The sequence below is a fragment of the Kitasatospora sp. NPDC088134 genome (assembly GCF_044741705.1).
In the GTDB taxonomy this organism is placed as follows: Bacteria; Actinomycetota; Actinomycetes; order Streptomycetales; family Streptomycetaceae; genus Kitasatospora.
This window is the reverse complement of the sequence record NZ_JBIUTD010000029.1, coordinates 1-56151: the sequence shown is the minus strand read 5'-3', so window position 1 is coordinate 56151 and position 56151 is coordinate 1. Positions and strand designations below refer to the sequence as shown.

Genomic DNA, 56151 nt, shown 5'->3' with positions numbered 1-56151 from the left:
GTGGACGACGGTGAACCCGCTTGCCGGGAGCGCGAGTTCGGACCAGGCGGTGCGCAGTTCGGCGAGCCGGTCGTGCAGCCAGCGGCGGTTCGGCTCGTCCAGACCGGCGCCGTCGATCCGCAGCGGCAGCCGGACGAAGGGGTCGAGCGGGCCGAGCACGCCCTCGGGGGGCGGCGGCAGGCGGTGCAGGGCCCGTAGGGCGGTGGCGAGTTCGGCCGGGCGGCCGGGCCGGTGCGGGGGCAGTTCCTGCCAGAAGGTGGCGGGCCGGCCGCGGACCTCGACCGGCGCGGCCGGGCGGTCCAGCGGCCGGACCGCCGGGACGCGGTGCCCGCGCAGCCAGCGGGCGACCGCCAACTCCTTCCTGGCCGACGCGAGTTGTCCTTCCCGGCCGATCCGGGCCACCACGGCGCCGGGCAGCCGCCACAGGGTGTTCTCGCCCGCCCTGATCAGCTCCGCCCCGGCGGCGGAGTAGCCGGCGGCGGCGCAGGCCGCGGCGAGCAGGGCGGTGGGGGTGGGGCAGTCCACGTCTCGGGCTCGTTCCACTCGACGGCGGGGGCTCCGGTCCAGCATGACCGCGGGGGTATCCGAACGAAAGTGCCCCACCGGCCATTTCGGACACGGGACTTGACGGGCGACCCTCGCCGACCGGAACCGCCCCCCTTGCGATTGGTCCAGACCTATTGACGGGCTTTTGCCCCCGCTCCTACGATCCGGTCGGGCACAGCCCCCACATGTCCCCACCTCACCCCAGAGCCGGGCGTCACGCCCCCACGCGTCGGTCATGTCCATGACGCTCGGCGGGAAAGGGAGCACCGCATGTTCCTTCGAAGGTCGCACTCCGCGCGCCCGCCCGTGGCCCGCGCCGTCCCGTCGCACCGGACCAGCCACGCCGCGGCCGGGTCCCCCACCGCCCTGCGCCGCTCGGTCGCCGGGATCAGCGCCGCCGCCGTCATCGCGGGCGGCCTCGCCGTCGCGGGCTCGGTCTCCGCCTCGGCGGACGTCGCCAACCTGGTCGCCAACCCCGGCTTCGAGAACGGCCTCACTGGCTGGACCTGCTCGGCCGGCTCCGGCGCCGTCGTCAGCACCCCGGTGCACGGCGGCAGTTCGGCCCTGCGGGCCACCCCGTCCGGCCAGGACACCGGCCAGTGCCAGCAGACCATCAGCGTCCAGCCCAACTCCCAGTACACGCTGAGCGCCTACGTCCAGGGCAGCTACGCCTACCTGGGCGCCACCGGCACCGGCGTGAACGCCTCCACCTGGACGCCCAACAACGCCTCCTACGGCCAGCTCAGCACCAGCTTCAGCACCGGCGCGACCACCACCTCGGTCACCGTCTTCCTGCACGGCTGGTACGGCCAGCCCGCGTTCTACGCGGACGACGTGGTGCTGTCCGGCCCCGGCGGCAGCAGCCCCTCGCCGACCGTCTCCACCAGCCCGTCGACGTCCGCCAGCCCCTCCACCTCGGCCAGCCCGTCGACGTCCGCCAGCCCCTCCACCTCCACCAGCCCGTCCACCTCGGCCAGCCCCTCCGCCAGCCCGACCTCCGGTGACGCCACCTGCGCCACCAAGCCGCGGCCGGCCGGCAAGGTGCTGCAGGGCTACTGGGAGAACTGGGACGGCGCCTCCAACGGCGTGCACCCGGGCATGGGCTGGGTGCCGATCACCGACAGCCGGATCGCCCAGCACGGCTACAACGTGATCAACGCGGCCTTCCCGGTGATCCTCTCCGACGGCACCGTGCTCTGGCAGGACGGCATGGACTCCGGCGTCAAGGTCTCCACCCCGGCCGAGATGTGCCAGGCCAAGGCCGCCGGCGCGACCCTGCTGATGTCGATCGGCGGCGCCGCCGCGGGCATCGACCTGAGCTCCAGCGCGGTCGCCGACAAGTTCGTCGCCACCGTCGTCCCGATCCTGAAGAAGTACAACTTCGACGGCATCGACATCGACATCGAGACCGGCCTGTCCGGCAGCGGCAGCATCGGCACCCTCTCCGCCTCGCAGTCCAACCTGATCCGGATCATCGACGGCGTGCTCGCCCAGATGCCGGCCGGCTTCGGCCTGACCATGGCCCCGGAGACCGCGTACGTCACCGGCGGCAGCGTCACCTACGGCTCGATCTGGGGCGCCTACCTGCCGATCATCAAGAAGTACGTGGACAACGGCCGCCTCTGGTGGCTGAACATGCAGTACTACAACGGCTCGATGTACGGCTGCTCCGGCGACTCCTACTCGGCCGGCACCGTCCAGGGCTTCACCGCCCAGACCACCTGCCTCAACAACGGCCTCACCATCCAGGGCACCACCATCAAGGTCCCCTACGACAAGCAGGTCCCCGGCCTCCCCGCCCAGCCCGGCGCCGGCGGCGGCTACATGGCCCCCAGCCTGGTCTCCCAGGCCTACGGCTCCTACAGCGGCCAGCTGAAGGGCCTGATGACCTGGTCCATCAACTGGGACGGCTCCAAGGGCTGGTCCTTCGGCGACAACGCCAAGTCCCTCCAGGGCCGCTGACGCCCCATCAGCAACCCGCCGGGCCCCGGGAGCGAACGCAACGCTCCCGGGGCCCGGCCCGTTCCCCGTACAGACCGATCCCCCTACTCCAGGCTCGACGCCCGTTCGTCGAGTTCTTCGACGCCGGGTACGTCCCGGAGCCGGTAGAGGCGGGCTCGCATGTCGTGGACGGCGTCCTGGACCTTGATCGAGCGGATGCCGTCCGCGCAGTCGAGGAAGTCGTTCCAGGCGGTGAGGGCGCCGTCGACGTCGTCCTGGCGGAGCCGGACGGTGCCGAGGTCGGCGAGGACGATGGCGCGGGTGCGGCGGCGGTCGAGGCCGTGGATCTCCAGGGCGTGGTGGAGGTGGTCCTGCGCGCTGGTGTGGTCGCCGAGCTGGGCGAGGATCATGCCGGCTTCGTGGGCCCAGCGGCCGATGCTGTAGTGCGAGGCCCAGGAGTCACCGGGAACGCCGGTGGCCCGTTCGATGGAGGTCTGCGAGGAGACGAGGGAGCGGGTGGCGGTGGTTCGGTCGCCGTCCAGCGCGGCGGCGTTCGCCAGGGTGGCCTGGTAGTAGGCGACCGCGCGGGGGTCGTCCAGGTTCTTCGCCTGGTTGACGCAGTCCTCGGCGATCCGGACGGCGGTGGCGCGGAAGCCGAGGTCGATGGCCTGGACGGCGAGGCCGCGCAGGGCGGTGGCGGCGAGTTCGGCGTCGCCGGCCTCGGAGGCCAGGCGGAAGGAGTGCGCGTAGTACTCCTGGGCGGCGCCCTGGTTGCCCTCGTCCTGGGCCATCCAGCCTGCCAGGTGGACGAGTTGGGCGGTCGCGGCGAACAGTTCGCGGCCGACGGCCTCGGTCCAGGTACCGTCCAACCAGGTGGAGACGTCGTCGTGGAGGTAGCGGACGGCGAGGTGCCGGGCGTGTCCGCCACCGAGTTCGGCCGCCGCGTCGCCCAGGGACTTGGTCATCTGGCGGACGGCCGCGACTTCACCCCGACCGACCTGGACCTTCCCGCCGGTCTTCTGGCGGACGCGCCGCAGCAGGCTGTCCGGGTCGGGCATCCCGAGCGCCGCGAGCGCGTAGGCGCTGGAGGCTGTCATGAACTCCCGGCGATCCACCACGTCCCTCCGGCTCAACTCGATGACGGAGTCCACGGTATCGCCCGGCTCGGGATCTTCCGGATCGGTTGGCGAACTGCCGCCCGAGTCTGGTACCCGCAGGTGCAGGACCTCGATCAGGTACGGCAGCCAATAGGTCGGAACACGCCCACCGAGCTCCCACCGTGACACCTGGTCACGCCCCGGACCTGCGGCGCCCTTGCCCTCGGCGACGCCGAGTTCGCGGCCGAGCCGGGGCTGTGACCAGCCTTTCGTCTTCCTCGCGGCCCTGATCAGCGCCCCGATCGGTGCGGTGTCCGCCGACACGGCATCCCTCCCCTGGCCGACACCGGCCGACAAGTGGCCGACAGCTGGCCTACACCCTGGCAGCTTCTGCCCGCGCGTGCACGGTCGTTGACTGAGAGTCAGCCGCTCGCGGTCGTCGAGGAACCCCTCTTCCCCGAACCGCCCCACGTAGACGGGGACCGGCCCGTGCTCGGCGGCCCCGCTCCGCACCCCATCGAGGTTCAGGAGGCACAGCATGCGCATCCTCGTCGGCGGACTGGACATGTCGGGCAAGACCACCCTGGTCGCCACGTTGATCAAGACCCTCGAAGCCCGGGGAGTCCCCGCCGTGCGGCACCGCGGCATGCTCGCCGAGCACCACCCCGTCGAGCCACTGCTCAAGCGCCTGCCCCTGGTCCGGCAGGCCCGGAGCAGTGCCATCACGGCAGCCTTCCTGGTCGGCGGATACGCCCTCGACGGACTCCTCGTCCACCTCGACCCGCCCGGGCCAGCGGGCGCAGTGATCATCCAGGACGGCTACGCGGACCGCACGATCGCCTTCGGCCTGGCGGGCGGCCCCTACCTGACGGCCGCGCTCGCGCTGTGGGCCAGCAGGGTGTTCGCCACCTTCGACGTCGCGGTCTACCTGCACACCAGCCCGCAGGTGCGGCGCGAGCGGATGGCGGAGCGGGCGGACGTGGACGAGGCGGACCGCCGCAGCGTCGAGGACGAACGGTTCGCGGTCCGCTTCAACACGAGCCTGCTGAACTTCGTCGGCCGCCGCCACCGCACCCTCCTGGTCTTCGACACGGCCGAGCACACGCCCGAGGAGATCGCCGACCAGGTCCTCGCCGCCGCCGGCATCCCCGCCCTGCCGACCCCCGAGACCGAATGCAGGTGGACCGCATGACCTTCCCCGTGCCCGAGTTCGACACCGGCCTGTGGCAGGCGGCCGAACACGAGCTGACAGCAGCCCTGGACGGCAGGCCGCTGGTGGCCGCCGAGCGGTTCGCCAGCAGCGGCCGGACCTCGTACACGGGGCCGGCGCCGATCGCCGCCGCCCGGCCGACGCTCGCCGTCGGCTGCTACGAGCCGTGGGGGCCCGCCTCGCCCGTGGAGGCGCTGACGCTGGAGGGCCGCACCGCGTTGCGCGGAGTCGACCAGCGCCGGTCCTGGACAGCGGACCTCGACCGCGCCGCCCACGCCGCGATCCGGCGCTACAGGCGGCCGGTCGTGGCAGCCTGGTACGCCACCGACCGGCTGCGGCGGTGGGCCGGACCTGGCGGCACGGTCGCGGCCATCGACGCCGCGCTGCGGGCCGAGGTGGAGGACAAGGCGAACTTCGGCAGCATCCTCACCGCCTCCGGCGTCCCGGCCGACCTGCACCTGCCCGGCACGCGGGTCGACGGCCTCCTGCCCAGCCTGCGCGAACTCCGCCGCCTCGTTCGCTCCGACAAGGTGGTGGTGCAGTGTGGGGTGGACTCCGGCGGCCGGGGCACCGTGTTCGTCGACGACGAAGCCGACCTGGCGCGGGCCGCGAAGATGCCCGGCCCCTACCGAGTGACGGCGTTCGTGACCGGCTGGTCGGTGAACACCACCGTGCTCTCCGTCCCGGACGCCGACGGGCGTCTGCGGGCCTACGTCGACCGCCCCTCCCACAAGGCCGTCGGGCTGCCGGAGGCCGGCATCGGGGCGGGCAAGAGCGGCGGCAACACCTGGTGCCTGCCCTGGCCGGAGGAAGCCGCCGCCCGCCTGGTCGACGCCGCCGTGCGGATCGCCCGCTGGGCCTGGGAGACGCACCGGATCAAGGGCCTGTTCGGTCTCGACGCCCTGCTGACCGCCGATGGGCAGGTGTTCCTCAACGAGATCAACTGCCGCAACCAGGGCACCACCGAGGTCTCCGCCGTCAACCAGCAACTGCGCGGTCTGCCGCCGTTCCTGATCGCCCATCTGACCGCGATGCTCGACCACCCGGTCACCTGGCTGCCCGACGCGGACGACTTCAACACCACCACCGTCGACCTCGCCGCCGGGACGGGCCCAGGCCCGTACTACCTCAAGCTCCGCCACCGCGGGCAGGTGTCGGTCCGTCTCGACCACCACCTCGGCCTGCCGGGCGTCTACCGCGTTGCCGAAGGCCGCCTTTGGTGGGTGCGGCCCGGCGCGCACTCGGCCGACGCCGGGCCCGGCGAGGTCCTGCTCGCCAACCTGCCCGCCCCCGGAACCCTCTGCGAGCCGGGCGCCGAACTCGGCACCGCCGAAGGCATCACCACGGCCGCCGACGCCCCCTTCGCCTCCCCGCACACCCTCTCGCAGGCCGGCCGCGCGCTGCTGGCCGCCTTCGACCGGCACCTCCTCCCGACCGACCGCCAGGAAGGAACCGCCCCGTGACCACCGCAACGATGCCCAACCTGCGCGAGCAGCTCGCCGCCGTCCCCGACGGCGCCCTCACCCGCCTGCAGTACCTCGCCGCCGAGGTCGGCTGCCTCAACCGGTGCGCGATGTGCAGCCAGGCCGCCGGCAGTGACCTGTGGCGCTTCACCCCGCGCGGCCTGACCCAGCTGATGACCGCGCTCGCCGACGAGGCCGCCGCCCGGGGCGTGCGGATCGCCCAGGGCCGCATCCACCGCCCCGGCGTCGTCTTCCCCTACCTCGACAACGACATCAGCTCCTACCCGTACCTGGACACGTACGCGGAGCTGGCTCGGGACGTCCTCGGTGTGAAGATCCGCATGTCCTCCGTCGGGTTCTCCGCGAAGAACCCGCGGCTGACCGAGATGCACCGCCGCGTCGTCGCCGACCTCGGCGAGGTCTTCGACGGCATCCGCTTCTCCCTCACCCCGTACGCCACCGGCTACGTCGGCAAGGCCCCCGGCACCTCCCGCGACCAGTACACCGCCGACCTCGCCCACACCCTGCGGATCTACCGGCCGCTGCTTGACCGCCTCGGCCACGGCGCCGCGACCGCCGCCGTCGAGCTGCGCTTCGCGCCGCTGGTCGGCATCGCCGAGCTCACCGACACCCACGTCGACGGGCACCACGTCCTCAAGGTCGGCCCGCACCTGCTGATCGCCACTCGGCCCGGCGAGGGCCCGCTGCCGGTCACCGTCATCGAGCGCCTGGACGAACGCAGCCAGCCCGTCCTGTCCGGCCCCGGCCGCCCCTACCTCCACGTCACCGCCGACGCCGCCCAGCCGGACAGCGCCACCGTGCGCGACGCCCTGGCCGGCCTACTGACCGTGCAGCACCGGGCCACCGCCGTGAGGCTGCACCGCTTCACCAACGCGGACGGCGACTACTACAGCGCCGATCCCGACTTCCACGCGGACGGCCGCTTCACCGCCCTGAATCTCTACCCGGCCACGGAGAAGCGGAAGAGGTCCGGCTACACCGACGCCACTCGGCACTTCCTCAACACCCTGCTCGACCACAAGGCCGCCCGCGGTCTGGCCCGGCGTGATCCGTTCCCGGACGCCACCGCCAGTGACGTCGACGCCGTGCTCTCCGCCCTGCGCTTCAAGGCCCAGGCCCTCGATCCCGTCGACCGGTCCGCCGCCGCCCACCTGCGCGAGCAGGTCATCCCGATGGTCTCCGTCCACGCCCGCGCCCTGCTGAGCGCCGGCTACCCGGCCGCCGCGTTCTTCTCCCGCGACTTCACCATCGACACCGGCCAGATCGTCAACCAGGGCCGCGCCCTGCCCCTCTTCCGGGGCCTGGCCGCCACCGACGGCGAGCCGATGACCATGCGGGAGGAACGCGGCTTCGGCCAGGCCAGCCTGTCCACCGTCCGCGGCCCGATCTGGCGGATCACCCCCCTGCCCTTCACCGACTCCCGCCTGCCGCCGGCCGTCACCGGCCGCAAGAACCCCGCGACCGAGCAGCCCACCGTCCTGATCGAGGAGATGGACCCCTGCCACCTCGCCCCGGTCATGCGCGCCACCGGCTGCCGCCTGCGCCGCTTCACCCTCACCGGCGTCGAGATCGAACACATCGCCCAAGCCGACGCACGCGCTGCCCACGGCTTCCCCGGGGCAAGCTAGAACCGCTCAACCCGACGACTCCTCACGGCCGTTGAGCCGGGACGCCCGCCGGGAAACCCCGGCACACCACCACCCCCAGCAAGGAGAACCAACCCCATGAGCACCACCGAAGCGCAGGCGCCCCAGCCGTTCAGCAGGATCAAGGTCCGCGTCACCGGCCTGGTCTTCTGCGGCGACGACGTCGCGCTGCTGCGGCGGGACCGGCCCGACTCCGTGCACTGGACCACCATCGGCGGCAACGTGCAGGACGGCGAGGACTACCGCAAGGCCGTCCTGCGCGAGCTCGAAGAGGAACTCGGCCTCAGCCCGGACCTGGTGGCCAGCGAGCCGGAGCTGATCTGGATGGCGGACGCCCGGATCAGCCGCCCCGGCCCGACCCCGCCGCCCCGCAAGTTCCACCTGATCTACCGGCTCCACGTCACCCCAGAGGTCCGTGCCCGGCTCGCCACCCAGGAGTTCGACGAACTCCCCGACGGCACCCACGAGGTCGGCACCGTCGAGTGGCACGACTACCGCAAGGTCGACGGCCTGCCGCTGTTCCCCCCGATCGGCAAGCACATCGCCGAACTCGACAGCCCCACCGCCCCGGTGGCCCGGTTCGAGTTGGAGCCGATCACGGACCGGAACTACACCTGGATCTGACCACCGGCCCGTTCCCGCCTCACCGCCAGGCGCCGACCACCTGCTCGGGGCCCCACAGCAAGTCGACCGCTCCCGGGTCCGTGCCGGGCGCGAGCCCGGACAGCGAGGCCACCACCAGGCCGGTGCCGTTCGGGTCGAAGCCGGGCACCTGCGGGGCCGCATGGGTGAGGGCCGCGAGGTCGTGGCCGTCGAAGGGGGAGAGCAGCCACTTGGTGGAGCCGACGAACGAGATCCGCCGGGCGACCGGGGCGCGGTCGGCCCCGACCAGGTCGACCTCCGGGTCGAACTGGCGGTTCCACCAGCCGCCGACCGCCTCGACCTGCGCCCAGGGCAACGCCCCGTCCATGGCGGCGAGTTCGAGGGACTCCCGGACCAGTGGCTCGACGGCCCGGCCGCGCCAGGCCGTCCAACGGCGCTCCACCACCCGGAAGGCCGCCTCCGGGCGGCCCCGGCGGGCCTGCTCCTGCGCGCTGCGCAGCACCGCCAGGTAGAGGCGCAGGTTGCTGTCGGCGATCCGGTGGAGGACGGGCTTGCCGGGATGGGTGGAGAGCGGCTCGTCCGTGGCGAGGACGCGTTTCTCCTCGACCAGGCGGCGCAGCAGCGGCGACAGCGAGCCCGAGGCGAGCGCCCCCTCGCGGCTGCCGGCCGTCGCGGCGATGTTGGCGTGGGTCCGGTCGCCGCCACCGACGGCCTCCAGGACGCGGCGGGCCTGGTCCGGGGCCGGGAACTCGGCCAGCAGCGAGGACTCGGGCACCGAGAAGACCGGGGAGGCCGGGTCCGCGCACTCCTGTTCCAGGAAGCGCAGCGCGGGGGTGGCGTGCGGCCAGGCCCGCAGGATGCCTGGCAGGCCGCCGGAGACCAGGTGGGCGTCGATCGCGTCGGCCGGGGCCAGGCCGAGGGCCGCACCGGTCTCGGCGGGGTTCAGCGGCCCCAGCACCAGGTTGTCGGCCCGCCCGTAGAAGGGGCGGTCGTAGGCGGTGAGGCGCTCCATCATGTGCAGGTCGCTGCCGAGCAGGAGCAGCAGCACCGGCCGTTTCGCCAGCAGTCGGTCCCAGGCGGTCTGCAGGGCCCCGTCGAAGAGGCCGTCCTGCTCGGCGAGCCAGGGCACCTCGTCGAGCACCACGATCGACGGCCGGTCCGGGAGGGCCGCCGCCAGTATCCGGAACGCGTCCGGCCAGCTCCCGGCGGCGGCGGCGGGCACCAGGTCCGCGTCGCGCGGGAGCGGGGACTCCCGCAGGTCGGCCAGGAAACCGGCGACGGCCTCCACCGGGGAGGCGCCCTTGGTGGCGGTGGAGAACAGGTAGGGCACGCCGGCCCGGTCGCAGAACTCCTGGACCAGCCGGGACTTCCCGACCTGGCGGCGGCCCCTGATCGCCACCGCCGTGCCGGCCCCGGCGGCCGCGACGCGGTCGAGGCGCTTGGCCAGGAGGGCCAGTTCCGTCCTTCTGCCGACGAACGAGGGGACCATGCCGGATCCGATCAGGTAGATGACATCTACGTAGATGAAATCTACCCGGATCGGGGTCCAGGGGCCCGGCCTCGTCGTCGGTGGGGTCAGGCGCGGGCGCGGTGGGCCGCGATCAGGGCGGCGTAGCGGTGGCCGCTGGACTTCACGGTGCGGGTCTGGGTGGGGTAGTCGACGTGGACGAGGCCGAAGCGCTTGTCGTAGCCGTAGGCCCATTCGAAGTTGTCGAGCAGGGACCAGGCGAAGTAGCCGGCCAGCGGGGCGCCCTTGGCGACGGCGCGGGCGCAGGCGGCGAGGTGGGCTTCGAGGTAGGCGGTGCGCTCGGGGTCGTCGACGCGGCCGTCGGCGGTGACGGTGTCGCGGTAGGCGGAGCCGTTCTCGGTCACGTAGATCTCGCGGACGCCGTAGTCCTCGGTGAGCCGCAACAGCAGTTCCTCGATGCCGGGGGCGTGCACCTCCCAGTCCATCGCGGTGCGCTCGGGGTTGGGGCCGGGGACCTGGCGGAAGCGCGGGGCGGGGCCGGTCGGGTCGTCCTCGACGACCTGGCGGAAGTAGTAGTTCAGGCCGACCCAGTCGAGCGGGGCCGCGATGAGGTCCAGGTCGCCGTCCCGGACCGGGAGTTCGACGCCGTAGAGGTCGAGCATGTCCTGCGGGTAGCCGCGGCCGAGGACGGGGTCGAGCCACCAGCGGTTGATGTGGCCGTCGGCGCGGACGGCGGCCGCGAGGTCGGCCTCGGCGGGCGAGGCGGGCTCGATGGTGGAGAGGTTGTTGACGATGCCGATCCGGGCGCCGGGGACGGCGGCGCGCAGCGCCTGCACGGCGAGGCCGTGGCCGAGGTGCAGGTGGTAGGAGGTGCGGACGGCGGCGGTGAGGTCGGTCAGGCCGGGGGCCATGGTGCCTTCGAGGTGGCCGATCCAGGAGGAGCAGAGCGGCTCGTTGAGGGTGCACCAGTCGCGGACCCGGTCGCCGAGCCGCTCGGCGACCACGGCCGCGTACGCGGCGAAGCGCTCGGCGGTGGCGCGCTCGGGCCAGCCGCCGCGGTCCTGCTGGGCCTGCGGGAGGTCCCAGTGGTAGAGGGTGGGGAAGGGGGTGAGGCCGCGCTCCAGCATGCCGTCGACCAGGCGGTCGTAGAAGTCCAGGCCGGCCGGGTTGACCCGGCCGTCGGCGAGCGGGACGACCCGGGGCCAGGCGATCGAGAAGCGGTAGGCGTCCAGGCCGAGCGAGGCGGCCAGGTCGAGGTCCTGCGGCCAGCGGTGGTAGTGGTCGCAGGCCACGTCGCCGGTGTCGCCGCCCGCGACCTTGCCGGGGGTGTGCGAGAAGGTGTCCCAGATCGACGGGGCCCGGCCGTCGGTGCGCGCGGCGCCCTCGATCTGGTAGGCGGCGGTGGCGGCGCCCCAGCGGAAGTTGGCCGGCAGCGCGTCGAGGTGGTTCACGGGGTGGTCCTTTCGAGGGTGAGGGGGCGGGCGACCCGACGGCGCGTCACTTGACGGCGCCGGCGGTCAGGCCGGCCACCAGGTAGCGCTGCAGCAGCAGGAATCCGGCGACGACGGGGAGGCTGACGACCAGCGAGGCGGCCATCACCTGGTTCCAGTACACGTCGGTCTGGGTGGCGTACCCCTGGAGCCCGACGGCCAGCGTGCGGGTCTGGTCGTTGGTCATCACGGAGGCGAACAGCACCTCGCCCCAGGCGGTCATGAAGGCGTACACGGCGACCGCGACGATGCCGGGCAGCGCGGCGGGGACGATGATCTGCACCAGGGTGCGGATCGGCCCGCAGCCGTCGACGGCGGCGGCCTCGTCGAGGTCGCGCGGGACGGAGTCCAGGTACCCGGCCAGCATCCAGATCGAGAACGGCAGCGAGAAGGTCAGGTAGGTGAGGATCAGGCCGCCGCGGCTGCCGTACAGCGCGACGCCGGTGGAGTTGCCGATGTTGACGAAGATCAGGAACAGCGGCAGCAGGAACAGGATGCCGGGGAACATCTGGGTGGACAGCACCGTGACGGTGAAGACCTTCTTGCCGCGGAACCGGTAGCGGCTCACCGCGTACCCGGCCAGCAGCGCGATCAGCACCGACAGGCCGGTGGCCGAGCCCGCCACGATCAGCGAGTTGGTGAAGTACTTCGCCAGCGGGACGGTGGTCCAGATGTCCACGTACGGACGGAACGTCAGCCGGCTGGGGATCCACCGCCACGGGCCCTGGACGTCCTGCAGCGGCTTGAGCGAGGAGCTCAGCATCACCGCGACGGGGGTGAGCGTGAAGACGGTCAGCGCGAGCAGCACGATCCGGCGCAGCCAGCGGAAGGAGGCGGGCGGGTTGATCATTCGGCGTCTCCCCGGCGGCGGTTGGTGGCGAGCAGGTAGACCGCGGTCACCAGCAGCAGGAACAGCAGCAGCAGGACGGACATCGCCGAGCCCTGGCCGAAGTTCCAGGTGAGGAAGGAGGACTGGTAGATGTGGATCGAGATCAGGTCGGCGGCCTGCGGCGCGGACTTGCCGAACAGCACGAACGGCGTGTTGAAGTCGTTGAAGGTCCACAGGAAGAGGACCAGCACCAGCACCAGGTTGACCGGGCGCAGCGAGGGCAGGGTGATCCGGCGGATCTGCTGCCAGACGCCGGCGCCGTCCAGCGCGGCGGCCTCGTAGAGCTCGCGCGGGATGTTCTGCAGGCCCGCGGTGAGGGTGAGGAAGGCGAACGGCCAGGACTTCCAGACCGAGACGGTCAGCAGCGCCCAGAAGCTGTTGTCGCCGATCAGCCAGAACGGCTTGTCGTCGGTGAGGTGCAGCTGGTCGTGCAGCAGGTGGTTGATCAGGCCGGTGTCGCGCTGGAACATGAAGCTCCAGGTGATCACGGCGGCGAACACCGGCAGCGCGTACGGCAGCATGAAGGCCGCGCGGAGCAGGCCGCGGCCGCGGAAGGCGTCCTGGGTGAAGATCGAGGCGGCGACGCCGATCAGCCAGGACAGGCCGACCGATCCGAGGGTGAACAGGCAGGTCACCCAGAAGGAGTTGAGCAGCGCCTTGCCGATCGGGGCGTTGAACTCCAGCGCGACCGAGAAGTTGTCGAAGCCGGACCAGGGGGCGGCCGACCAGTCGCGGATGAAGAACTGGGTGAGCTGCTTGAAGGCCATCACGATGCCGGTGGCCATCGGGACCAGGTGGATCAGCAGTTCGGCGAGCAGCGCGGGGAGCAGCAGCAGGTACGGGAGGGCGCCGCGGCCGGGCCGGTAGCGGCGCCGCCGCCGGGGGGCGGGGGCCGCCCCCGAGGGGGTGGCCTCCTGACCGGCGTTCTTGCGGTCGATCACTTCCTGGGGCACGTCAGCTCGCCGGCATCTGCTGCTGGGCCTTGGACAGTTCGTCCTTGACCGTGGCGTCGGTGATCGGCTTGCCCGCGGCGGCGGACGCCAGCAGGTTCTTCACGGCGGTGCCGATCAGCGTCTCGAACTGGCTCTCGCTGGGGACCTGCGGGAGCGGCGCGGCGCTCTTCTGCAGGACGCCCGCGAGGGTCTGCAGTTCGGGGGTGGCGAACTTCGGGTCGGACTGCGCGGCCTTCACCGGCGGCAGCGAACCGTAGGTGCCGTTGAGGGTCTTCTGCTCCTCGTCACTGGTCATGAACTTCACGAAGTTCAGCGCGCCGTCGAGGTTCTTGGTGTTCTTGAAGACCGCCAGGTTGATGCCCGCGACCATCGAGGTGGTCGCCTTGTCGCCGGTCGCACCGGCGGCGGTCGGGACGGGGACCACGCCGTAGTCGTCGGGGTTCATGCCGTGCGACTTGAGGTTGGCGCCGGCGGACTGCCACATCAGCATGGCGGCCTTGCCGGTGGCGAAGTCGGTCACCGACTGGTTGGCGGCGTACTCGGCGTTGCCCGGCGCGGCGATCTTGTCGTTGGCGCTGAAGTCGACGTACTGCTTGACGGCGGCGACGGCCTCCGGGCTGTCGAAGGCGGGCTTGCCCGCGGCGTCGTAGAAGCCGGTGCCGTGCTGCATGCCGAGGGTGAAGGCGTGGTGGACGTTCTCCGAGCCGTTGCCGCCCTCGATCGCCAGGCCGTACGTGCCGCCGGTGGTGAGCTTCTTGCCGTCGGCGACCAGCTCGTCCCAGGTGGTGGGCGGGTTGGCGATGCCGGCCTGCTGGAAGAGCTTCTTGTTGTAGTAGAGGCCGTAGGCCATCGAGTACAGCGGGACGGCCGCCGGGTCCTTGCCCTTGGCGCCGGCCGAGGCGATGGTCGCGGGCAGGAAGCGGTCCTTGCCGCCGATCCTGTCGAAGGCGGCCTGGTCGAACGGGAGCAGCGCGCCGGTCGCCTGCAGCGAGGCGGACCAGGTGTTGCCGATGTTCAGCACGTCGGGGCCCTGGCCGGAGGCGGTGGCTGCCAGGATTCTGTTCAGCAGGTCGGACCAGGGGATGACCTCCAGGTTGACCTTGATGCCGGTCTGCGCCTCGAACTTCTTCAGCTCGGGTTCCAGGACCTGCTTGTCGTTCTCCAGGCTGCTGCCCTGGTTGGACGCCCAGTAGGTCAGGGTCTTCGGGCTGGAGTTCGAGCCGCCGGTGCTCTCGCCGCCGCCGCAGGCGGTGGTGGTCAGGGCGATCGCGGCGGTGAGGGCGAGGGCGGCGGGAATCCGGTGGGTGCGCATGGGCGGAGCCCCTCTCGGGCTGTCGTCTCGTGGGGGGTGAAGCAGCAACGCCTGATGCTTACTTCACGCCGAGATTTAACGTCTGAGAAAAGTAGACGTCAAGAGCTTCGACGGCGTAGATTCTGCAACGGAGAAGGGAAGACCATGACACCGCGAGGCAAGCAGACCGTCCGCGACCTGCGCCGGAGCAGCCGCTCCACGCTGTTGCGACACCTGTACTTCCACGGTCCGCTGAGCCGCCAGGAACTCGGCAGCGCCACCGGCCTGAGCGCCGGCTCGGTCAGCAACGTGACGGGCGAACTGCTCGCCGACGGGCTGATCGAGGAGTGCGGCTCGGTCGACTCCGACGGCGGCCGCCCGCGCATCCTGCTCCGGGTCACCCCCGGCCAGGCCCACCTGGTCGGCATCGACATCGGCGAGACCCAGGTCCGGGTCACCCTGTTCGACCTCGCGCTCACCGAACTCGCCTCCGCCGACCAGCCGCTGGAGACCGCGCACGACCCCGAGCGGGTGGTCCGGATGATCGCCTCCGGCCTCGACCAGGTGCTCGACACGGCCGGCGTCCCGGCCGGGAGCGTGCTCGGCATCGGGATCGGCGTCCCCGGCATCGTCGAGCAGGGCACCGGCACCGACCCCGGCGCGGACGTCGTCGTGCACGGCCAGACCTTCGGCTGGGACGCCGTCCCGTTCGGCCGGATGCTGCGCGCGCACACCCCGCTGCCGCTGTACGTCGACAACGGCGCCAAGACCCTCGGCCAGGCCGAGATGTGGTTCGGCGCCGGGCGCGGCAGCCGGCACGCCGTGGTCGCGCTGTTCGGCTCCGGCGTCGGCGCCTGCGTGATCGCCGACGGCGCCCGGTTCCGCGGCGCGACCAGCTCGGCCGGCGAGTGGGGCCACACCAAGGTGCACGTCGGCGGCCGCCCCTGCCGCTGCGGCTCGCGCGGCTGCCTGGAGGCGTACGTCGGCGCCGAGGCGCTGGTCGAGCGCTGGGACGGCACCGAGCCCGGCACCAGCGAGAAGGCCGGGCTGGCCGCGCTGCTGCGGGCCGCCGAGGCCGGGGAGCCGGGCGCCGTCGCGCTGCTCGACGAGGCCGCCGACCTGCTCGGCGCGTCCATCGCCGACCTGGTCAACCTGTTCAACCCCGAACGGATCGTCATCGGCGGCTGGGCCGGCCTGCTGCTCGGCCCGCGCCTGCTGCCCGCCGTCGAGGACGCCGCCACCCGGTACGCGCTCTCCTACCCGCGCTCGCGCACCACCATCACGCTCTCCCACCTCGGGCCCGACGCGGTGACGCTGGGCGCCGCGACCCTGCCGCTCACCCACTTCCTGGAGTCCGGCGGCGAGCTGCCCGAGCACCTGGCGGCGGCCGTCGGCTGAGCCGCCGGGGCGCCGGGCCGCTGAGCCGCCGGGGCGCCGGGCCGCTGAGCCGCCGGGCCGCCGGGCGGTTCACCGGCCGCACCGAGGACGGTTTGTGCCACGGCACAAAGCGACCACCCTTTCTCCGTTCGGGTACCTAGTGGTCGGGCCGAGAATGGGAGTATGTATCTGGTTCACGCGAGATTGCGCGCGCCGGTCGGTCGAGGCGCCCCTCCCGACCTGGCGGAATTGGTCCGGTCCCACGCGGACCGCGCGGACGCCCTGGAGCACGTGAGCGTCCACCAGCCCGACCCCGGCGAGGTCACGGTGGGCGTCTTCAGCCTGCTGCCGACCCTGGCCGCGGCGGAGGGCAGCACGGCGGGGCTGCTGGCCCGCACCGTGGCCCGCTCCCCCGAACTGGCGGGCTTCACCGTGCTGTCGGTGGGGTCCGCCCTGGTGCCCGGCCCGTGGTGGACGGCTTAGGACAGTGCATGTTCCGTCCAGCCGACGGTGGTTCCCCCGGCGGCCCGGGTGGCGCAGAGTGGAGGTGTCGGCGGGCGAGGGCGCGCCGGCCAGGAGCCCCGGGAGGAATTCCCGGCGGACCACTCCCCTACTTTTTCCAGGAGAATTCCGTGTCGGTCACCCGTGTCTCCAAGCTGCTCACCCTCTCCGCCACCGCTTTCGCCGCCCTCGCCCTTTTCGCGGCCCCGGCGGAATTCGCCGGGAACCTCGCCGACGGCCCCGCGCCGGCCGCCACCGCCGGTCCGGGCTCGACCCCGGCCCCGGTCGTCCCGCTGGGCGGCGACGTGACCTGGGGCCACTGAGCGCACCGACCGCAGCGACCCGAGCACGCGTGATCACGGGGGTGAAGACGATGGAGTTCCTGGTCCTGGGGGCCCTGGAGGCCCGCCACGACGGCGCCCTGGTGGACGTCCGGGGCATGCGGCAGCAACGGCTGCTGGCCCTGCTGCTGCTGAACGCCAACCGGGCCGTACCGATGGACTTCCTGGTCGACGAGCTCTGGGAGGACCCGCCGCCCTCGGCCCGCCCCCAGGTGCACAACGCGATCCGGGACCTGCGCCGGGTCCTGACCGCCGGCGAGTACCGGCTGGTCACCGTGGACGTCGGCTACCGGCTGGTGCTGCCGGAGGACGCCGTGGACGCGCACCGCTTCACCCGCAAGGTCCGGGAGGCCCGGGCCGCCGAACGGGACGGGCGGCTCGCCGAGGCGATCCGGCTGTTGCAGTCCGCCGTCGACCTGTGGCGCGGCGAGGCCTTCGCCGGCCTGCACTGCCCGGCGGTGACCAGCGCCGCCGTCAAGCTCAACGAGCAGCGGCTGACCGCGCTGGAGGACCTGATGGCGCTGCGCCTGAAGGTCGGTGAGAACTCCTCCCTGGTCGGCGAGTTGACCGCGCTGCTGGCCGAGTACCCGCTGCGCGACTCGCTGCGCCGCAGCCTGATGACGGCGCTCTGCCGCAGCGGCCGGCAGGCCGACGCGCTGGCCGTCTACGAGGAGGGCCGGCGCTTCCTCGCCGACGAACTGGGTCTGGAGCCGAGCCCGGCGCTGCGCGCGCTGCAGGCCGAGATCCTGGCCGACGCGCCGGGCGTGCACGCCGCCGTGGACCGCCCCGCCCCGGTGCAGCCGCCCGCGGGTTCGCGGGATCCGCTGCCCGCCGGGCCCCGGGAGCCCGCCGCCGGCCCCAACTGCCTGCCGCACGACCTGCCGGACTTCACCGGCCGCGCCGCCGAGACCGCGCTGCTGCTGGACGCGGTCGGCCGCCGGACGCCGGGCACCCCGCTGATGGTGGCGATCGACGGCATGGGCGGCGTCGGCAAGACCACCCTCGCCGTCCGGCTCGCCCACCGGCTGACCCCCGACTTTCCGGACGGCCAGTTCTTCGTCGCCCTGGACGGCTACGACGAGACCCGGCCGCCGATGTCGCCGCTGCGGGCGCTGGCCGTGCTGCTGTGCGCCGACGGCGTCGCCCCCGACCGGCTGCCGGCCACCCTGGAGGAGCGCAGCACGCTGTGGCGCTCCCGGCTGGCCGGCCGGCGCTGCCTGCTGGTGCTGGACGACGCGGTGGACAGCGCCCAGGTCCGGCCGCTGCTGCCGGGCGCCGGGGAGGCCCTGGTGGTGGTCACCGCCCGGCGCAAGCTCGGCGCGCTGGACGGGGCGGTGGCGCTGCCGCTGGACGTGCTGCCGCCCCGCGACGCGGTCGAGCTGCTGGGCCGGGTGGCCGGGGAGCAGCGGGTGGCCCGGGAGCCGGAGCGGGCCGCCGAGGCGGCCGTGCTGTGCGGCTTCCTGCCGCTGGCGCTGCGGATCGCCGCGACCAAGCTGCGGGACCGGCCGGCCTGGCGGGTCGCCGACCTGGTGGCCCGGCTGGCCGACCCGGAGCGGCGGGCCCGCTGCCTGCGCACCGCGGACCGCGACCTGATGGCGCTGCTGCGCGGCTCGTACCAGTACCTGGACCGGGCGCAGCGGCGGTTCAGCCGGCTGTTGAGCCGTCAATCCGACGGGCCCTTCGACCTGGACCGGGCGGCGGCGGTGACGGGGCTGAGCCCGGGCGAGGCGGAGGGCTGCCTGGACGTGCTGTTCGAACACAACCTGGTGCGGCAGGAGGACTCCGCGCTGTTCTCCTTCCACGGCCTGGTCCGGGACTGCGCGCGGGCCCTGCCGGACCCGGCCGAGCCGGAGCGGCCGGCGCCGCCCGCGGTGCTGGCGGAGGTGGTGGACCTGCGGGTTCCAGCGGCGCTCTAGTCGGGCGGCGTAACCTCCGCGGCCGGTGTTCGGGGTCGGGCCCGAGGAACGGCATCCGGAACGCCTGAGTCAGGGAGTGGTTGCGCTGCGTCAGTAAGCTCGGATGCCGACGGGTCCTTACTGCCGCTGATCGAAACGGGGACCGATCCATGCTGGACGTACTGGGGCTCGACACCGAGGCCGAGGCCATCTACCGCCGGATGCTCGCCGAACCGCAGGCCGGGGTGGCCGTGCTGGCCGGGTCGCTGGGCATCACCGAGGACCGGGTGCGCACCGGGCTGGACCGGCTGAGCGAGCTGGCGCTGATCCAGCCGTCGGGCCGCGAGGGCATCGGGTTCCGGGCGATCGGGCCGGAGACCGCGATGGAGGTGCTGCTGGCCCGCCAGCAGGCCGAACTGGCCGCCCAGCAGATGCGGGTGGAGGCCTCCCGGGCGGCGGCGGCGCAGCTGATCGCGGAGTGCTCGGCGTTCCGCCCGGCCGCCACCGACCCGGACTCGGAGCAGCTGATCGGGCCGGAGGCGATCCGCGAGCGGCTGGCCGACCTGGCCGGTTCGGTCCGGCAGGAGGTGGCGACCTTCGCCCCGGGCGGCGCCCACTCGGAGGAGGACCTGCGGGCCAGCCGGCAGCCCAACGCGGCGCTGCTGGCGCGCGGTGTGCAGATGCGCACCGTCTACCTGGACAGCGTCCGCAACCACCGGCCGACGCTGGACCACGTGACCTGGCTGAACCTGCACGGCGGCCAGGTCCGCACCGTCCCCGCCCTGCCCATCCGCATGATCATCTTCGACCGGCGGCAGGCCGTGCTGCCGATAGACACCGAGGACGCCCGGGCCGGCGCGGTGGTGCTGCGCGGCGCGGGCACGGTGGCCGCGCTGTGCGCCCTGTTCGAGGGCGTGTGGAGCGGGGCGGTCCCGGTCGGCGACACCCCGCAGTGCGCGGAGGACGAGATGCCGCCGCACGAGCTGGCGGTGCTCAAGATGCTCGCCCAGGGCCACACCGACGAGGCGATCGCCAAGCGGCTCGGCGTCTCGCCGCGCACCGCCCGCCGGTTCGCCGCGAACCTGATGGAACGCCTGGACGCCCGCAGCCGCTTCGAGGCCGGGGTGCACGCCGTCCAGGACGGCTGGCTCCCCGCCACGCGCTGACCGCGGGCGTCCGACCGGTGGGGCCGGTCCGACGGGTCCGGCCGACCGGCCGGGCCGACGGGCCGTCAGGCTTCCGCCGGGGTGCGGCGCTTCTCCCGGCGGTCCGCCAGCAGCAGCGCCAGCGCGGGCAGCAGGGTCACCGCGTACACCCCGAGCAGCCAGCCGAAGGAGTGCGCGAACGCCGCCGGCACCATGCCGCGGTGCGCCTTCGCGGAGTCGGTGAGCACCACCGTGACCACCGCGATCGCCAGCGCGCCGCCGATCCGCTGGGTCAGGTTGAGCTGCGAGGAGGCGTCCGGGATGGACTGCTGGCGGATCGACTGGAACGCCCGGGTCATCGTCGGGACGATGGTCAGGCCGGTGCCCAGGCCGCGCACCACCAGGCTGCCGCAGAGCAGCAGGTACGAGGTCTGCCCGGTCAGCCCGGTCAGCGGGGCGGTGGCCAGCATGGTCAGGCCGATGCCGATCAGCACGGTCGCGCCGCCGCCGATCTTCCGCAGCAGCACCCGGGACAGCCAGGCCGCCGCCACCACGCCCAGGCCGCCGACCGACATCAGCAGGCCGGTGGTGACCGCCGACTCGCCGCGGGCCACCTCGAAGTACAGCGGGATCAGCATCATCGGCGAGTACAGCACGAAGCCCAGGCCGAAGATGTTCACCACCGCCGCCGCGTACACCGGGTTGCGGAACAGCCGCAGGTCCAACAGCGGGTGACGGGCCTTCAGCTGGCGCACCACGAACACCGCGCCACCGACCACCGCCAGGCCCAGCGGCACCAGCAGCGCCGCCGTGGCGGTCGCCCCGTGCCCCGCGTACTCGTGGATCGCCAGCACCGTGCAGACGGTGGTGGTCGCCGAGGAGACCAGGCCCAGCAGGTCCAGCGGCCGGGCACTGCCGGGCGCCGGGGCGTCGCCGCGCACCCAGCGCAGCGCGGCGGCCAGCAGCAGCGCGCAGTACGGGATGTTCACCGCGTACACCGCCGCCCAGCCGCCCCAGGAGACCAGCAGGCCGCCGATGGTCGGGCCGAGCAGCGGGCCGATCAGCATCACCGAGCCGTTCAGGCCCTGCACCTTGGCCAGGTGCTCACGCGGCACGCCGCGGGTCAGCAGGATGGTGGAGACCGGGGTGAGCACGCCGGCCGCGGCGCCGGAGATGCCGCGGGCCGCGATCAGCTGGTCCAGCGACTGGGCGGCGGCGCAGCCCAGCGAGCCCAGCGCGAACAGGCCGGCCGCGGCGACGAACACCCGCTTGGTGCCGAACCGGGTGGCCAGCCAGCCGGTCGCGGGCATCACGGCCGCCAGCGCCAGCAGGTAGGCCGTCACCACCCACTGGACCTGCTCCAGACCGCCGAACCGGGCGGTGGTGTCCTCCATCGAGACGTTGACGATGGTGGTGTCGAGCAGCGCGATGAACCCGCCGGCGATGGCCACCGCCATCGTGACCAGCGCGGACTTCGACGGGGCGCCGTCGCCGGACGGCGGGGCGGACGGGGCGGCCTGGGCGTCGGCGGGCGCGGTGGCCTTCGCGTCGGCGGGCGCGGGCCCGGGCTCGGTGTCGGGGCGCTCGGCGACCGCGACGGGGGACGTCCCGGCGGCCTCCGGCTTCGTGCTCTCCGGCTTCGTGCTCTCCGGCTTCGTGCTCTCCGGCTTCGTGCTCTCCGGCTTCGCGTTCTGCGACTTCGCGGCGGGCTTCTTGGGGGCGGTGGCAGCGGCGGTCGTGGTCTTGGCGGCGGTCGGCTCGGCCGTGGCGGTCGTGGCGGCGGCGGGCTTGCGTGCCGGGGCTGGCTTGCGGCGGGCCTTGCCCTTGGCCGCGTTCACCGTGGTGCGGGCGGGTGTGGTGGGCATCTTCGCAGGTCCTTCATCAGCGGGAGGAGGGGTGCGCGGGTTCAGTCGGCCGCGAGCAGGGCGTGTTCGATCCGGTCCAGCACGGCCTCGGCGGCCGGGCGGGCGTCGGGCCGGTTGCGGCAGGACAGGGTGAGTTCGGTCCGGTCGCCGATCCGGCAGGTGCTGAGGAACATCTCGGCGTACGGGACGAGCATCGGCAGGGTGTAGTACTCGGTGGGGCAGAAGTCCTCGGTGCGGTACAGCTCGGGGTCGATCCGGCCGTGGTCGGTCAGGATCGCCGTGCAGGGGAAGCGGCTGCCGTCCAGCTCCTGGGCCTCCCGGAGCGAGTTGGCGAACGGGTTGTTGCGCAGGAAGTCCCGCTCCAGGGCGGCGACTTCGCGCTTGCGCAGCATCGCGGCGAGCAGCTGGCTGTGCAGCCGGTTCCAGCGGTCCTCGCGGTGCAGGTCGAGCACCAGCTGGGAGGTCAGGTTGGCGGTGGAGCGCACCGCCGGGTCGTGCCGGCGCAGGTCGACGGGGACGATCAGCCGTCCGGCGTCGGCGGCCAGCAGCTCGGAGACGGCGGCCCCGATCCGGGCGGTGGCCGCGGACGGGGTGGCGGCCACCGAGCGGCGGAGCCAGAGCGCGGTGCCGTCGGCCGGGCCCTGCCCGAGGATCGCCGGCCAGCCGGGGACCCGGGGCGGGACGGGTGCCGCCGGGACGGGGGCGGCGGCGGCCCGGAAGTGGGTGTCGTCCACGGTGGCGGCGGCGCCGACCGGGTCCTCGCCGCGCAGGGCGCGGAACAGGTCCTCGATCCAGTACCGCAGGCCGCGGCCGTCGGTGACGATGTGGCTGGCCCGCACCACCAGGCGGGTCACCGGGCCGGTGGCGAGGCCGAGTTCGCAGACCGGGCCGGCCACCACGTCCAGGTCGCGGTGGAAGAACGGGTGGGTGAAGTCCGCGTCGGCGGGCAGCTCGGTGATCGGCGGCAGGGCGGCGTCGTCGGCCCGCCAGTTCGCGCCCTTGCGGCGGACCGCGAGGCCGGGGTTGGCGGCGGTGGACTTCCGTACCGCGTCGGCGAGTTCGGCGCGGTCGAGCCGGCCGGTGCCCTCGATCACCATCTGGATCAGCTGTGCGGTGCCGGTGGCGTTGGCGTTCAGGTAGCCGCGCTCGATCTGCGAGATCCGGCGGGTGTAGGCACGGGCGGGGGCTTCCGCGACGGCTTCTGCGGGGGCGGCGGTGGGCGGGGTCATGCGGCGGGCTCCAGGGTGAGGGCGTCGGTGCGGACGGCCGGGCCGGCCTGGTCGGGCTGCCACCACCAGCGCACCGGGGCGGGGGCGTCGATGGCGAGGGCCAGTTGCAGTCCGCCGCCGAGATCGGCGGAGCGCACCAGGTAGCCGACGTTGGTGGGTCGCCAGCCCGGCGCCCAGGCGGGCAGCCGGACACCGGCGAAGGTCTCCTTGCGCAGGTGCGAGGCCTTGATCAGCGCCTCGCACTCGGCGAAGTCCCGCATGGTCGCGGGCTCGCCGTCCGGGCGGCCGAGCAGTTCGCCCAGCCACCGCATCGCGGCCGGCCGGTCCCGGTGGTCCTGCAGGTCCACCCCGACGGCCCGGCCGGACGACGCCAGCACCACCGTCGAGTACTCCGCGCAGTGCGCCACCGAGGCGGTCAGCCCCAGCTGCGGCACGCTCCACCGCCGGTGCTCGTCCCGCCCCAGCTCGCGGGGCGTCAGCCGGACCCCGTACAGCCGCCCCACCGCCTCCGCGATCAGCCACCGCCCGGCCCCGTTCACCCGGTTCCCCATCCGGTCCCGCGGCAACCGCGGGTGCCGGGTCACCAGGCAGTCCACCACGGGGCCGAGAGATCCGGCGGGCCGGAGGGCGGCGGTGGACGGGGCGGCCAGCGGGCGGGTGGCGGCGGCGGCCCGCGCGGTCGACGGCCCCGGGCGGCCGGCGGCACGCGGGCCCGCCGGTCGCACCGCCCGGGGTGCCGTACCGGCCGAGCCGACCAGCCGGGCCGTCAACCTCCGTGCGGCGTAACGCACTTCGGCCGCCCGTCGGCCGGTCGCGGCCCGGCCCGCCCCCTGATCGGCCAGGGCGAGCACCGGCCCGAGCCCGAGCGACCAGCCGGCCACCAGCAGCCCGTCCGCGCCGCGCCCCCCGGCGGAGCCCGCCCCGCCGGTCCGACGGTCCGTCAGGTGGACTTCCGGACGTGCCCGCCCGGCCGTCCGCAGGACACCGCCGGCGCGGTCCCCGTCGACGCCCGCCGGGCCCGGCGCGGCCGCGTCCGTCACCACGACGGAGCTCCGACGGCCCGTCAGGAGTGTTTCGGGCGTTGCCCGTCCGGCTGTCCGCAGGGTGTTCATCAGGCCCTCGCGTCGAACACCGCGGCGGCGTAGGAGCCGCCGTAGGCGAAGCTGGAGAGCAGGAGGCGGCCGGCCGGGGCCTCGCCGGCGAGGGCGGCGACCAGGCCGAGGGCGCCGGCGGAGCCGTAGGTCTCGCCGAGCAGGGCCTTGGGGGTGCGGGTGGGGCGGTCGGCGAGGCCGGCCAGGGCGAGGGCGCGGGACTGGGCGAGGTCGACCAGGCGGTAGCCGGAGGCGGCGGAGACCACGGTGTCGATCTGCCCGGGGGCGCTGTCGGCCTCGGTGAGGGCGCCGCGCAGGGCGCGGGCCCAGGCTTCGCCGTCGCGGCCGATCCGGCCGATCCCGGCCGCTTCGCCGGAGGCGCCGAAGCCGCGGACGTCGGCCAGCACGCCCGCGCCGCGGGCCGCGGCGGAGCTCTCGGACTCCAGCAGGATCGCGGCGGCGCCCTCGGAGAGGACGGTGCCGGTGCCGCCGCCGGGGACGACGTGCGGGGTCTTCGCGTAGCCGGGCAGCCGGGCCTGGGTGGCCAGGGCCTGCTCGGGGAACTCGTCGGCGACCACGACCATGATCCGGTCGGCCATGCCGCGGGCGATCACCCGGGCGGCGAGCTGGAGCGCGAGGACGGAGCTGGTGCCGCCGTTGGCGATGGTGGCGGTGTAGCCGCGGTAGCGGTGCAGCATGGCGACGTGCCCGGCCGCGGCGTTGACCACGGTGTTCGCGAACATCGCCGGGTTGGCGCCGGTGATGCCCTGCTCCAGCACGCCCCGGTGGAAGTTGAGCACCGAGGTGACGGGGCCGTAGCCGGTGGCGAAGACGATGCCGGTGCCCTCGGCCTCGGCCCGGGAGGGCTTGCCGTGCCGCTCGTAGAGGTCGCCGACGGCGCCGGCGGCCAGGATGCCGAGCGGGTCCATCCGGCGGGCCTTGCTGGGGTTGAGGCGCTTGGTGACGGCCTTGACGTCGATCCGGCCGATCGGGCGCTCGCCGACCCCGTCGACCTGCTCCAGCAGGTCGAAGCCGACCCGGCCCGCGGCGAGCGCGGCGGTCAGTTCGGCGGTGGACCCGGCCGAGCCGGCCAGGCCGGCCACGCCGGTGACCACGACGTGCTGGACGGGCTGCGTGCGGCGGGCCGAACGGGCGGGCCGGCCGGGCTTGTTGAGCACGACGGTGGCGTTGTTGCCGCCGAACGCGAAGGAGTTGGAGGCGACCACCTCGAGCGGCGCGGGCCGCCCGTTGTCCGGGACGATGTCCAGGCCGAACGGGGAGGCGGTGCCCCGGGTGTTGACGGTCGGCGGGATGACGCCGCGGTCGATGGCGAGGGTGGAGACGATCGCCTCGACCGCGCCGGCCGCGCCCAGGGTGTGGCCGAGCATCGACTTGGTGGAGCTGGCGGGCGGCACCTCGGCGCCGAACAGCAGCTTCACGGCCTTGGGCTCGGACACGTCGTTGGCGGGGGTGCCGGTGCCGTGCAGATTGACGTAGTCGACGTCCTGCGGGGCGAGTCCGGCGGTCTCCAGGGCCTGGGCCATCGCGGCGGCCGCGCCCTTGCCGCTGGGGTCGGGGGCGGTCTGGTGGTAGCCGTCGCAGGAGAGGCCGTAGCCGCCGAGTTCGGCGAGCGCGGCGGCCCCGCGGGCGGCGGCCCGCTCGGCGGACTCCAGGACCATGAAGCCCGCGCCCTCGCCGAGGGTGAGCCCGGTGGAGGCGGACATCGGCGCGCACGGCTCGGGGTCGAGCGCGCCGAGGGCGGAGAAGCCGTAGGCGGAGAGTTCGGCCAGCGGGTCGACACCGCCGCAGATGACGTGGTCGACCTCGCCCTTCCAGAGCAGTTCGGCCGCGTAGCCGAGGGCTACGGCGCTGGCCGCGCAGGCGTTGGAGAGCACGATCCGCGGGCCGCGGAGGTCGAACTCCGCCGCGATGTAGTCGCCCACGCACGGGAGTTGGGAGCCGGCCGCGGCGACGGCGTCCAGCTTGCCGTCCTTGACCAGGTCGCGGTGGACGCTCTCCAGGGTGGGCATCGCACCGAGGCTGGAGCCGACCACCACGGCGACCCGGTCGCGGTCCACGGTGTCCAGGTCGAGGCCGGAGGTGCGCAGTGCCTCGCGGATCGCGGTGGCGGCGAGGGCGTAGCAGCGGTCGAGGTCGGCGGGCTGCTCGGCGGTGACCATGCCGGCCCAGTCGGTGAGCAGCTCGGTGGTGTCGAAGAGGGTGTTGGTCTTGATGCCGGAGACGCCCTGGGAGATGGCGGCCCAGCTCTTCTCGGTGTCGTCGCCGGCGCCGGTGATCAGGCCGAGGCCGGTCAGCGCGATGCGCTCGGTGGTGGGGGCGGTGTGGTCGGTCATCAGTGGATCCGGGTGGTGAGCGAGCGGGCGATGACGCGGGGCTGGGTGACGGTGCGCAGCGGGGTGACGGCACCGTCCGCGGCGGTGGTCTCCAGCTCCAGGCCGGGGACCCAGAACGGGGCGTCCAGCAGGGCGACGGCGAGTTCCTCGTCGGCGTTGGCGGACGGGGCCTGCCAGACCAGGGTGCCGACCTGCTGCCCGCCGGCGGTGACCGGGGTGCCGGCCGCGAGGGCGGTGCCGGCGGGGGCGGCGACGGCGGTGATCCGGGCGGTCCCGGCGGTGGGCTTGACCAGTTCCTCGGAGCCCTGGAACTCGCCGATCCGGTTCCAGTCGACCATCCAGGCCAGGTCGGCCTCGTGCACCGGCAGGCCGGCGAAGCCCGCGCTGTAGACGGCCATGCCGGCCTCGGCCTGGACCCGGGCCAGGCCCTGCTCGCCGATCTCGGCGCCGCCCTCGGCCTCGACGGCCTCGACGGCGGCGGCGTGGCCGGCCTCCGGGGCGTTGGAGAGCAGCAGGTAGCCGTACTCGCCGGTGGTGCCGACCCGGGCGAGGTGGGCGAGCGCGGCGGGCTCCGCGGCGATCGCGGCCTCGGTGACGCCGTGCAGGGTGAGGCCGGAGATGTCGAAGTCGACGAACTTCGCGGCGGCGGCCCAGGCGTTCGGGCCCTCGAAGGCGCTGGCGCCCCAGCCCTCGGGCTCGACCTCGACGGTGGCGTCGGCGGGGGTGTCCAGGGCCGCCAGGTAGGCGGTCAGCTCCTCGGCGGTGACGGGGGTGCGGGGCAGCAGCCAGGAGTCGTCGCCGATCTCGAAGTGCAGCAGGATGGCGAACGGCGTGCCGTCGGCGTTCAGCGCCAGGGCCTCGCGGACGCTGTCCGGCTCGACGTACTCGCTGGACTTGGCGAGGAAGAGGTCGAGGAACTCGTAGCGGTCGCCGCCGGAGACCCGGACCAGCGGGGCGGTGATCCGGTAGGCGCCGATGGCGGTGCGGACGGTGGTGTAGTCGTCCTGGGCGGTGCGGGCGGGAGCGGTGGTCATGGCGGTTCGTTTCCTTCCGAGTGGGGTGACGGTGCGTCAGATCGCGGGTGCGGGGTGGACGGAGAGCTGCCAGGCGGCCTCGGTGGCGGCGGCGGCGCAGCCGACCAGCAGCCCGGCGGAGGTGGTGCGCAGGACGATCTCCTGGGTGCCGGCCGGGCCGGCGGGGGCGAGGTGCAGCCACTGGCCGCTGCCGAGCCGGATCGCGGCGGCGCCGGCCCAGACCTGCCGGAAGTCGCCGGTCGCGAGCTCGCGGCGGCGGCCGGCCGAGTCGATCACCACGGCGGTGTCGGCCGGGGCGTCGGGGGTGAGCCAGAGGACGATCTCCTCGTCGGCGCCGGGGGCCTGGATGTCGATCCGGACCGGTTCGGCGGCCTGCTCGGGGGCGGTGACCTCCCAGCTGATCCGCTGCTGCGGGGCAGCCAGGCCGAGCGGGTGCTTCTGCTCCCACTCGCGGTCGGCGGCGACGCCCCAGCCGAGGCCGGTGGCGGGGCTGTGCCGGTGGTGCTCGCGGGTGACCCAGGCGCCGGCGCTCCAGTGCGGGTTGCAGCCGAAGACCCGGCTGCGGGGGGCGGGGCTGCGCAGCACCTTGGCGCCGTTCTCGGTCCAGCCGGTGATACCGCCGGCGGTGGCCTGCACGGTCAGTTTCCGCTGCCCGTCGGCGGGTTGTGCCGCTTCGGGGGTGCGGGCGGGGCGGTCGGCGCCGGTGCGGAGCTCGGTGCGCAGCCGGACGGTGCCGTCGGCGTCGGGCTCCAGGTGGCGTTCGACCAGGGTGGCGGTGATCAGCCGGACGGGGTGTCCGGCGGGGAGCAGGACCCGGTGGGTGCCGTCGGTCCAGGCCAGCGTGGAGCCGGCCGGCGCGGTCTGTGCGGCCGCGACCACCTCGGAGGTGTCGCGGACGCCGAGGCCGGTGCCGATCGGGTGCTGCCGGGCGGTGCCGTCGGGGTCGGTGAGGGTGAAGTCGCCCTGGCGGAGTCCGACGGTCTGGAACATCCGGCCGGGGCGGGTGGTGAACTCGAAGTCCTGGCCGAGGACTCCGTCGTGCAGGGTGAGGGTGCCGGTGACCCGGTTGCCGCCGGCCCGCTCGGTGACCCGGACGCCGTGCTCGACGGGGGTGATCTCCAGGTCGCGGGCCTGGCCCTCGCGCCAGCCGGCCGAGCGGTCGGCCTCGGCGCTGGGCCAGGTGGAGACGAACACCGGCCCGTGGTGGCCCTCGGCGTGCACGGTGAGGGTGCCTTCGGCGGCGTCGAGTTCGGCGGTGAGGCCGTGGTCGCCGAAGCGGTGGGCGGTGGCCGTTCCGGGGGTGCGGATCTCGTAGGGCGGTTCGGCGATCCGCAGCGTCCGGGTGCTGCCGGCCGGGTCGGTGAGCTCCGCCGCCAGCATCAGGCCGCGGTCGACGTCGATGGTGGCGGTGAGCTGGAACTCGCCGAGGGCCAGAGCGTAGGCGACGGTCCGGATTCCGTCCACCACCCGTACGTCGGAACGGAGTTCACCGTCCCGGCCGTCGGTGACGTTGCCGAAGCTGCTGAGCCGGCCGAGCGCCGCGACGGCCTCGGGGCCGAGGTCGTGGAAGACGCTGCGCAGGATCAGCGGGATGTAGTTGTGCAGTTCGACGTTGCCGTCCTCGCCGGGGACGGTCTCGCCGACGGAGACGCAGCCGACCCGCCGGTAGAGCTTGAAGGCGACGGTGTTGGCCGGGTTGACGGTCAGCCGGAGCACCAGGCAGCCGCAGCGCATCATCCATTCGACGGCTTCGGTGAACAGCCGTCCGGTGATGACGCCGTTGCGGTAGGCCGGGGCGACGAAGAACATGTCGGCGATCAGCTCGCCGGCCCGGGCGGAGCGGCGTCCGGTGCTGTGGAACAGCCCGAACGTGCCGACCACCCGGCCGTCGTCGGCCGCGATCAGGAACGTCGCGGTGTCGCGTTCGGCGAGTTCGCGTTCCAGTTCCTCGCCGGTGATCCCGCCCGCCACCGGGTTCGGGTTGTCGCGGTGACGGTTGTAGAGCTCGGCGATGTCATGCGCGTCGCCCTCCTGGTACGGGCGGATCGTGATGGACATTCCACACCTCCTTGTCTGCTGCTGGTGGGCGGGTGACGCCGGGTCAGCCCTTGCGTTCGGTGGTGACGATCAGCGAGCCGGCGGCGGCCAGCTCGGTGCCGACCGAGGCCCGGACCGAGACCGAGCGCAGGCCGCCGAGCTTCTGGCCGAGCTTGGCGTCCAGGGTGAGCTGGTCGCCGGGGACGACCAGCCGGGAGAACTTCATCGAGCTGATCGAGCCGAGGTAGCCGACGCTGGCCGAGGGGTCGGCGGGCGCGTCGCCCTCGGCGGGGGCCGGGGCTTCCAGCAGTTCGGCGACGTAGACCACGGCGACCAGCTGGGCCATCGCCTCGACGATCATCACGCCGGGCATGATCGAGTGGTCGGGGTAGTGGCCGGCGAAGAACGGCTCGTTCACCGAGACGCTCTTGACGCCGCGTCCGGAGACGCCGGGGACCACGTCGTAGGCGCGGTCGATCATCAGCATCGGCCAGCGGTGCGGGAGCATCCGCTTGATGTCGTCGGAGGAGTAGGCGAAGGTCTTCGGCTTCTCCTTGGCCGCCGTTCTGGCGGGCGCGGGCGCGGGGGCGATGGTCACGGTCAGACCTCGCGGGCTTCGATGAAGTCGACCAGGGCGTTGATGGAGCCGAAGGCCTCGAAGTCGTCGTCGCTGATCAGCACGTCGTACTCGTTGTTGATCATGACGACGATCTCCAGGGTGTCCAGCGAGTCCATCTCCAGGCCGCGGCCGAACAGCGGCTGGTTGTCGGAGACGACCTCGGCCTCGGCGTCCAGGCCCAGGCGGTCGATGATCATCGACTTGATCTTGAGGTTCTTCTCCAGGCGCTGCTCGGCCTGAGCGCGGACGTCCTCGAAGGTGGCGGTGGACATGGTGGTGCCTCTCTCTGTGGGTTGATGGAACGTCAGTTCGACCGTGGGGGTCAGCTGTAGAGCATCCCGCCGTCGACGGTGAGCACCTTGGCGGTGATGTACGAGGCCGCCGGGCTGGCCAGGAAGACCGCCGCCTGGGCGACCTCCTCCGGGGTGCCCATCCGGCCCAGCGGGATCGCCGCCGCGGCCTCCTTCAGCTGGGCGCGCGGCACCTTCTTCACCATGTCGGTGTCGATGAAGCCCGGCGCGACCACGTTGACCCGGATGTTCTTCGGCGCGCCCTCGTAGGCGAGGGTCTTCGCCATGGCGATCACCCCGCCCTTGGAGGCGGCGTAGTTGGCCTGGCCGACCCGGCCGGCGATGCCCGAGGTGGAGGCGATGAAGACGATCGCCCCGCCGCTCGCGTACATCTGCTTGGTGGCCTCCCGGGCGGTCAGGAAGGCCCCGGTCAGGTTGGTGGAGATCACCTCCTGCCACTTGGCGGCGCTCATCGCCGCGAAGTGCCCGTCGGCGGTGATGCCGGAGTTCAGGACCGCGACGTCCACCCCGCCCCAGGCGGTGCGGATCTCCTTGTACATCGCGGTGACCTGCGCCTCGTCCGAGACGTCGGCCCGGACCAGCAGGGCCCGGCGGCCCAGGCCCTCGATCTTCTCCGCCAGCTGCTCGGCCTTGCCGGCGCTGGAGCGGTAGTTGAGCGCCACGTCGCAGCCGTGCTCGGCGAGCTGCAGGGCGATGGCGGCGCCGATGCCGCGGGAGGCGCCGGTGACGACCGCCCGGGTCCCTTCGGTGAACAGTCCGGTCATGCCAGGCTCCCGGCGAGGTTGGAGGTGACCTTGTGGGTGCCGGGGTCGAAGCCCTCGACCTCGGTGCCGAGCCCGGTCCTCTCGGCGGCGGTCAGCACCGCCTCGGCGACCGCGAGGTCCAGCACGCCCAGCCCGAACGGGGAGAACACCACGGTGCGGGCGGCGGGCGGCTCGACGGTGCCCTCCAGCAGCGGGCCGATCTCGGCGGTGACGAAGCGGCGGTGGCCGGCCCGCTGCTCGGCCCGGTGCAGCGAGGTCTGCTCGCGGATCGCGTGGTCGGCGTCGTCGACCACGTTGGCCGCGCCGAGCACCGAGTCCACCGACAGGTCGCGCAGCGACAGGTGCAGCACCACCTGGCCCTCGGGCCGGTCCGGGTGGTCGGCCAGGTCCAGCCAGTACGAGGAGTCGGTGGTGGCGATCGACACCGTGTCGGCGCCCAGCGCCCGGCCGAGGCCGACCGCCCGGAACTCCACGCCCGGGTGCTCGGCGGCGAGTTCGGCCGCCGACACCTCGGCCCGGGCCGGGAAGGCGTCGTGCAGCAGCACCGTCTCCAGCTCGGGGTGGACCTGGGCCAGGAAGTGCACCACCCGGTGGTTGATGGTGCCGCAGCCGACCAGGCCGACGGTGCGGACCGGGCGGTCGCCGTTCAGCACCTTGGAGCCGAGCGCCGCACCGGCCGCGGTGCGGACCGCGGAGATCTGGCTGCCCTCCATCAGGGCGACCGGGTAGCCGGACTCCAGGTCGTTCAGGATGCACAGCGAGCTGGCGCGCTGCATGCCCCGCTCGACGTTCTCCGGGAAGGAGGAGATCCACTTCAGGCCCATCACGGGGGCCGGTCCGCCCAGGTAGGCCGGCAGCGCGATGATCCGCGAGCCGTCCCGGTGCAGCGGGCGCAGGAAGGTCGAGAAGGGGAGGTCGGACTTGCCCTGCCCGTGCAGCACGTAGGCGGTGCGGACCAGGTCGACGATGCTGCCGTCGAGGCCCTCCAGGGCGGTGCGGACGTCCTCCCGGCCGAGGATTCTCACGGCGCGGTCCTTTCTTGGTCGGTCGGCAGGTACTGCCGGAGGTAGGACTCCACCCACTGGTCGTCGTAGATGGTGTCGAGGTAGCGGTCGCCGCCGTCGGGGAGCACGGCGACGCAGGAGCTGCCCGGCTCGATCCAGGAGGCGGCCTGCAGCAGCGCGGCGATCACCGCGCCGGAGGAGCCGCCGGCCAGGATCGACTCCTCGGCCAGCAGGCGGCGGCAGCCGCGGATGCACTCCGAGTCGGTCACCTTGACCACCCGGTCGGCCAGGCCGGGGCGCAGCAGCGCGGGGACGACCGCCGCGCCGTGGCCGGGGATGGTGCGCTTGTGGCTGGACTCCCAGGGCTCCGGCGGGCCGAAGATCACGCTGCCGACGGCGTCCACCGCGACCACCCGGGTCGGCAGCCCGCGGTCCTGGACGTACTCGGCGCAGCCGCGCAGGGTGCCGGTGGTGCCGGCCGCCAGGAACAGGTAGTCGGGGGCGCTGGGGAGGGCCTCGACGATCTCGCGCATGGTGGTGTGGTGGGCGCGCGAGTTGTCCTCGTTGGCGTACTGGTTGGGCCACCAGGCGTCGGGGACGGTCTCCAGCAGGTGCCGGACCCGGGCGATCCGGGCCGGCAGGAACTCGCCGGTGGCGGGGTCGCGGTGCTCGACCAGTTCGACCCGGGCGCCGTAGGCCCGCATGATGGCGAGGTTCTGCGGGGTGGTGCGCGGGTCGACCACGATGACCAGGCCGAGCCGGTGGAAGTTGCAGAGCTGGGCGAGCGCGATGCCCAGGTTCCCGGACGAGGACTCGACCACGGTGGAGACGCCGGGGACGATCCGGCCGGTGGCGATGGCCTGTTCGATCATCGACTTGGCGGCCCGGTCCTTGATGGAGCCGCCGGGGTTGAAGCGCTCGCACTTGGCGTGCACCTGGAAGCGGGCGGGCGGGAAGAGTCGGTCCAGCGCCACCAGCGGGGTTCTGCCGATCGTGGCGACGATGTCGGGGTCCGACGGGCGGTGCGGGTGGACCCGCGCCCCGGCGCCGTCGGGGACGAGCACGGTCATTCCGGCACCTCTCGGCTGATCTGGAGCCGCAGCTCACTGACGTAGCGCTCGCCGTCCGCGTCGGGCAGCCAGGACTCCTCGGGGGCCGGCAGCGGCTCGCTGACGGTCACCCCGGCGGCGGGGTCCGACTGGACGGCCCGGCGGACGAGGTTGGCGAAGGAGAGCACCAGCACGGGGCTGGTGAAGTCGACCAGGGACGGCTTGGTCTCCTCGGGGAACTTCACGAAGGCCCGGTCGGGCAGTCCGTGGTCGGCCACCCAGCGGCGCACCGCCAGGTAGTCGCGGTGCCGGTCGGGCTTGGCGGGCAGGGCCAGCGGGGCCAGCGGCACCCGCCAGGTCTCGCGGAACAGCACCAGGTCGTCGAGGGTGACCCGGGGGGCGTGCGGGCGGTCCAGGCCGATCTTGAAGGCGTCGCAGGCGATGATCGAGATCAGCACCGCGAGCAGTTCGGAGAGCGAGCGGGACCGGCCGTCGGCGGTGGTGGCGGTGACCTCGCCGTCCCGTTCGGCGAGCGTGATGGAGACGGCGGGCTCGATCCGCTCCCGCTGGTCGAACGGGGCGCGGGTGAAGCCGATCAGCCGGTCGCCCTCGCCGATCGGGGCGGGCACCATCCGGCCGCTGTTGCGCTTCCAGCCGACCGGCAGCAGCGGCACCAGCCGCTCCGCGCCGATCGCCCGGTTGACCTTGTCGCGGACCGAGCCGCCGCCGGCCGTCCAGTCCAGGAACGGCAGGTCGAGGGTGGCCAGGCAGGCGTGCATCTCGCCGAGCACCACCAGGTGCGTGCCGGCGTTGACCTCGTCGACCGAGCGGGCCACCACCTGGAGGTCGGGGCTGTGCACGGCCAGGTGCGGGGAGCGGACCGGCCCGGTGGCGAACACCGCCCGCGCCCGGTCCAGGATCCGGTCCACCTTCAGGTCGACCCGGGTGGCGCCCTCGGGCACCTCCCCGATCACCTCCCGCCACTTCAGGGCGAGTTCGCGGACGGCCTGCTGCACGGGGTGGTTCTGCTCGCCCCAGAACAGCGCCAGGGTCTGCGGCCAGACGTCGGCCAGCGTGACGGCGCCCGGCTGCCGTCCGGCGGCCTTCCGGACGAATCCGGCGACCTCGGCCTCGACCAGTTCGGCGAGCCGGTTGCCGAACCAGTCGGCGGCGTCGGCGACCAGGGCGAGCGGGGCGGCGATGCCGTCCAGGAAGTCCCGGCCCAGCTCCATCCGGCAGTCCCGCAGCGCGTCCTGGTAGCTGAGGGTGCGTCCGGCGTACGCCTTGCCCTCCTCGCGGGAGGCGGCCTGTCCGGTCACCTCGACGAAATAGGCGTCCAGCGCGTCCAGCGCTTCGACCAGCTGCTCGGCGCTCCGGGCCTGTCCGATCTCGCCCTTCAGCCGGGCGAGTTCGGTGATCACGGCGTCGTAGCGGACGAACAGCGCGGGATCGCCGATCGCCGCGACCCGGCGGCGCAGCACCTCCTCGGCCCGGACGTCGACCGGGATGTTGGCGTCCCAGCCGAGCACCCGCTGGCGGAGCAGCCGGCCGAGCACCTTGTCCACCCGCTGGTGGGCGGTGCCGGGCTCCCAGCCGTGCTCGGCGATCAGCAGTTCGGTGATCCGCTCGGCGTTGCGGTCGCCGTCGGCGAGCCGCAGCACCTGGACGTCCTCGGGGCGCAGCCGGACGGTCTTGCGGTTGGGCAGGACCAGCTGCTCGCCGTCGAGCTGGACGTCGGGGCGGAGCACCGGCGGGAACCACCAGCGGGCGCCGGGCTCCTCGGCCATCCGGTCGGCGATCGCGGCGACCGTCCAGCGTTCCAGGGCGGTGTGCGAGGCGGCGACCAGGCCGGGGCCGTTCTCGATCGCCACGGCGCGGTCGGTGCGGCCGACGCCGATCCAGGCGGCGGGGCCGAAGAAGCCGATGGTCTCGGCCTTGGCGCAGTAGCGCAGCCAGTACATGGCGAGGGTGCGTTCGCGCTGGCGGCGCTTGGCCTCCTGGCCGCCGGGGGCGGCCAGCGAGTCGAGCAGGCGGAAGAAGGTGCGGTTCTGCCAGGCGACGGCGAGCCGGAGCTTCGGGTCGGCGGCGAGGGCGGCCAGGGCGGCGCTCTCGCGTTCGGCGTCGGCCCGGTAGGCCGCCAGGAACTCGGCGGAGGGGCCCTGCCGGGGGTTGCTGCGGGCGGCGGCGGCCGGGGCGCGGGTGCCGCCGACCAGGTCGAGGCCGGAGACCGGGAAGCCGGCGTTGCGGAGCAGTCCGACGCCCCAGACCTTCCAGTCGGTGCCGGCCAGCGGGTGGCGCGGGCCGAAGTCCGCCCAGTCGGCGGCGGCGGCCTCGGCGACGGGCGCGGTCATCCGGCCACCGCCGTCAACTCGCCCGCCGGGGAGGGCTGTTCGGTGAGCGCGCCGGCCAGTCGGCCGACCGCCTCGGTGATCTTCTTCCGCGGGACGTTGCTGAAGCACAGGCGCAGGCCGTCGGCGTGCTCGCCGTCGATCGAGAAGTGCCCGCCGGGGACGACCGAGACGCCGCGGTCGGCGGCGGCCCGGGCGTAGGGGCCGGCGTCGGCGCCGTCGCGGTGGCGCAGCCAGAGGTAGAAGCCGCCGCCGGGGCGCTGCCAGTGCCAGGGGCTGTCGGTGCCGAGTTCGGCGTCCAGGGCGTCGGCCATCAGGGCGCAGCGCTCGCGGTAGCTGTCCCGGAAGCGGTCGATCAGCTCGCTCCAGCCGGAGCGGGAGTAGTAGGCGGCCAGCGCGCCCTGGGCGAGCGCGGAGGGCGAGAGCGAGATGATCTCGGCGACCCGGGCCAGGTCGTGCCGCAGGTGCTGGGGCGCGGCGATCCAGCCGGAGCGCAGGCCGGGGGCGAAGATCTTGGAGAAGGTGCCGAGGTAGACCACCTGCTGCGGGTCGAGGGCCTGGAACAGCGTGGTGGTGGTGCCGTCGAAGCCGAGCAGGCCGTACGGGTTGTCCTCGACCAGCAGCAGGTCGAGTTCGCGGCAGGCCGCGAGGATGGCGGCGCGGCGCGGGACGGAGAGGGTGGCGCCGGTCGGGTTCTGGAAGGTCGGGTTGGTGTAGAGCATCCGGACGGTGCGTCCGGTGGATCTCAACTCCCGCACGGTGGTGCGCAGTTGCTGCGGGTCGAGGCCGTGCTCGTCCTCGCCGGCGGCGTGCAGGTCGAGGCCGGCGGTGCGGAAGGCGGCGGTGGCGCCGGGGTAGGCCGGGGTCTGCACCAGGATGGTCTGGCCGGGGGCGCCGAGGGCCAGCGCGACGGCGGTCAGGCCCATCTGGGAGCCGCTGGTGGGGATCAGGTTGTCGGCGTCGGCGTGGCCGTCCTCACGGGCCATCAGGTCGGCGACGGCGGGGACGAGGGCCTTGGCGACGTGCGGGGTGGTGTACTGCAGGGCGAGCTTGCCGCCGAGCCGGACCAGCCGGGAGAGCTGGTTCGATATCGCGTCCAGCGGCAGGACGTCCAGGTCGGGCAGGCCGCCCGAGAGGGAGATGACGTCGCCGCCCCGTTCGAACAGCTTGGGCAGTTCGGCCGCGGGTCTGGTGTCGGTCCACATGGCTGACGGTCCTTCAGGCCCGGGCCGGGGCCGCGGCCCAGGTCTGCGCGTAGCGGAACAGGCCGGCCGGGGAGGCGAGCGCCGGGTCGGCGAGGGCGTCGGGGTCGACCTCGATGCCGAACTCCTCCTCCACGGCCATCACGAGCGCGATGGTGTGCAGGGAGTCGACGCCCAGGTCCACCAGCGGGGTCTCGGAGTCGGTGACCTGCACGGAGCAGATCCGCTCGACGAGCTGGTCAAACTGTGACTGGTTCATGGCTGCTCCTCGGGGTGGTGGTGGTCTGCGGGGCGGTGCGGTCGGGGCCGGCCGCCTGTTCGGCGGCCTCGACCAGGGCCTTCGCGGCGGCCCGGTCGGGCTTGCCGTTGGCGGTCAGCGGCACGGTGTCGACGGCCACCACCCGGTCGGGCATCCGGCTGTGGTCGAGCCGGGCGTGCAGCAGGGTGCGGACGGCCTCGGGGGCGAGGCTGCCGTGCACGGCGAGCAGCAGCGGGGCGCCCTCCGGTTCGGGGCGCAGCGCCACGGCGGCGGTGACGCCGGGGATGCGCTCGGCGGCGTCCTCGATCTCGGTGAGCGCGACCCGCATGCCGCGGCGCTTGATCACGTCGTCGTCGCGGCCGACGAAGTAGAGCCGGCCGTCCTCGTCGAGCCAGCCGTTGTCGCCGGTGTGCAGCTCCAGCGAGCCGTCGGGGCGGCGGACGAAGCGCTGCTGCGCCTCGATCGGGATGCCCCAGTAGCCGGCCATCACGGTCGGTCCGGAGACCACGATCTCGCCGGTCTCCCGGGGGCCGAGCACGGTGCCGTCGGGGGCCAGGATGCGGACCCGGTCGCCGGGGATCGGCGGGCCGACCGAGTCGGGGTGGGCGGCGTACTCCTCGGGGTCGAGGATGGAGATCCGCTTGCACTCGGTCATGCCGTACATCGAGGCGAACTCGGAGCCGGGGAACAGCTCCAGCAGCTCGGCCGTGACGGCCCGGCCGGGGCGGGCGCCGGTGTTGGTGAACAGCCGGACCTTGGTCGGCCGGTGCAGCTTGCCCTGGAGCAGGGTGAGGATCTGCGCCAGCGAGGGCACCAGCGGGACGACGGTGACGCCGGTGCGCTCGATCAGCCGGAGCAGGCCCATGTCCTCGCTGCGCCGGGCCAGCACCAGGGTGCCGCCGACCAGGGTGGACAGCAGGGCCTGGTAGAGGCCGTAGTCGAAGGAGAGCGGGAGCCGGCAGAGCACCACGTCCTCCGGCGCGTAGCCGAGGCAGGCGTTGATCGCGTCGAGGGCGGCGAGCATCTGCCGGTGCGGGCAGACCACGCCCTTCGGGCGGCCGGTGGTGCCGGAGGTGTAGATCAGCAGGGCGACCGCGTCCTCGTCGACCTCGGCGCGGTGGCCGTCCTCGGCGCTGGCGAGGACCTGCTGCCAGGCCGGCTCGACGTCCACGGTGCGGGCGGCGCGGCGGCCGGCCTCGGGGCGGCAGACCGCGAGGGCGGCCCCGCTGTCGGCCACGATGTGGTCGATCTGGTGGTCCGTCAGGTCGGGGTGGACCGGGACGAAGATGGCGCCGATCCGCAGGGTGGCCCAGAACAGGGCCAGGAAGGCCCGGTCGTTGCCGCCGGCGTACACCACCCGGTCGCCGGCCGCGAGGCCCTGGCCGCGCAGCCAGCCGACCGCGCGGTCCACCGCGACCCCGAGCCGCCGGTACTCCAGGGTGCCCTGGGCGTCGATCACGGCGGGGTGGTCGGCCCGCTCGGCGAGCGGGTATTCGAGCAGGTCAGACACCGGCATGGACGGACGCTCCTCGGCTGGCGGGGGCGGTCAGCCGCTCCCGGGCCCGGGCGGTGTCCCGGGCGGTGGTGACGGACAGGACGTCGAGCTCGGGGTGCTGGCGGCGCAGGATGTTGGCGAGCGTCTTGGCGGGCGGCAGCGAGACGGTCAACTCGGGCCCTATCTCCGCCAGTTGACGGAGACACAGATCCCAGCGGACGGGGTTGACCAGCTGGTGCACCAGCCGCCGGCGGATCTCCTCGGGGTCGTCGACGGCCGTGCCGTCGGCGTTGGAGAGCAGCCGGTGGACCGGCCGGGCGAAGGCGGTCCGGGCGGCGGCGGCCTCGAAGGCCAGCCGGGCGGACTCCATGTACGGGGTGTGGAAGGCCCCGGCGACGCTGAGCGCCTTGACGGTGGCGCCGGCCGGCGGGGCGGCGGCGAGCCGGGCCAGGGCGTCGGCGGCGCCGGCCGCGACGATCTGGCCGGGCCCGTTGAAGGTGGCCGGGTACAGGCCGGCCTCGGCTATCCGCTCCAGGACCTCGGCCTCCTCGCCGCCGACCACGGCGGACATCGAGGTCTCGGCCTCGGCGCAGGCCGCGGCCATCGCCCGGCCGCGGACCGCGGCCAGCCGGACGGCGTCGGCAGGTTCGAGCGCTCCCGCCCAGACGGCGGCGGTGAGTTCGCCGACCGAGTGGCCGGCGGCGACCGCCGCCTCGGGCGGGGCGGCGTCGCGCAGCTCGTGGTGGGCGAGCAGTCCGGCCGCGACCAGCAGCGGCTGGGTGTGCTCGGTGCGGGCGATCTCGGTGGCCGGGGCCTTGGTGCCGAGGTGGACCAGGTCGGTGTCGGCGGCCTCGGACCAGGCCCGCACCCGCTCGGCGGTGTCCGGGTCGCGCAGCCAGGCGGCCAGCAGGCCCGGGGTCTGGGAGCCCTGCCCCGGTGCGATGAATGCGAACATCTGTTCTAACCCCCTTTCGGGTGGGACCCGCGCCCGTCGGACGGACGCCGGACAGCTCTGTGGACGGGTGGGACGGGTGCTTCGGCTGGGACGGGTGGGACCGGTGGACGGGAGCGCTACGGGCGGCCGGTGGACTTGGCGAACCGGCGCAGCGCCAGGAAGGAGAACCCGGCGAACCAGGCCAGCAGGTTGAACACCGCGCCGGTCACGCTGGAGTGCTCCCCGTGGAAGGAGAAACCGTCGTTCAGCGGGTACCGGGCCAGCGTCGCCACCCCGTACAGCGGGGTGTAGCGGGAGACCTCCAGCATCACGCCGCTGAGCGGGATGAACAGGTTCCCCAGGAAGGCCAGCGCCGTCATGGTCAGGCCGGGCATGTGCATCACCACGTCGGGCTTCATCGCCAGGCCCATGCCGATGCCGAGCGCGGCGAACACCGCGGACCCGACCCAGGCCACCAGCAGCGACACCACCCAGACGCCGGCGCTCGCCTGAGCACCCGTCAGCAGACCCAGCACACCCACGATGGCGACCGGCACGCCGGCCATCAGCACCGAGCAGAGCACCTTGACCAGCAGGTACCCGGGCGGGGCCAGCGGGCTCATCGCGATGGTGCGCATCCAGCCCGCGGACTTCTCGACCGAGATGGTGGCGGCCGAGCTGACCGCCGCGGTGGCCGCGCCGTACACCGCCTGACCGATCATCATCCAGGCGGCGAAGTTGCCGTGCGGCAGCGTCGCCCCGCCGGACGGGGCGGTGCGGTACAGCGCCAGGTAGAGCACCGCGGGCAGCAGCAGCGTGAAGATCGTGGTCTGCCGGTTGAACCGGCGGCGCAGCTCGTAGCGGACGAAGGTCGGGTTGACCCCGTTGAACAGCGGGGTGCGGGCGGCGGCGGGCGCCGCGACGGCGGCCATCAGGGGTTCTCCTTCGCGGGGGCGGGGTGGCCGTTCTCGGTGAGGGCCATGAAGGCCTCCTCCAGGCTGCGCGGCGCCACCTCGATCTCCCGCGCCGAGGTCTCCCGGACCAGCGCCTTCAGCAGGGCGTCCGAGTCCGTGCAGGTGAAGTAGGTGCGGTCGCCGCGGACCGCGCTGGAGCGCACGCCCGGCGTCCGGGACACCAGGCCGGCCTCGTACGGGCTGAGCAGCGCCGAGACGGTCCGGCCACTGGTCGCGGAGCGGATCGCGGAGGTCGGGCCGTCGGCCACCACCGCGCCCTTGTCGATCATCACGACCCGGTCGGCGAACCGGTCCGCCTCCTCCATGTAGTGGGTGGCGAACAGGACCGTCATGCCGCGCGCCGCGTCGTCCCGGACGGCCGTCCAGAAGTCCCGCCGCGCCACCACGTCCATGCCGGCGGTCGGCTCGTCCAGCACCAGCAGGTCCGGCCGGGAGAGCAGTGCCAGCGCGAAGCGCAGCCGCTGCTGCTCGCCGCCGGAGCAGGACGCCACCCGGCGGTTGCGGAGCTCGGTGATGTTCGCCCGGGCCATGCAGCGCTCCGGGTCGGCCCCGGGGTGCAGCGAGCCCAGCATGAGCACGGTGGCCTCGACCGTCAGGTCCGGCAGCAGCCCGCCGGACTGCAGCACCGCCGCCACCCGGCCGGCCCGCACCGCCCGCTCGGGCTCCTGCCCGAACAGCCGCACCTCTCCCTCGTCGGGCCCGGTCAGCCCGAGCAGCATGTCGATGGAGGTGGTCTTGCCCGCGCCGTTCGGCCCGAGGAACGCCACCACCTCGCCCCGCCGGACCTTCAGGTCCAGCCCGTTCACCGCGGTGAACACCTCACCCTTCGCGGTGGTGAACCGCTTGACCACGCCGCTGAGTTCAGCCGCCAGGGGTTCTGACGCCGTCCCCCTCGACGTCGTCCGGTTCTGGTAATCGATCATCATCCGAGTCCTCACGGTTCGGCGGAGGTTCGCCTCTTGTGAGCACCACTCTCCCGGCGTCCCCTATCCCCCCGAACCGGCCCGCCTATCGCCCCCCTATCCCGACTCCGCACACGCCCGATGGCCACCCGCCCGCCCGAACCCGCCCGAAGTCCTACCACCAGCGGTAGGATGAAGAGCATGAGTGGTAGCAAGAAGTATTCGGTCAGCCTCCCCGAGGATCTGGCGGAGACCGTCCGCAGCCAGGTCGGCCCCGGCGGTTTCTCCGCGTACGTCGCGGAGGCGCTGGAGCACCGGGTCGCGATGGACCGGCTGCGCGAGACGGTCGCCGGCTTCGAGGCGGACAACGGGCCGCTCACCCGCGAGGAGGTCGACGCCGCCCGCGCCGCCCTGCGCCACGACCGGTCGGCCCGGGCCGACGACGCGGCAGCCTGATGCCGGGCACCCTGCTGCTGGACAGCGAGGGCCTCTCCCGCTACTACCTGAACGATCGTCAGGTCCTGGCGTTCGTCCAGGCCGCCGTCGAGGAGAACGTCCGGGTGGGCACCACGGCGATGACCGTGATCGAGGCGGACTGGTCACGGGTCCGACCGGCCCGGATTCGCTGGGCCCTCTCCCGGATCGACGTGCACGACGTCACCCGCGGGATCGGCGACCGGGCGGCCGCGCTCCTTCGCGACCACGGGCTGCACGGCCACAAGTACGCGATCGACGCCGCCCTCGCCGTGATCGCCCGCTCGGCCGTCGGACCCGTCACTGTCCTCACCTCCGATCCGGAGGACCTCACGCTGCTCTGCGGACCCCGGATCTCGGTCGTCGCGCTCTGAGTCCCGCCGGGACCGCCGAACTCCGGCTGGGCTGCGGACCGTTCCGGGAGACTGCCCGTCAGGAGCGCCGGACAGCGGCAGGATGACGGAGCTTCAGCAGCTGGGGCGGCTGGTCGGCGGGCGGTACCGGCTGGTCCGGGCACTCGGGGCCGGCGGGTTCTTCGAGCGGTCGTACGCCTGCACCGGCGCCACCCCGCCGAAACGCCCCGCCAACCCTCTCCCCCGCCCCCTATTCCCACTGCCCCTTCACACGCTCACGGCGCGGAGTCCGGCACGTTCTTCGCCTTGTCGTACGCCTGCACCGGCGTCATCCCGCCGTAGCCGGGCAGCTTGACGGTGTACTGGTGGCTGACGGGGGTGCAGCCGCCCGCGCTGTCGGCGGTGGTGGCGTCGGCGCCCTTGAGCGCGGCGGACGGGTCGATGCTCTGCGGGGCGCTCGGCACGCCGCCGCTCGCGGCCGGGAAGGTGGTGCCGGACGGCCAGTCCGCGCCGATCACCAGCTCGATCGTGCTGCCGCTGCCGGCCTGCACGGCGCTCGCGGGCAGACCGAGCGCGGCGGCCACCTGCTTGGCGGCGGCCTCCTGCCCGGCGGGGTGGTGGACGACGGTCTTCTCGGCGGAGGTGTTCTTCCCGACGGCGGTGCCCTTGGCGAAACCGGCCTGCCGCAGTGCCTCGGAGACGTCTCCGGCCCGGTTGTCCTTGCCGCTGCCGTTGCGGACCAGCACGCTGATGCCGCTCCGGTCGGGCCCGGCCGGGGCCTGCGGCGCCTGGCTCTGCGGGGCCTGGCTCGGCGCGGCGGGCGTGCTCGCAGCCGGGGCGGGGTCGCCGGCCGACCCCTGGCTGAGCGGCTGGTCGTTCTTGACGCTGGCGAACAGCTTGTCCGCGCCGGGGCCGATGACCACCCGGTCCTCGTCCGTCGGGTCGGGCAGGGTCTGCATGGTGGTGAAGGTGATCCGGTCGGACGGCACCTTGTTGAGGTCGTTGGCGAGCCCGATCAGCCGGGTGACGCCGTCCAGCCCGGGGTCGACGGTCAGCGCCTTGGTGGCGGCGTCGGCGAGCCCGAGCACCTTGCCCGGGTCGGTGAGCGTCCCGGCGCTCTTCAGCTGGCGGATCATCGAGCCGAGGAAGGCGTGCTGGGCCGAGGAGCGGCCGCGGTCGCCGCCGTCCCCGAAGCCGTGCCGGGTCCGGACGAACTGCAGCGCCGCCATGCCCTTCAGGGTGTGCTCGCCCTTGCTCAGCTTGAGGTGCGAGTAGGGGTCGTAGACGTTGTCGCTGACGCAGACCGGGACGCCGCCCACCGCGTCCGACATCTTGATCACGCCGGAGAAGTCGACCTTCACGAAGTGGTCGATCGGGATGTCGGTGAGCTGGTGCACCGCCGCGACGGTGCAGCCCGGGCCGTACTGCAGGGTGGCGTTGATCTGGCCCCGGTGCTTCTTCGAGGAGGTGTTGTTCTCCTTGTCGATGCAGCCCGGCAGGTCGGTCATCAGGTCGCGCGGGATGCTCAGCACCGTCGCGTTGCTGCGGTCCGCGGAGACGTGCAGCAGCAGCTCGACGTCCGCGTTCGCGCCGGGCCCGCAGTCGCCGCCGATCGCGCAGTCCTCCGGGTTGTCCCGCGAGTCGGAGCCGATCACCAGGATGTTGATGGGGGTGCGGCCGAACGCGTCCGGCACCTCGTGACCCGCGTCGCCGCTCTCACCCGCGAACAGCGCGGACGACTTGATGTTGCCGTTGTACCGGTAGTACAGGTAGCCGCCGGTGCCGACCGTCAGCACCAGCAGCCCGGCCGTGCCGTACGCCAGCACCTTCACCCAGCGCCGGCTCCGCCGCCGGGCCCGCTTCGCCTCCGCCCGGCTGGCGGCCCGCCCACCGGCTCCCCGCTCACCGGCTCCCCGCCCATCGGCTCCCCGCCCATCGGCTGCCCGCCCGCCGGACGCCCGCTCGCCGCCGGCCCGACGCGGCCGGGGTATGCCGGCCTCGGCACCGCTCTCCGCCTCGGTCCCGTTCCCGTTCGTGGTCCGGTTCTGTATCACGTCGCACCCCCCGTCGGCCCGGTCCTTCCGAGCTGGTCTCGCAGATATAGATGCAGAAGTGGCCGCAGGTGTTGCACGAGACTTCGCACACACGCCCGACAAGGCCGCAGCCTCGCCCGGACTCCTCCGCGCAGCAGTCCGTCGAGGTACGAACGAACCATGCGGTCGGATGATAGGCCGATAGCATCGTCGCACGCGTACCGACTGGGGAGTCGGCGGGGGAACGTGTGCCGGGAGAGGCGGAGACATGCGTTTCGGACTACTGGGAAGCCTGACCGTCCACGACGGCGTCCGTGATCTTCCGGTCCGCGGCCCGCTGGCCCGTACCCTGCTGGCCGTCCTGCTGCTGAACGCCGACCGCCCCGTCCCCCTGGACCAGCTGATCGACGCCCTGTGGGGCGAACACGCCCCCGCCACCGCCGAAGCCTCGCTGCGCAACCTGGTCTCCCGCCTGCGCCGCACCCTCGACGACCAGCACGGACAGTGCCTGCGCGCCACCCCCGCCGGCTACCAACTCACCCTCACTGCCGACGAGTTGGACACCCGCCTCTTCGACGCCGCGATCCACCGCGCCCGCACCGCCCACGAACGGCACGACCACGCCACCGTCCGCACCGAGACCACCACCGCCCTCGACCTCTGGCGCGGCGAACCCCTCGCCGACCTGCCGGAGCTGGCCGACCGCACCCCCCGGTGCGCCCAGTGGCGCGAACACCGCCTCCATGCCCTCGAATGGCGCCACGACGCCGAACTGCACCTCGGCAACCCCCAGGCACTGATCCCCGGGCTCACCGCCCTGACCGCCGAACACCCCCTGCGCGAGACCTTCCACCTCCAGCTGATCCGCGCCCTCGCCGCCACCGGCCGCCACGCCCAGGCCCTGACCGCCTACCAGCACCTGCGCACCACCCTGCGCGAAGAACTCGGCACCGAACCCGGCCCGGCCGCCCGGGAACTGCACCGCCAACTCCTCGCCGGAACAACCCACTCCCGCCCCGCCCCCTCCCAACTCCCGCCCACCCCGGCGCACTTCGTCGGCCGCGAAACCCAACTCGCCCACCTGCTCGACGCCCTGACCACCCCCACCGACCGACCCGCCGTCGCCGTCCTCCACGGCATGGCCGGCATCGGCAAATCCGCCCTCGCCGTCCACACCGCCCACCACCTGCGCGACGCCTTCCCCGACGGACAGCTCTTCCTCAACCTGCACGGCGCCACCCCCGGCCGCACCCCCCTCACCCCGCTCGCCGCCCTCACCACCCTGCTGCGCACCCTCGGCACCGACCCCGCCACCGTCCCCGACGACCCCGACGCCGCCTCCACCCTCCTGCGCAGCACCCTCACCGGCACCCGCACCCTGCTCGTCCTCGACGACGCCGCCGACACCGCCCAGCTCCGCCCCCTGCTGCCCGCCACCCCCGGCTGCGCCGTCCTGGCCACCAGCCGCAACCCGCTCCCCGCCCTCGACGCCACCCACCGCCTGCGCCTGGACCCCCTCACCGAACGCGAGAGCATCACCCTGGTCGAACGCGCCGCCGGCCGCGCCACCGCCGACCGCACCCTCCTCTCCCTCGAACAGAACGACCTCACCCGCCTCGTCCACCTCTGCGGCCGCCTCCCGCTCGCCCTCCGCATCGCCGCCGCCCGCCTCGCCACCCACCGCACCCTCCCCGTCCGCCACCTCGCCGACCGCCTCACCCACCCCCACGACCGCCTCGACGAACTCGAACTCGACGACCTGAGCATCCGCCAGTCCCTCGCCCTCACCCACCACGCACTGCGCGACTCCCCCCGCCCCACCGACCGCCGCGCCGCCGACACCCTCCTCGCCATCGGCGCCCTCGACCTCCCCAGCTACTCCGCACCCCAACTCGCCGGCATCCTCCACCTCACCCCCGCCCAAACCGCCACCGCCCTCGAACGCCTCACCGAAGCCGCCCTCCTCGACGAGATCCGACCCCACCACTACGCACCCCACGACCTCGTCCGCGACTACGCCCGCGAACTCCCCGACCCCGAACAGCGCCACCACCTCACCCGCACCGCCCTCCACTGGTACGCGGACCTGACCGTCGACATCACGTTCGCCCTCAACCCCTCGTCGATCGCCCTGCGCCAACTCCCCCCTCCGAAGTCCGACACCGCGCTGGACCGGGAAGAAGCGCTGGCCCTCGGCGACGCCGAGTTCGAGAACGTCCTGGCCCTGGCCGAACGAATGGCCGACGAACCGGACGCCACAGCGGTCCTCTCCCTCGCGGCCAGGGCCCTGACCAACTACTTCCGGCCCCGGCGACGCGTCCAGGAGACCTTCAGGCTCAACACCCTCGTCCTGGGCTCGGCCAGGAGGGACAACGACCTGACCGCCGAGGGCTACGCGCTCAGCGACCTGGCCGGCACGCGGTTCGACCTCGGCCGGAACGCCGAGGCCCTCGAACTGATCGAATCGGCCCTGACCGTCTGGCAGCGGCTGGGCAACCAGCGGCTCACGCTGGACGCCACCAGCAAACAGGGCCTGCTCCTGTCGAATCTGGGCCGCTTCACGGAGGCACGAGCCGTTCTGGAGCAGACCGCACGGACCGCCCGAACGCTCGGGGACTTCTCGACCGCAGCCGCGTCCTTCAGCGCCCTCGGCAACATGGTGGAGTCCACCGACCCCTGGCAGGCCATCGCCTACCACCGGTCAAGCATCGAAGAAGGCCTCAAGGCCGGATGGCCCCAAGCCCGGACAACCGGGCTGAGCAACATCGGCCAGGCGTACAACAGGATCGGCGACCATGCCGAAGCACTGCGGTACTTCGAGCAGACGCTCTCCCTCCCCCTCTCCACCCTGGCCTGGGACGCCAGGCTCGAAGCCACCAAGGGAACGGTCAAAGCCCTGCTCGGCCTGGGCCGGCCGGAGGAGGCGTTCACCACCTGCCAGGAACTCCTGGCCGAGATCTCCGTGACGCACGACGACTACGCCCTCGGACTGGTCGAGCACGTCCAGGGCCTGGTCCTCCGCGCCCTCGGCCGCCCCGCCGAGGCCGCCCGCGCCTGGCACTCGGCCCTGCGCCACCTGTCCGGCTCCGACCGGGACGAAGTCGCCGAGATCCACGAACTCCTCGCCACCACCCGGAGCGCCTGACCCGTCCCCGTCCGGCGTGAGCGCGCCCCCGCACCCCTGCTCCGCGCCGGACGCCCCCTGAACGCCACCGACGCCCCGTGCACCACCGTTCCGGGACCGGACCGCGACGGCCACCATGGGGAGGTCCGGCGGGACGCGCCCCGTGCCGCCCGTGCCCGTGAACGGAGCTTCATGGAGCTGTCGCTCGCCCGCCCCGCCCTGCGGGTCCACTCCGCCGACGGCGATCTGCACCTGCAGGCCGAACGGCTCCGCGCGGTCGGCCCGCTGGTCCCGGTCGAACTGCCCGGCGGCCTGCCGGCCTGGGTGGTGACCTCGGACCGGCTCGGGCGCTCGATCCTCACCGACCGGCGCTTCGTGAAGGACGTCGAGACCTGGCACGCCTGGCAGCGCGGCGAGGTTCCGCCCGACTGGCCGCTGCGCACCGTGGTGCACACCCCGCGCAGCATGATCACCGTCGACGGGGCCGAACACCGCCGCCTGCGCGGCCCGTTGGCCCGCGCCCTCACCCCGGTCCGGGTCGCAGGGCTGAAGGACGCGGTCGCCGCGATCGTCGCCCGCCGCCTGGACGGCCTCGCCGAGGCCGCCCGTACCGCCCCGGACGGCACGGTCGACTTCCGCACCGCGTACGCCTTCCCGATCCCGATGGACGTCCTCGGGATCCTGCTCGACCTCCCGGAGGACTGGCACGGGACGCTGCGCACCCTGTTCGAGGACTTCTTCAGCGAGGCGGCGACCCCGGAGCGCACGTACGCGGCGGTGCTGGGGATCGGCTCGCTGATGGCCGACCTGATCGCCCTGCGCCGCGCCGAACCCGGGGACGACCTGGTCAGCGCCCTGCTCGCGGCGGCCGTCGACGAGCCCTACACCCAGGAGGAGTTGATCGGCACCCTCCAGGTGCTGGTCGCGGCCGGCCACGAGACCACCGTCCACGTCCTGGTCAACGGCCTGCGCGCGCTGCTCGCCCACCCCGAGCAGCGCCGGCTGCTCGCCGAACGACCCGACCTGTGGCCGAACGCCGTCGAGGAACTCCTGCGCTGGGACGGGCCGGTGGCCACCTTCTTCGCCCGCTACGCCACCGAGGACGCCCGGATCGGCGCCGCCGACGTCCGCCGCGGCGACCCCGTCCTGGTCAACTACCTGGCGATGGGCCGCGACCCGAACCGCTACGGCCCGGACGCCGCCGCCTTCGACGTCACCCGCGAACCCCGGGGCGGCCACACCAGCTTCGGCCACGGCCCCCACATGTGCCTCGGCGCCCCGCTCGCCCGCCTGGAGGCCCGCCTCGCCCTCCCCGCCCTGCTGACCCGCTTCCCCGCCATCCACCTCGCCGTCCCCGACCAGGCACTCGGACGCTTCCCCTCCCTCATGCTCAACGGCCGCACCACCGTCCCGGTCCGTCTGACCGCCACCCCCGCACAGGCATGAAGAAAGCCCAGGCCGGACCATCTCCGACCTGGGCTCCACGGTGGGCCGCCAGGGGTTCGAACCCTGAACCTACGGATTAAAAGTCCGCAGCTCTGCCAATTGAGCTAGCGGCCCGGTGGCAGGCGTGCACCCCGTGGGGACAGCGCCTGCCGGGGTGATCCTACCTGGTGACCGGCGGGGGATGGCCAGTGGATTGCCGGGCGGGTCGCGGGGCCCCGGCGCTCCCGACGGAGGGTCAGGCGGTGGGGAGGTGGGCGGTGCGGACGCGGCGCAGCCACGCCTCGGCCGGACGTTCGTCGGGTGCCGCGGGCAGGACGCCCGGCCGGTCGAAGCGGGCCTCGGCGTCGGCGAGCAGGGCCGCGGCCTCCTCCGGACGGTCGGCGTAGCGCTCACCGAGGGCGCGGACCCGCTCCGGGTCCGGGAGGCGGATCTCGATCCGGCCGGTCTCGTGCAGGGTGACGCCCTGGTGGACGAGCCGGACCAGGTGCCGGGCGTGCTTGGCGGCGCGGGCCCGGCCGGAGTCGTCGGTGCGGTCGCGGGCGGCGAGCTTGCGGAACTGCTGGCCGGCGTAGCCGAGGTAGGAGTTGCGGGCGGCCGGGGCGGACAGGAAGGACTGCCGCAGGCCGATCAGTTCCTCGCCGAGCGGCGTCCTGGTCTCGTACAACTCCTCGGGCAGCCAGACCAGTTCGGTCGCGGTCGGGTTACCGCCGAGGGCGAGCCGGCACCACTTGGCGGCCTCGTGCAGGGTCCGGTCCGGGGCGGTGGTGACGTGCGACTCGGCGGGCCGGTGCAGGCCGTGGAAGGCGACGGTGGGCGCGGCGAACAGGCCGAGCCGGTCGAGGTCGGACCCGGCGTGCGCCAGGCCGTACGCGGTGGAGCCGACGATGCCGGAGAGCAGGACGTGCACGGGCGGTCGCCTCCTCGGCGGACAGCGGGCCAACGACGGAACGGACGGGCGGCGGAACGGGCCGACGGCAGAACGGACGTACGGCGGAACGGACGGACGGCGGAACGGACGGACGGCGGTCGCCGCACCGCAGTCTCCCGCCGAGTACCCCGCACGCGCGAACGATTTCCGCCCGGACGGCAGAACCGGGTGCGCGCACCGTGTCGGGAACCGGGCGCGACCGTCCCGGGTACCGATACTGGGCACATGGCGAACGAGGGGACTCCGACGGCGAAGCTCCGGGCCTGGTGGGCGCACCGGCAGTGGCTGGACGGCGGGCAGCACCGGGGCGCGTCGGCGGCCGAGGTGCTGGCGGCGACCGGTTGGGCGCGCTCGGTCGGCGGGGCGGCGCCCTACCTGGGACTGTTCGCCCGGGCGGGGCTGCGCCGGGCGGAGGTGGACGCGGCGCTGGCGGCCCTGGAGGTGCAGGAGCTGCCCGCGGCCCGCGGCTGCACCTACCTGCTGCCGACCGCGGACTTCGCGCTGGGCCTGGCGGCGGGCGCGGGCGTGCCGGAGGCGGAGATCGCCGCGGCGGTCCGCCACCTCGGGGTGACCCGGGACGAGATCGAGCAGCTCTGCCTGCGGATCTCCGAACTGCTGTCCCCCACCGAGCCGTTGGCGCCCGCGCAGCTGCGCTCCGAGGCCGGTCCGGCGATCCGGTCGCTGGGCGAGGCGGGGCGGCGGCGCGGGGTGTCGACGACGCTGCCGCTGGCCCTGGGGCTGCTGCAGGCGCGCGGCCTGGTCCGCCGGGTGCCGGTGGACGGCCGGCTGGACCGGCAGCGCTACGGGTACGTCCGCTGGGACCGGCCGGTGCACGGCGAGGCGGCAGAGCTGGCCCGGCGCTACTTCTCCTGGGCGGCACCCGCCTCGGTCCGGCACTTCCGCTGGTTCTCCGGGTTCACCGCAGCCACCGCGAAGGCGGCGCTGGCCCCGCTGCACCTGGTCCCGCTGCCCGGCACCGACCTGCTGCTGCCGCCCGAACTCGTCGAGGAGTTCGAGGAGTTCACCGTCCCGGAGGAGCCCGAGTACGCGCTGGTCGCGGCCCTCGACGGCCTGCACCTGCTGCACCGCGACCTGCCCCGGCTGCTGGACGCGGCGGACGCGGCCCGCCCCGTCCCGGGCTCCCGGACCGGGCGGAGCTTCGGCAGCGAGGCCGACCCGTCGACCCACCTGGTGGTGGACCGGGGCCGGATCGTCGGGTTGTGGGAGTACGACCCCGAACAGCGGGAGCTGGTGCACCGGTTGTTCGTGCCGATGGACGGCGCGCTGCGGTCCGCGATCGACGCGGTCGAGGCGTTCGTCCGCGAGGACCTGGGCGACGCCCGCGGCTTCGGCCTGGACTCGCCGAAGAGCCGGGCCCCGCGGATCGCCGCCCTCCGCTCTGCCCGCGCTTGATCAACTCACCGCGAAATCAAGAGAGTTCGAGGGGGAGGTAGTCGAACCCGGCCGCCCCGGGCACAGCCCGCCGCAGGCCGTCCAGCAGGACGGGTGGTACCTCGGCGTGCACCGTGCCGTAGTGGTGCTCGCCGCGCCCGGGGTCGCTCGGCCAGGCGGTGCGCTCCTCGGCGGGGGTGGTGGCGAAGTGTCCGTCGGCCCCGTTCCGGTTGCCCCGGGCGTCCAGCCGGACCCACCACGAACTGCCGGGCAGCAGAAAGCCGTTGAGTCCGTGCAGCACCTCCAGCCGCTGGTAGCAGAACCCGGCGGGGATGCCGTTGGCGCGGAGCAGCGCGGTCAGCAGGTGGGCGTTGCCGTGGCAGATCGCGTTGCGGGCCGCGAGCACGTCGGAGGCCCGGTAGGCGGCCGACCAGTACCCGACGTCGGCGGAGTGGTCGATCCGGTCCCGGACGAAGCGGAAGGCCGCCTCGGCGGTGGCCACCGGGTCGGGACCCCGCAGCGCGGCGGCCTGTTCGACGATCGCGGGGTGCCGGTGGTCCACCACCTCGTCGGCCGCCAGGTAGGCGGCGAGCTCAACCCGGTCGGCCCGCAGCGGACCGTTCGGCGAAACAGCGGGGCCAGCAGGGCGAGCATGGCCGGCGGACTGCGGGTCGGAAGGTTCCATGCCCGCGATGCTGCAACCCCGACTCCCGCCCGGGCAAAGGCATTTCACGGGCCAGAACGCCACCGGGGAACAGCACCACCGCCATCGACTACCGTCGGTCGCAGATCGAGCATCGGACGAACGGGAAGGACGGCGCCATGGCACGGAACGAGGTGCTGGTGGTCACCGGCGGCGGGCGCGGCATCGGCGCGGCCACCGCGCTGCTGGCGGCCGAACGGGGCTACCGGGTGTGCGTCAACTACCGGTCCGACGAGGCCGCGGCGGCCGGCGTGGTGGAACGCGTCCGGGCGGCGGGCGGCACCGCCGTGGCGGTCCGCGCGGACGTCACCACCACCGCCGAGGTGGAGCGGCTGTTCGAGACCGCGGAGGCCGAACTGGGGCCGCTGACCGCGCTGGTGAACAACGCGGGCACGCTGGAGAAGCAGTCCCGGCTGGACGAACTGGACGAGGACCGGCTGAACCGGATCTGGACCACCAACATCACCGGCCCGTTCCTGTGCGCGGCGGCGGCGGTGCGCCGGATGTCGACCCGGTACGGCGGCGGGGGCGGGGCAATCGTCAACGTCGGCTCGGCGGCGTCCCGGCTGGGCTCGCCGAGCGAGTACGTGGACTACGCGGCGTCCAAGGGTGCGCTGGACTCGATGACGACCGGTCTGGCGCTGGAGGTCGCGGGCGAGGGCATCCGGGTCAACGCGGTCCGGCCGGGCCTGATCCACACCGGCATCCACGCGCTCGGCGGCGAGCCGGGCCGGGTCGACCGGATCGGCCCGAACCTCCCACTGGGACGCGGCGGGCAGCCGGAGGAGATCGCCGAGGCGATCCTGTACCTGCTCTCCCCGGCCGCCTCCTACATCACCGGCGCCTTCCTGGACGCCGCCGGCGGCCGCTGACCCACCACCGCCGACCCGCCACCGCCGACCCGCCACCACCGGCCACCGCCACCGGCCACCGGCCACCGAACGCCCGCGTGAACATCGCGGATCGCGCGATACCGGTTCGGTCAACGCCCCGGCGCGGCGTCCGTCCCCGCCCCTACCGTGGGCGGCATGACCGAGACCGAGACCGACATCGCCGCTTCGCCGTTCCTCCACCTCCCGGACCTGCCCAACCTCCGTGACGCGGGGGCCGGGGTCTACCGCCCGGGCCTGCTGTTCCGCTCGGCGAGCCTGAACCGGCTCACCCCGGAGGGGGTGGCCCGGTTCGCGGAGCTCGGCGTCCGCACCGTCATCGACCTGCGCAGCCTCGTCGAGGTCGAGAACTGGCCGGACCCGGAGCTCGGCCCGGACGTCCGCTACGTGCACCTGCCGATGCTGCCCGACCCGGCCACCACCGACCGGGCCTGGCCCGAGGACCAGGCCGCACTGTACCCGTTCATGGCCGAGACCGGCGGGATGGCGATCGTCGCGGCCGTCCGCGCACTGTCGGCCGGCTCACCGGTACTGGTGCACTGCGCGGTCGGCAAGGACCGCACCGGCCTGACCGTCGCCGTCCTGCAGACCCTGGCGGGCCTGACCGAGGCCGAGGTGGTGGCGGACTTCCTGCGCTCGAACGTCGGCCTCGGCCTGGACAAGGGCCCGGTGCCCTACTACGACGAGGCGGGCGTGGAACGGCTCTCCCGCCCGGTGGACGAGCTGCACCTGCGCTCGGCGCTCGCCCGCATCCACGACCTGCACGGCTCGCTCGACGCCTACCTGCTCAATCACGGCGCGACCGAGGCGGAGCTGGCCGCACTGCGCGCCCTCGGCCCGTCCTGACCGTCCTCACCGCCCCCTGCCGCCGCCCCGGACCGCTCCTCGGCCGCGAAGGTCAGGCCCAGCACGGCCGCGGTGGCCGCGATCTGGGCCAGCGCGGAGCTCCCGGTGCCGAGCCGGGACGCCGCCAGGACCAGGACGGCGGCCGGCAGCCGCAGCGTGCGCGGGCCGAGCGCCAGGGCGCGGCGGATGCCCGCGTTGGCGAGCAGGAACAGCGCGACGCCGCCGGCCAGGGCGAGCGACTCGGGCAGGTGCAGCGGCTCCAGGGGGTGCGCGGTCGCGGTCTTGGCCCCGGTGGCGAACAGGATCACCGCCAGCAGCAGGGCGTAGTGCCCGAGGTTGTAGACCTTGATCGCCAGCAGGTTGCGCCCGGCGTCGTCGAGCCGGGCCATCGCGTGCACCGCCCGCTCCTCGTCGTCCGCGCCGAAGTAGGCCCACCACAGGCCGACGCAGACGGCGAGGGTGAGCAGCGCGGTGCCGATCAGCGCCGGGGTGAGCGCCGAGTCGCCGATGCCGATGCCGGTGGCGATCACGCTCTCCCCGAACGCGATGATCACGATCAGCCCGTGGCGCTCCACGAAGTGGTCGGCGCGGAGCTGGAAGCGCGGTAGGTCGACCAGGTACGGGATGGCCAGCTGAAGGACGAACGCGCCCGTCCAGAGCGCCAGTTCGGGGCCACCGCCGAGGCGGCCGCCGCTGATCACCAGGGCCGAGCCGATCAGGTTCAACCCGCCCATCCGGGCCACCGCGCCGAGCCGCACCCCGGCGGTGGCGAACATCCCGGTGTGCACGGCGACGGCCACCAGGTACGCCCAGCCGAACACCTCGCCGCCGCCGTCGAAGGCCCGCGGCACGCTCAGCGCGACGACCAGGAAGCAGCCCATCCCGAGCAGCATCAGGCCGCGCCGGGGGTGGGTGCTGGGCGGCACCGCGTTGGCGACCCAGATGTAGGCGTCGTACATCCACCAGATCACCGCCAGCATCACCAGCACCCGGGCCAGCCCACCGGGCGTGAGGTGGTGCGCCAGGCTTGCGGTGAGCTGGGTGACCACGAAGACGAAGACCAGGTCGAAGAAGAGTTCCAGCGGGCTCGCCCGCAGCTCGCTGTCCCCCGGTTGCGCAAGCTGTTGGTACGTCACGGCGACGAGTATCCCAGCGGCCGTCCCCACCCGGCGTGCGGATCGTTGACAGCGTTACGGTGAACTCCCGTCCACCGCCCGGTCGTACCGCGGCCCAGCCGTCCCACCGTCCCTGCCCCACCGTCCTACCGCCGCTGCCCGCTGCCGCCCCGCCGTCGAGAAGTCCACAGGTCGAGAAGTCGAGAAGGAGCCCGTCCCATGGCCCGATTCCCCGTCACCGCCGCCGTCGCCGCCACCGGCCTGATCGGCGGCTACGCCACCGCCCGGTACTCCGGTCGGCGCGAGCTCGGCGGCGCGGTGCTGGCCGCCGCCGGCACGGCCGCCGCGGTCCGCTGGGGGCGCCGCGCGGGCGCGCCCGCGGCGGCCGGCCTGACCACGCTGTACCTGGCCGCGTTCGGCGGCTCGCACCCGCTGGCGAAGAAGATCGGCGCCTGGCCGGCCGTGCTCACCGTGACGACCGTGGTGGCCGCCGCCTCCGCGCTGACCACCGGCGACTGACGGAGCGTCACCGAACAGTCAGCCGCTGAACGGTCGGCCACCGAGCGGTCGGCCACCGAAGGGTCAGCTGCCGAACCGGGCGTCGAAGGCCGCCCGGTTCGCCGACGGCACGCTGCGGTCCCACACCGCGAACACCACCCGGTCGAAGGCGGCGCCCCACTCGTCCAGGGCCTGCCCGAACGCCGCGGCCACCTCGGCGGGGTCGTTGCGGAAGACTCCGCAGCCCCAGGCGCCCAGCACCAGTTCGCGCGCGCCGTGCCGGGCGGCGACGGCCAGCACCCGGCGGGCCCGCTCGGCCAGCACCGGGCCGAGGTCGAGCGCGGTGCCGGGCGAGCGGAGCGCCAGCTGGCCCGCGTTGGGCGCCGGCGAGGTCAGGAAGCCGACCCGGCGGGTGCGCGCCAGCAGCTCGCCGTGCTCGTCCCGGATCACCGGCACGGCGGGCGACCAGATCACCCGGTGGCTGTAGCGCAGGTCGGCGGAGGCGCGGTGCGCCTCGTAGTAGTCGGGGGCCTCCAGCAGGCAGCGGTACAGCAGTGCGCTGCGGCAGACGTCCTCCTCCTGGGCCTTGGCGCCGCGCAGGTAGCCGCCGCCGGGGTTGCGCGCGGAGGCGAAGTTCAGCACCGCGACGCCCGTCCCGCCCTCGGCCAGCAGCCGGGCAGCGGCCTGCATGCTGCCCTCGCCCGTCACCTCGGCCGCCGCCGCCAGCGGGCCCGGCCCGGCCCCGAACTCGGCCTCTGGCGGGTAGGAGACCGTCCCCGCCCGGGCCTCGGCCAGTTCCTCGGCGATCCGCACCACCGCCCCGTGCCGGGTCCGGTACTCGCCCAGGTCGGCGATCTGCTCGTTCTCGGTGGCGATGTTCCGCTGCCTACTGCTCATGGCTCCGCACGCTAGGTTCTGTCCGTGCGATCATGAGCGGAGCCAGATGGCCAGGGCGGCGGCCGTGACGGTGCCGAGGAAGACGTACACGCGCTTGTCGTACC

At 73.8% G+C, this 56151-nt stretch carries 47 protein-coding genes, 1 tRNA gene and 2 pseudogenes (1 of these 50 only partly in view); 19 read left to right on the top strand and 31 right to left on the bottom strand.

From position 1 onward, the window contains the following. Nucleotides 1–525 carry the 5' portion of a phosphotransferase family protein gene (locus ACIOHG_RS31835; RefSeq protein ID WP_400955770.1) on the bottom strand. The gene continues 357 nt to the left of window position 1, outside the view, so the window shows 525 of its 882 coding nt (coding positions 1–525); it begins with the start codon at nt 523–525; its stop codon lies beyond the left edge, outside the window. 291 nt (nt 526–816) lie between these two features. Between ACIOHG_RS31835 and ACIOHG_RS31830 the strand changes: the two are divergent. After that, nucleotides 817–1290 (top strand): annotated as a pseudogene (locus ACIOHG_RS31830) (carbohydrate binding domain-containing protein); the annotation flags it as partial. Between the two features lie 258 nt (nt 1291–1548). Beyond that, nucleotides 1549–2508: pseudogene (locus ACIOHG_RS31825) on the top strand (chitinase); the annotation flags it as partial. An 83-nt stretch (nt 2509–2591) separates the two neighbouring features. Here the strand turns inward: ACIOHG_RS31825 and ACIOHG_RS31820 are convergent. Next, nucleotides 2592–3584: a tetratricopeptide repeat protein gene (locus ACIOHG_RS31820; RefSeq protein ID WP_400955768.1), complete on the bottom strand. Its 993-nt coding sequence runs from the start codon at nt 3582–3584 to the stop codon at nt 2592–2594. A gap of 538 nt (nt 3585–4122) precedes the next feature. Here ACIOHG_RS31820 and ACIOHG_RS31815 point away from each other — a divergent pair. The 4 genes from ACIOHG_RS31815 to ACIOHG_RS31800 all read left to right on the top strand — a co-directional run bounded on the left by ACIOHG_RS31815 (nt 4123) and on the right by ACIOHG_RS31800 (nt 8548). Then, nucleotides 4123–4776 (top strand): hypothetical protein, encoded by a 654-nt coding sequence (locus ACIOHG_RS31815; RefSeq protein WP_400955767.1) that lies wholly within the window; start codon nt 4123–4125, stop codon nt 4774–4776. After that, nucleotides 4773–6257, top strand: coding sequence for a hypothetical protein (locus ACIOHG_RS31810; protein ID WP_400955765.1), 1485 nt, complete (start codon nt 4773–4775; stop codon nt 6255–6257). The genes ACIOHG_RS31815 and ACIOHG_RS31810 overlap by 4 nt, the downstream gene beginning before the upstream one ends. Continuing rightward, complete coding sequence (locus ACIOHG_RS31805; RefSeq protein WP_400955764.1) at nt 6254–7906, top strand: hypothetical protein; 1653 nt, start codon at nt 6254–6256, stop codon at nt 7904–7906. The genes ACIOHG_RS31810 and ACIOHG_RS31805 overlap by 4 nt, the downstream gene beginning before the upstream one ends. 96 nt (nt 7907–8002) lie before the next feature. After that, nucleotides 8003–8548 carry an NUDIX domain-containing protein gene (locus ACIOHG_RS31800; protein WP_400955763.1) on the top strand — a complete coding sequence of 182 codons (546 nt, stop codon included), beginning with the start codon at nt 8003–8005 and terminating at the stop codon, nt 8546–8548. Nucleotides 8549–8567: 19 nt separating this feature from the next. Here the strand turns inward: ACIOHG_RS31800 and ACIOHG_RS31795 are convergent, their stop codons facing one another. The 5 genes from ACIOHG_RS31795 to ACIOHG_RS31775 form a co-directional block, all read right to left on the bottom strand. Further along, nucleotides 8568–10016, bottom strand: a complete 1449-nt coding sequence (locus ACIOHG_RS31795) for an ATP-binding protein (protein ID WP_400955762.1) — start codon at nt 10014–10016, stop codon at nt 8568–8570. 86 nt (nt 10017–10102) lie between these two features. Next, a complete protein-coding gene (locus ACIOHG_RS31790) occupies nt 10103–11446 on the bottom strand; it encodes a GH1 family beta-glucosidase (RefSeq protein ID WP_400955761.1) in 1344 nt (447 codons plus the stop codon). Between the two features lie 46 nt (nt 11447–11492). Next, nucleotides 11493–12335: a carbohydrate ABC transporter permease gene (locus tag ACIOHG_RS31785; protein ID WP_400955760.1), complete on the bottom strand. Its 843-nt coding sequence runs from the start codon at nt 12333–12335 to the stop codon at nt 11493–11495. Beyond that, nucleotides 12332–13315 (bottom strand): carbohydrate ABC transporter permease, encoded by a 984-nt coding sequence (locus ACIOHG_RS31780; protein WP_400955832.1) that lies wholly within the window; start codon nt 13313–13315, stop codon nt 12332–12334. Before ACIOHG_RS31780 ends, ACIOHG_RS31785 begins: the two co-directional genes overlap by 4 nt. A 13-nt stretch (nt 13316–13328) precedes the next feature. Next, the gene (locus ACIOHG_RS31775; RefSeq protein WP_400955759.1) at nt 13329–14639 is read right to left on the bottom strand and encodes an ABC transporter substrate-binding protein; all 1311 of its coding nucleotides are present in this window, start codon (nt 14637–14639) and stop codon (nt 13329–13331) included. 144 nt (nt 14640–14783) lie between these two features. On the opposite strand from ACIOHG_RS31775, the gene ACIOHG_RS31770 reads away from it, so the two are divergent. The 5 genes from ACIOHG_RS31770 to ACIOHG_RS31750 all read left to right on the top strand — a co-directional run bounded on the left by ACIOHG_RS31770 (nt 14784) and on the right by ACIOHG_RS31750 (nt 19898). Next, complete coding sequence (locus tag ACIOHG_RS31770) at nt 14784–16016, top strand: ROK family protein (protein WP_400955758.1); 1233 nt, start codon at nt 14784–14786, stop codon at nt 16014–16016. Between the two features lie 270 nt (nt 16017–16286). Beyond that, nucleotides 16287–16478: a hypothetical protein gene (locus ACIOHG_RS31765; protein ID WP_400955757.1), complete on the top strand. Its 192-nt coding sequence runs from the start codon at nt 16287–16289 to the stop codon at nt 16476–16478. A gap of 149 nt (nt 16479–16627) precedes the next feature. Continuing rightward, nucleotides 16628–16819, top strand: coding sequence for a hypothetical protein (locus ACIOHG_RS31760; protein ID WP_400955756.1), 192 nt, complete (start codon nt 16628–16630; stop codon nt 16817–16819). A 50-nt stretch (nt 16820–16869) separates the two neighbouring features. After that, a complete protein-coding gene (locus ACIOHG_RS31755; RefSeq protein ID WP_400955755.1) occupies nt 16870–18753 on the top strand; it encodes a BTAD domain-containing putative transcriptional regulator in 1884 nt (627 codons plus the stop codon). A gap of 149 nt (nt 18754–18902) precedes the next feature. After that, nucleotides 18903–19898, top strand: a complete 996-nt coding sequence (locus ACIOHG_RS31750; protein ID WP_400955754.1) for a LuxR C-terminal-related transcriptional regulator — start codon at nt 18903–18905, stop codon at nt 19896–19898. Between the two features lie 65 nt (nt 19899–19963). Here the strand turns inward: ACIOHG_RS31750 and ACIOHG_RS31745 are convergent, their stop codons facing one another. The 18 genes from ACIOHG_RS31745 to ACIOHG_RS31660 form a co-directional block, all read right to left on the bottom strand. Next, on the bottom strand, nt 19964–21742 hold the full coding sequence (locus ACIOHG_RS31745) for an MDR family MFS transporter (protein ID WP_400955753.1): 1779 nt from the start codon (nt 21740–21742) through the stop codon (nt 19964–19966). A gap of 41 nt (nt 21743–21783) precedes the next feature. Further along, nucleotides 21784–22971 carry a hypothetical protein gene (locus ACIOHG_RS31740; protein WP_400955752.1) on the bottom strand — a complete coding sequence of 396 codons (1188 nt, stop codon included), beginning with the start codon at nt 22969–22971 and terminating at the stop codon, nt 21784–21786. Continuing rightward, nucleotides 22968–24014: a hypothetical protein gene (locus ACIOHG_RS31735; protein WP_400955751.1), complete on the bottom strand. Its 1047-nt coding sequence runs from the start codon at nt 24012–24014 to the stop codon at nt 22968–22970. The genes ACIOHG_RS31740 and ACIOHG_RS31735 overlap by 4 nt, the downstream gene beginning before the upstream one ends. Nucleotides 24015–24082: 68 nt before the next feature. After that, nucleotides 24083–26416 carry a beta-ketoacyl synthase N-terminal-like domain-containing protein gene (locus tag ACIOHG_RS31730; protein ID WP_400955750.1) on the bottom strand — a complete coding sequence of 778 codons (2334 nt, stop codon included), beginning with the start codon at nt 26414–26416 and terminating at the stop codon, nt 24083–24085. After that, nucleotides 26416–27450, bottom strand: coding sequence for an aminomethyl transferase family protein (locus tag ACIOHG_RS31725; protein WP_400955749.1), 1035 nt, complete (start codon nt 27448–27450; stop codon nt 26416–26418). Before ACIOHG_RS31725 ends, ACIOHG_RS31730 begins: the two co-directional genes overlap by 1 nt. Before the next feature lie 36 nt (nt 27451–27486). Then, the gene (locus ACIOHG_RS31720; RefSeq protein ID WP_400955748.1) at nt 27487–29508 is read right to left on the bottom strand and encodes a GNAT family N-acetyltransferase; all 2022 of its coding nucleotides are present in this window, start codon (nt 29506–29508) and stop codon (nt 27487–27489) included. Between the two features lie 43 nt (nt 29509–29551). Continuing rightward, on the bottom strand, nt 29552–30085 hold the full coding sequence (fabZ, locus tag ACIOHG_RS31715) for a 3-hydroxyacyl-ACP dehydratase FabZ (protein WP_400955747.1): 534 nt from the start codon (nt 30083–30085) through the stop codon (nt 29552–29554). Nucleotides 30086–30087: 2 nt separating this feature from the next. After that, the gene (locus tag ACIOHG_RS31710; protein ID WP_099901454.1) at nt 30088–30378 is read right to left on the bottom strand and encodes an acyl carrier protein; all 291 of its coding nucleotides are present in this window, start codon (nt 30376–30378) and stop codon (nt 30088–30090) included. A gap of 50 nt (nt 30379–30428) precedes the next feature. After that, on the bottom strand, nt 30429–31181 hold the full coding sequence (fabG, locus tag ACIOHG_RS31705; protein WP_400955746.1) for a 3-oxoacyl-ACP reductase FabG: 753 nt from the start codon (nt 31179–31181) through the stop codon (nt 30429–30431). Continuing rightward, nucleotides 31178–32206 carry a 2,3-diaminopropionate biosynthesis protein SbnB gene (sbnB, locus tag ACIOHG_RS31700; RefSeq protein ID WP_400955745.1) on the bottom strand — a complete coding sequence of 343 codons (1029 nt, stop codon included), beginning with the start codon at nt 32204–32206 and terminating at the stop codon, nt 31178–31180. Before sbnB ends, fabG begins: the two co-directional genes overlap by 4 nt. Continuing rightward, entirely contained in the window at nt 32203–33255 is a 1053-nt protein-coding gene (gene sbnA, locus ACIOHG_RS31695; protein ID WP_400955744.1) for a 2,3-diaminopropionate biosynthesis protein SbnA, read from the bottom strand. The genes sbnB and sbnA overlap by 4 nt, the downstream gene beginning before the upstream one ends. Beyond that, on the bottom strand, nt 33252–35585 hold the full coding sequence (locus tag ACIOHG_RS31690) for a lantibiotic dehydratase (protein WP_400955742.1): 2334 nt from the start codon (nt 35583–35585) through the stop codon (nt 33252–33254). The genes sbnA and ACIOHG_RS31690 overlap by 4 nt, the downstream gene beginning before the upstream one ends. Further along, nucleotides 35582–36787: a PLP-dependent aminotransferase family protein gene (locus ACIOHG_RS31685; RefSeq protein ID WP_400955740.1), complete on the bottom strand. Its 1206-nt coding sequence runs from the start codon at nt 36785–36787 to the stop codon at nt 35582–35584. The genes ACIOHG_RS31690 and ACIOHG_RS31685 overlap by 4 nt, the downstream gene beginning before the upstream one ends. Before the next feature lie 13 nt (nt 36788–36800). Next, nucleotides 36801–37043, bottom strand: coding sequence for a phosphopantetheine-binding protein (locus ACIOHG_RS31680; RefSeq protein WP_400955739.1), 243 nt, complete (start codon nt 37041–37043; stop codon nt 36801–36803). After that, on the bottom strand, nt 37024–38559 hold the full coding sequence (locus ACIOHG_RS31675; protein ID WP_400955737.1) for a class I adenylate-forming enzyme family protein: 1536 nt from the start codon (nt 38557–38559) through the stop codon (nt 37024–37026). The genes ACIOHG_RS31680 and ACIOHG_RS31675 overlap by 20 nt, the downstream gene beginning before the upstream one ends. Further along, nucleotides 38546–39493, bottom strand: a complete 948-nt coding sequence (locus ACIOHG_RS31670; RefSeq protein ID WP_400955736.1) for an ACP S-malonyltransferase — start codon at nt 39491–39493, stop codon at nt 38546–38548. Before ACIOHG_RS31670 ends, ACIOHG_RS31675 begins: the two co-directional genes overlap by 14 nt. 116 nt (nt 39494–39609) lie before the next feature. Further along, on the bottom strand, nt 39610–40404 hold the full coding sequence (locus tag ACIOHG_RS31665) for an ABC transporter permease (protein WP_400955735.1): 795 nt from the start codon (nt 40402–40404) through the stop codon (nt 39610–39612). After that, a complete protein-coding gene (locus tag ACIOHG_RS31660) occupies nt 40404–41297 on the bottom strand; it encodes an ABC transporter ATP-binding protein (RefSeq protein WP_400955733.1) in 894 nt (297 codons plus the stop codon). The genes ACIOHG_RS31665 and ACIOHG_RS31660 overlap by 1 nt, the downstream gene beginning before the upstream one ends. A gap of 252 nt (nt 41298–41549) precedes the next feature. On the opposite strand from ACIOHG_RS31660, the gene ACIOHG_RS31655 reads away from it, so the two are divergent. Continuing rightward, on the top strand, nt 41550–41804 hold the full coding sequence (locus ACIOHG_RS31655; RefSeq protein ID WP_400955732.1) for a hypothetical protein: 255 nt from the start codon (nt 41550–41552) through the stop codon (nt 41802–41804). Further along, on the top strand, nt 41804–42196 hold the full coding sequence (locus tag ACIOHG_RS31650) for a DNA-binding protein (protein WP_400955730.1): 393 nt from the start codon (nt 41804–41806) through the stop codon (nt 42194–42196). Before ACIOHG_RS31655 ends, ACIOHG_RS31650 begins: the two co-directional genes overlap by 1 nt. Nucleotides 42197–42450: 254 nt before the next feature. Here ACIOHG_RS31650 and ACIOHG_RS31645 read toward each other — a convergent pair whose 3' ends face one another. Then, nucleotides 42451–44007 carry an LCP family protein gene (locus ACIOHG_RS31645; RefSeq protein ID WP_400955729.1) on the bottom strand — a complete coding sequence of 519 codons (1557 nt, stop codon included), beginning with the start codon at nt 44005–44007 and terminating at the stop codon, nt 42451–42453. Nucleotides 44008–44476: 469 nt separating this feature from the next. Between ACIOHG_RS31645 and ACIOHG_RS31640 the strand changes: the two genes are divergently transcribed. Further along, nucleotides 44477–47353: a BTAD domain-containing putative transcriptional regulator gene (locus tag ACIOHG_RS31640; protein WP_400955727.1), complete on the top strand. Its 2877-nt coding sequence runs from the start codon at nt 44477–44479 to the stop codon at nt 47351–47353. A 171-nt stretch (nt 47354–47524) separates the two neighbouring features. Further along, nucleotides 47525–48778, top strand: coding sequence for a cytochrome P450 (locus ACIOHG_RS31635; protein ID WP_400955726.1), 1254 nt, complete (start codon nt 47525–47527; stop codon nt 48776–48778). Nucleotides 48779–48819: 41 nt separating this feature from the next. Here the strand turns inward: ACIOHG_RS31635 and ACIOHG_RS31630 are convergent. Continuing rightward, nucleotides 48820–48892: transfer RNA gene (locus ACIOHG_RS31630), tRNA-Lys, on the bottom strand. Between the two features lie 121 nt (nt 48893–49013). After that, nucleotides 49014–49685 carry a DNA polymerase beta superfamily protein gene (locus tag ACIOHG_RS31625; protein ID WP_400955724.1) on the bottom strand — a complete coding sequence of 224 codons (672 nt, stop codon included), beginning with the start codon at nt 49683–49685 and terminating at the stop codon, nt 49014–49016. Between the two features lie 246 nt (nt 49686–49931). Between ACIOHG_RS31625 and ACIOHG_RS31620 the strand changes: the two genes are divergently transcribed. Further along, complete coding sequence (locus ACIOHG_RS31620) at nt 49932–51119, top strand: DNA glycosylase AlkZ-like family protein (protein WP_400955722.1); 1188 nt, start codon at nt 49932–49934, stop codon at nt 51117–51119. Between the two features lie 16 nt (nt 51120–51135). Here the strand turns inward: ACIOHG_RS31620 and ACIOHG_RS31615 are convergent, their stop codons facing one another. Continuing rightward, nucleotides 51136–51783 carry a transglutaminase family protein gene (locus ACIOHG_RS31615; RefSeq protein ID WP_400955720.1) on the bottom strand — a complete coding sequence of 216 codons (648 nt, stop codon included), beginning with the start codon at nt 51781–51783 and terminating at the stop codon, nt 51136–51138. A 137-nt stretch (nt 51784–51920) separates the two neighbouring features. Between ACIOHG_RS31615 and ACIOHG_RS31610 the strand changes: the two genes are divergently transcribed. Continuing rightward, nucleotides 51921–52673, top strand: coding sequence for an SDR family oxidoreductase (locus ACIOHG_RS31610; RefSeq protein ID WP_400955718.1), 753 nt, complete (start codon nt 51921–51923; stop codon nt 52671–52673). 156 nt (nt 52674–52829) lie between these two features. Then, nucleotides 52830–53537 (top strand): tyrosine-protein phosphatase, encoded by a 708-nt coding sequence (locus tag ACIOHG_RS31605; protein ID WP_400955717.1) that lies wholly within the window; start codon nt 52830–52832, stop codon nt 53535–53537. Here ACIOHG_RS31605 and ACIOHG_RS31600 read toward each other — a convergent pair. Continuing rightward, nucleotides 53483–54673, bottom strand: a complete 1191-nt coding sequence (locus ACIOHG_RS31600) for a low temperature requirement protein A (protein ID WP_400955715.1) — start codon at nt 54671–54673, stop codon at nt 53483–53485. The two genes, ACIOHG_RS31605 and ACIOHG_RS31600, sit on opposite strands and share 55 nt — an antisense overlap. Nucleotides 54674–54871: 198 nt before the next feature. Between ACIOHG_RS31600 and ACIOHG_RS31595 the strand changes: the two genes are divergently transcribed. Beyond that, nucleotides 54872–55171 (top strand): hypothetical protein, encoded by a 300-nt coding sequence (locus ACIOHG_RS31595; protein ID WP_400955713.1) that lies wholly within the window; start codon nt 54872–54874, stop codon nt 55169–55171. 63 nt (nt 55172–55234) lie between these two features. Here ACIOHG_RS31595 and ACIOHG_RS31590 read toward each other — a convergent pair whose 3' ends face one another. Then, on the bottom strand, nt 55235–56047 hold the full coding sequence (locus tag ACIOHG_RS31590; protein WP_400955711.1) for a TIGR02452 family protein: 813 nt from the start codon (nt 56045–56047) through the stop codon (nt 55235–55237). Between the last annotated feature and the right edge of the window lie 104 nt (nt 56048–56151).

Bases quoted from the DNA above. Each gene is read 5' to 3' on its own strand.
- ACIOHG_RS31815 (WP_400955767.1), top strand. From the start codon at position 4,123: ATGCGCATCCTCGTCGGCGGACTGGACATGTCGGGCAAGACCACCCTG.
- ACIOHG_RS31590 (WP_400955711.1), bottom strand. From the start codon at position 56,047: ATGAGCAGTAGGCAGCGGAACATCGCCACCGAGAACGAGCAGATCGCC.
- ACIOHG_RS31820 (WP_400955768.1), bottom strand. From the start codon at position 3,584: ATGACAGCCTCCAGCGCCTACGCGCTCGCGGCGCTCGGGATGCCCGAC.
- ACIOHG_RS31595 (WP_400955713.1), top strand. From the start codon at position 54,872: ATGGCCCGATTCCCCGTCACCGCCGCCGTCGCCGCCACCGGCCTGATC.
- ACIOHG_RS31640 (WP_400955727.1), top strand. From the start codon at position 44,477: ATGCGTTTCGGACTACTGGGAAGCCTGACCGTCCACGACGGCGTCCGT.
- ACIOHG_RS31685 (WP_400955740.1), bottom strand. From the start codon at position 36,787: ATGTGGACCGACACCAGACCCGCGGCCGAACTGCCCAAGCTGTTCGAA.
- sbnA (WP_400955744.1), bottom strand. From the start codon at position 33,255: ATGACCGTGCTCGTCCCCGACGGCGCCGGGGCGCGGGTCCACCCGCAC.
- ACIOHG_RS31650 (WP_400955730.1), top strand. From the start codon at position 41,804: ATGCCGGGCACCCTGCTGCTGGACAGCGAGGGCCTCTCCCGCTACTAC.
- ACIOHG_RS31690 (WP_400955742.1), bottom strand. From the start codon at position 35,585: ATGACCGCGCCCGTCGCCGAGGCCGCCGCCGCCGACTGGGCGGACTTC.
- ACIOHG_RS31810 (WP_400955765.1), top strand. From the start codon at position 4,773: ATGACCTTCCCCGTGCCCGAGTTCGACACCGGCCTGTGGCAGGCGGCC.
- ACIOHG_RS31665 (WP_400955735.1), bottom strand. From the start codon at position 40,404: ATGGCCGCCGTCGCGGCGCCCGCCGCCGCCCGCACCCCGCTGTTCAAC.
- ACIOHG_RS31610 (WP_400955718.1), top strand. From the start codon at position 51,921: ATGGCACGGAACGAGGTGCTGGTGGTCACCGGCGGCGGGCGCGGCATC.
- ACIOHG_RS31720 (WP_400955748.1), bottom strand. From the start codon at position 29,508: ATGTCCATCACGATCCGCCCGTACCAGGAGGGCGACGCGCATGACATC.
- ACIOHG_RS31675 (WP_400955737.1), bottom strand. From the start codon at position 38,559: ATGCCGGTGTCTGACCTGCTCGAATACCCGCTCGCCGAGCGGGCCGAC.
- ACIOHG_RS31710 (WP_099901454.1), bottom strand. From the start codon at position 30,378: ATGTCCACCGCCACCTTCGAGGACGTCCGCGCTCAGGCCGAGCAGCGC.
- ACIOHG_RS31795 (WP_400955762.1), bottom strand. From the start codon at position 10,016: ATGGTCCCCTCGTTCGTCGGCAGAAGGACGGAACTGGCCCTCCTGGCC.
- ACIOHG_RS31635 (WP_400955726.1), top strand. From the start codon at position 47,525: ATGGAGCTGTCGCTCGCCCGCCCCGCCCTGCGGGTCCACTCCGCCGAC.
- ACIOHG_RS31655 (WP_400955732.1), top strand. From the start codon at position 41,550: ATGAGTGGTAGCAAGAAGTATTCGGTCAGCCTCCCCGAGGATCTGGCG.
- ACIOHG_RS31800 (WP_400955763.1), top strand. From the start codon at position 8,003: ATGAGCACCACCGAAGCGCAGGCGCCCCAGCCGTTCAGCAGGATCAAG.
- fabG (WP_400955746.1), bottom strand. From the start codon at position 31,181: ATGACCGGACTGTTCACCGAAGGGACCCGGGCGGTCGTCACCGGCGCC.
- ACIOHG_RS31605 (WP_400955717.1), top strand. From the start codon at position 52,830: ATGACCGAGACCGAGACCGACATCGCCGCTTCGCCGTTCCTCCACCTC.
- ACIOHG_RS31785 (WP_400955760.1), bottom strand. From the start codon at position 12,335: ATGATCAACCCGCCCGCCTCCTTCCGCTGGCTGCGCCGGATCGTGCTG.
- ACIOHG_RS31615 (WP_400955720.1), bottom strand. From the start codon at position 51,783: ATGGAACCTTCCGACCCGCAGTCCGCCGGCCATGCTCGCCCTGCTGGC.
- ACIOHG_RS31770 (WP_400955758.1), top strand. From the start codon at position 14,784: ATGACACCGCGAGGCAAGCAGACCGTCCGCGACCTGCGCCGGAGCAGC.
- ACIOHG_RS31745 (WP_400955753.1), bottom strand. From the start codon at position 21,742: ATGCCCACCACACCCGCCCGCACCACGGTGAACGCGGCCAAGGGCAAG.
- ACIOHG_RS31775 (WP_400955759.1), bottom strand. From the start codon at position 14,639: ATGCGCACCCACCGGATTCCCGCCGCCCTCGCCCTCACCGCCGCGATC.
- ACIOHG_RS31670 (WP_400955736.1), bottom strand. From the start codon at position 39,493: ATGTTCGCATTCATCGCACCGGGGCAGGGCTCCCAGACCCCGGGCCTG.
- ACIOHG_RS31750 (WP_400955754.1), top strand. From the start codon at position 18,903: ATGCTGGACGTACTGGGGCTCGACACCGAGGCCGAGGCCATCTACCGC.
- ACIOHG_RS31730 (WP_400955750.1), bottom strand. From the start codon at position 26,416: ATGACCGACCACACCGCCCCCACCACCGAGCGCATCGCGCTGACCGGC.
- ACIOHG_RS31725 (WP_400955749.1), bottom strand. From the start codon at position 27,450: ATGACCACCGCTCCCGCCCGCACCGCCCAGGACGACTACACCACCGTC.
- ACIOHG_RS31680 (WP_400955739.1), bottom strand. From the start codon at position 37,043: ATGAACCAGTCACAGTTTGACCAGCTCGTCGAGCGGATCTGCTCCGTG.
- ACIOHG_RS31620 (WP_400955722.1), top strand. From the start codon at position 49,932: ATGGCGAACGAGGGGACTCCGACGGCGAAGCTCCGGGCCTGGTGGGCG.
- ACIOHG_RS31755 (WP_400955755.1), top strand. From the start codon at position 16,870: ATGGAGTTCCTGGTCCTGGGGGCCCTGGAGGCCCGCCACGACGGCGCC.
- ACIOHG_RS31740 (WP_400955752.1), bottom strand. From the start codon at position 22,971: ATGACCCCGCCCACCGCCGCCCCCGCAGAAGCCGTCGCGGAAGCCCCC.